General features: G+C 54.2%; 53 protein-coding genes and 1 other annotated feature (1 of these 54 running past the window's edge). Of the genes, 32 read left to right on the forward strand and 21 right to left on the reverse strand.

The window, feature by feature from the left end; genetic code table 11:
* The first annotated feature begins 211 nt into the window (after window positions 1-211).
* The 3 genes from cmk to ihfB all read left to right on the forward strand — a co-directional run bounded on the left by cmk (window position 212) and on the right by ihfB (window position 3,049).
* Window positions 212-898 carry a (d)CMP kinase gene (gene cmk / locus LF929_RS09360; protein ID WP_038904537.1) on the forward strand — a complete coding sequence of 229 codons (687 nt, stop codon included), beginning with the start codon at window positions 212-214 and terminating at the stop codon, window positions 896-898.
* A 103-nt stretch (window positions 899-1,001) separates the two neighbouring features.
* Window positions 1,002-2,675: a 30S ribosomal protein S1 gene (gene rpsA, locus LF929_RS09365; protein WP_023639834.1), complete on the forward strand. Its 1,674-nt coding sequence runs from the start codon at window positions 1,002-1,004 to the stop codon at window positions 2,673-2,675.
* An 89-nt stretch (window positions 2,676-2,764) separates the two neighbouring features.
* Complete coding sequence (gene ihfB / locus LF929_RS09370) at window positions 2,765-3,049, forward strand: integration host factor subunit beta (protein ID WP_012884945.1); 285 nt, start codon at window positions 2,765-2,767, stop codon at window positions 3,047-3,049.
* Window positions 3,050-3,225: 176 nt separating this feature from the next.
* Here ihfB and LF929_RS09375 read toward each other — a convergent pair whose 3' ends face one another.
* The 10 genes from LF929_RS09375 to hisL all read right to left on the reverse strand — a co-directional run bounded on the left by LF929_RS09375 (window position 3,226) and on the right by hisL (window position 11,360).
* Window positions 3,226-3,876 carry a hypothetical protein gene (locus LF929_RS09375; protein ID WP_210175140.1) on the reverse strand — a complete coding sequence of 217 codons (651 nt, stop codon included), beginning with the start codon at window positions 3,874-3,876 and terminating at the stop codon, window positions 3,226-3,228.
* A 213-nt stretch (window positions 3,877-4,089) separates the two neighbouring features.
* Window positions 4,090-4,704, reverse strand: coding sequence for a bifunctional phosphoribosyl-AMP cyclohydrolase/phosphoribosyl-ATP diphosphatase HisIE (hisIE, locus tag LF929_RS09380; RefSeq protein ID WP_210175139.1), 615 nt, complete (start codon window positions 4,702-4,704; stop codon window positions 4,090-4,092).
* Complete coding sequence (gene hisF, locus LF929_RS09385; RefSeq protein WP_038908138.1) at window positions 4,698-5,474, reverse strand: imidazole glycerol phosphate synthase subunit HisF; 777 nt, start codon at window positions 5,472-5,474, stop codon at window positions 4,698-4,700. The genes hisIE and hisF overlap by 7 nt, the downstream gene beginning before the upstream one ends.
* Window positions 5,456-6,193, reverse strand: coding sequence for a 1-(5-phosphoribosyl)-5-[(5-phosphoribosylamino)methylideneamino]imidazole-4-carboxamide isomerase (gene hisA, locus LF929_RS09390; RefSeq protein ID WP_210175138.1), 738 nt, complete (start codon window positions 6,191-6,193; stop codon window positions 5,456-5,458). Before hisA ends, hisF begins: the two co-directional genes overlap by 19 nt.
* Window positions 6,194-6,199: 6 nt before the next feature.
* On the reverse strand, window positions 6,200-6,790 hold the full coding sequence (hisH, locus tag LF929_RS09395; RefSeq protein ID WP_038916288.1) for an imidazole glycerol phosphate synthase subunit HisH: 591 nt from the start codon (window positions 6,788-6,790) through the stop codon (window positions 6,200-6,202).
* Entirely contained in the window at window positions 6,790-7,857 is a 1,068-nt protein-coding gene (gene hisB / locus LF929_RS09400) for a bifunctional histidinol-phosphatase/imidazoleglycerol-phosphate dehydratase HisB (RefSeq protein ID WP_038926416.1), read from the reverse strand. Before hisB ends, hisH begins: the two co-directional genes overlap by 1 nt.
* Window positions 7,858-7,871: 14 nt before the next feature.
* Entirely contained in the window at window positions 7,872-8,942 is a 1,071-nt protein-coding gene (hisC, locus tag LF929_RS09405; RefSeq protein ID WP_210175137.1) for a histidinol-phosphate transaminase, read from the reverse strand.
* Window positions 8,939-10,249, reverse strand: a complete 1,311-nt coding sequence (gene hisD / locus LF929_RS09410) for a histidinol dehydrogenase (RefSeq protein ID WP_226093557.1) — start codon at window positions 10,247-10,249, stop codon at window positions 8,939-8,941. Before hisD ends, hisC begins: the two co-directional genes overlap by 4 nt.
* A 4-nt stretch (window positions 10,250-10,253) precedes the next feature.
* Window positions 10,254-11,153, reverse strand: coding sequence for an ATP phosphoribosyltransferase (gene hisG, locus LF929_RS09415; protein WP_012884936.1), 900 nt, complete (start codon window positions 11,151-11,153; stop codon window positions 10,254-10,256).
* A gap of 63 nt (window positions 11,154-11,216) precedes the next feature.
* Window positions 11,217-11,337, reverse strand: a sequence feature (His leader region).
* Window positions 11,313-11,360: a his operon leader peptide gene (gene hisL / locus LF929_RS09420; RefSeq protein WP_107768459.1), complete on the reverse strand. Its 48-nt coding sequence runs from the start codon at window positions 11,358-11,360 to the stop codon at window positions 11,313-11,315. (Overlaps the previous feature by 25 nt.)
* A gap of 195 nt (window positions 11,361-11,555) precedes the next feature.
* On the opposite strand from hisL, the gene LF929_RS09425 reads away from it, so the two are divergent.
* The gene (locus LF929_RS09425; RefSeq protein WP_226093583.1) at window positions 11,556-12,377 is read left to right on the forward strand and encodes an SDR family oxidoreductase; all 822 of its coding nucleotides are present in this window, start codon (window positions 11,556-11,558) and stop codon (window positions 12,375-12,377) included.
* Window positions 12,378-12,516: 139 nt separating this feature from the next.
* Here the strand turns inward: LF929_RS09425 and LF929_RS09430 are convergent, their stop codons facing one another.
* From LF929_RS09430 to LF929_RS09440, 3 genes are all read right to left on the reverse strand, one after another.
* The gene (locus tag LF929_RS09430; protein WP_226093556.1) at window positions 12,517-14,478 is read right to left on the reverse strand and encodes a methyl-accepting chemotaxis protein; all 1,962 of its coding nucleotides are present in this window, start codon (window positions 14,476-14,478) and stop codon (window positions 12,517-12,519) included.
* Between the two features lie 400 nt (window positions 14,479-14,878).
* Complete coding sequence (locus LF929_RS09435; RefSeq protein ID WP_038908130.1) at window positions 14,879-15,604, reverse strand: response regulator; 726 nt, start codon at window positions 15,602-15,604, stop codon at window positions 14,879-14,881.
* An 18-nt stretch (window positions 15,605-15,622) separates the two neighbouring features.
* Window positions 15,623-17,224: a sensor histidine kinase gene (locus tag LF929_RS09440; RefSeq protein ID WP_016943826.1), complete on the reverse strand. Its 1,602-nt coding sequence runs from the start codon at window positions 17,222-17,224 to the stop codon at window positions 15,623-15,625.
* Window positions 17,225-17,651: 427 nt separating this feature from the next.
* Here LF929_RS09440 and LF929_RS09445 point away from each other — a divergent pair, with 427 nt between their 5' ends.
* The 12 genes from LF929_RS09445 to LF929_RS09500 all read left to right on the forward strand — a co-directional run bounded on the left by LF929_RS09445 (window position 17,652) and on the right by LF929_RS09500 (window position 29,097).
* Complete coding sequence (locus LF929_RS09445; protein WP_038904523.1) at window positions 17,652-19,019, forward strand: 2-hydroxycarboxylate transporter family protein; 1,368 nt, start codon at window positions 17,652-17,654, stop codon at window positions 19,017-19,019.
* 66 nt (window positions 19,020-19,085) lie between these two features.
* Window positions 19,086-19,970, forward strand: coding sequence for a fumarylacetoacetate hydrolase family protein (locus tag LF929_RS09450; RefSeq protein WP_210177740.1), 885 nt, complete (start codon window positions 19,086-19,088; stop codon window positions 19,968-19,970).
* A gap of 75 nt (window positions 19,971-20,045) precedes the next feature.
* A complete protein-coding gene (citC, locus tag LF929_RS09455) occupies window positions 20,046-21,095 on the forward strand; it encodes a [citrate (pro-3S)-lyase] ligase (protein WP_226092913.1) in 1,050 nt (349 codons plus the stop codon).
* Window positions 21,096-21,128: 33 nt separating this feature from the next.
* Window positions 21,129-21,419, forward strand: a complete 291-nt coding sequence (gene citD, locus LF929_RS09460) for a citrate lyase acyl carrier protein (protein ID WP_038908454.1) — start codon at window positions 21,129-21,131, stop codon at window positions 21,417-21,419.
* The gene (gene citE / locus LF929_RS09465; protein ID WP_153509092.1) at window positions 21,419-22,309 is read left to right on the forward strand and encodes a citrate (pro-3S)-lyase subunit beta; all 891 of its coding nucleotides are present in this window, start codon (window positions 21,419-21,421) and stop codon (window positions 22,307-22,309) included. The genes citD and citE overlap by 1 nt, the downstream gene beginning before the upstream one ends.
* Window positions 22,310-22,398: 89 nt before the next feature.
* The gene (gene citF / locus LF929_RS09470) at window positions 22,399-23,928 is read left to right on the forward strand and encodes a citrate lyase subunit alpha (RefSeq protein ID WP_368678967.1); all 1,530 of its coding nucleotides are present in this window, start codon (window positions 22,399-22,401) and stop codon (window positions 23,926-23,928) included.
* Window positions 23,925-24,467, forward strand: a complete 543-nt coding sequence (gene citX, locus LF929_RS09475; RefSeq protein WP_368678968.1) for a citrate lyase holo-[acyl-carrier protein] synthase — start codon at window positions 23,925-23,927, stop codon at window positions 24,465-24,467. Before citF ends, citX begins: the two co-directional genes overlap by 4 nt.
* Window positions 24,445-25,353: a triphosphoribosyl-dephospho-CoA synthase CitG gene (citG, locus tag LF929_RS09480; RefSeq protein WP_038908128.1), complete on the forward strand. Its 909-nt coding sequence runs from the start codon at window positions 24,445-24,447 to the stop codon at window positions 25,351-25,353. Before citX ends, citG begins: the two co-directional genes overlap by 23 nt.
* A gap of 449 nt (window positions 25,354-25,802) precedes the next feature.
* Window positions 25,803-26,555 carry a flagellar brake protein gene (locus LF929_RS09485; RefSeq protein WP_038908127.1) on the forward strand — a complete coding sequence of 251 codons (753 nt, stop codon included), beginning with the start codon at window positions 25,803-25,805 and terminating at the stop codon, window positions 26,553-26,555.
* A gap of 276 nt (window positions 26,556-26,831) precedes the next feature.
* Window positions 26,832-27,290 (forward strand): IS200/IS605-like element IS1541D family transposase, encoded by a 459-nt coding sequence (gene tnpA / locus LF929_RS09490; protein ID WP_033570971.1) that lies wholly within the window; start codon window positions 26,832-26,834, stop codon window positions 27,288-27,290.
* Between the two features lie 207 nt (window positions 27,291-27,497).
* Complete coding sequence (locus tag LF929_RS09495; protein ID WP_016941182.1) at window positions 27,498-27,746, forward strand: hypothetical protein; 249 nt, start codon at window positions 27,498-27,500, stop codon at window positions 27,744-27,746.
* Entirely contained in the window at window positions 27,736-29,097 is a 1,362-nt protein-coding gene (locus tag LF929_RS09500) for an APC family permease (protein WP_012884921.1), read from the forward strand. The genes LF929_RS09495 and LF929_RS09500 overlap by 11 nt, the downstream gene beginning before the upstream one ends.
* A 165-nt stretch (window positions 29,098-29,262) precedes the next feature.
* Here LF929_RS09500 and sbcB read toward each other — a convergent pair whose 3' ends face one another.
* Window positions 29,263-30,693 carry an exodeoxyribonuclease I gene (sbcB, locus tag LF929_RS09505; protein WP_226092587.1) on the reverse strand — a complete coding sequence of 477 codons (1,431 nt, stop codon included), beginning with the start codon at window positions 30,691-30,693 and terminating at the stop codon, window positions 29,263-29,265.
* Window positions 30,694-31,096: 403 nt separating this feature from the next.
* Between sbcB and LF929_RS09510 the strand changes: the two genes are divergently transcribed.
* Complete coding sequence (locus tag LF929_RS09510; RefSeq protein WP_226092586.1) at window positions 31,097-31,435, forward strand: DUF496 family protein; 339 nt, start codon at window positions 31,097-31,099, stop codon at window positions 31,433-31,435.
* 79 nt (window positions 31,436-31,514) lie between these two features.
* Here the strand turns inward: LF929_RS09510 and LF929_RS09515 are convergent, their stop codons facing one another.
* Window positions 31,515-31,892 carry a hypothetical protein gene (locus LF929_RS09515; RefSeq protein WP_226092585.1) on the reverse strand — a complete coding sequence of 126 codons (378 nt, stop codon included), beginning with the start codon at window positions 31,890-31,892 and terminating at the stop codon, window positions 31,515-31,517.
* 420 nt (window positions 31,893-32,312) lie between these two features.
* Between LF929_RS09515 and LF929_RS09520 the strand changes: the two genes are divergently transcribed.
* The 5 genes from LF929_RS09520 to kdsB are packed head-to-tail and all read left to right on the forward strand — an operon-like array spanning window position 32,313 to window position 38,279.
* Window positions 32,313-34,508 (forward strand): ComEC family protein, encoded by a 2,196-nt coding sequence (locus tag LF929_RS09520; RefSeq protein ID WP_264084967.1) that lies wholly within the window; start codon window positions 32,313-32,315, stop codon window positions 34,506-34,508.
* A 38-nt stretch (window positions 34,509-34,546) separates the two neighbouring features.
* A complete protein-coding gene (gene msbA / locus LF929_RS09525; RefSeq protein WP_038908121.1) occupies window positions 34,547-36,295 on the forward strand; it encodes a lipid A ABC transporter ATP-binding protein/permease MsbA in 1,749 nt (582 codons plus the stop codon).
* Complete coding sequence (lpxK, locus tag LF929_RS09530; RefSeq protein WP_210175712.1) at window positions 36,292-37,308, forward strand: tetraacyldisaccharide 4'-kinase; 1,017 nt, start codon at window positions 36,292-36,294, stop codon at window positions 37,306-37,308. The genes msbA and lpxK overlap by 4 nt, the downstream gene beginning before the upstream one ends.
* Before the next feature lie 39 nt (window positions 37,309-37,347).
* Window positions 37,348-37,530 carry a Trm112 family protein gene (locus LF929_RS09535; RefSeq protein ID WP_012884914.1) on the forward strand — a complete coding sequence of 61 codons (183 nt, stop codon included), beginning with the start codon at window positions 37,348-37,350 and terminating at the stop codon, window positions 37,528-37,530.
* Window positions 37,527-38,279 (forward strand): 3-deoxy-manno-octulosonate cytidylyltransferase, encoded by a 753-nt coding sequence (gene kdsB / locus LF929_RS09540; RefSeq protein ID WP_016941188.1) that lies wholly within the window; start codon window positions 37,527-37,529, stop codon window positions 38,277-38,279. The genes LF929_RS09535 and kdsB overlap by 4 nt, the downstream gene beginning before the upstream one ends.
* 57 nt (window positions 38,280-38,336) lie before the next feature.
* Here kdsB and LF929_RS09545 read toward each other — a convergent pair whose 3' ends face one another.
* Window positions 38,337-38,480 (reverse strand): hypothetical protein, encoded by a 144-nt coding sequence (locus LF929_RS09545; RefSeq protein WP_226092583.1) that lies wholly within the window; start codon window positions 38,478-38,480, stop codon window positions 38,337-38,339.
* 227 nt (window positions 38,481-38,707) lie between these two features.
* Here LF929_RS09545 and pelN point away from each other — a divergent pair, with 227 nt between their 5' ends.
* Both pelN and LF929_RS09555 read left to right on the forward strand, forming a co-directional pair.
* On the forward strand, window positions 38,708-40,027 hold the full coding sequence (pelN, locus tag LF929_RS09550; protein ID WP_226092582.1) for a pectate lyase PelN: 1,320 nt from the start codon (window positions 38,708-38,710) through the stop codon (window positions 40,025-40,027).
* Window positions 40,028-40,331: 304 nt separating this feature from the next.
* Complete coding sequence (locus LF929_RS09555; RefSeq protein WP_016941190.1) at window positions 40,332-41,228, forward strand: YcbJ family phosphotransferase; 897 nt, start codon at window positions 40,332-40,334, stop codon at window positions 41,226-41,228.
* A gap of 72 nt (window positions 41,229-41,300) precedes the next feature.
* On the opposite strand, the gene elyC is transcribed toward LF929_RS09555, so the two are convergent.
* The gene (gene elyC / locus LF929_RS09560; protein WP_038908116.1) at window positions 41,301-42,080 is read right to left on the reverse strand and encodes an envelope biogenesis factor ElyC; all 780 of its coding nucleotides are present in this window, start codon (window positions 42,078-42,080) and stop codon (window positions 41,301-41,303) included.
* A 152-nt stretch (window positions 42,081-42,232) separates the two neighbouring features.
* Here elyC and cmoM point away from each other — a divergent pair, with 152 nt between their 5' ends.
* The 6 genes from cmoM to cueO all read left to right on the forward strand — a co-directional run bounded on the left by cmoM (window position 42,233) and on the right by cueO (window position 52,853).
* Window positions 42,233-43,054 carry a tRNA uridine 5-oxyacetic acid(34) methyltransferase CmoM gene (cmoM, locus tag LF929_RS09565; RefSeq protein WP_038904501.1) on the forward strand — a complete coding sequence of 274 codons (822 nt, stop codon included), beginning with the start codon at window positions 42,233-42,235 and terminating at the stop codon, window positions 43,052-43,054.
* Complete coding sequence (gene mukF, locus LF929_RS09570) at window positions 43,051-44,373, forward strand: chromosome partition protein MukF (protein ID WP_038908114.1); 1,323 nt, start codon at window positions 43,051-43,053, stop codon at window positions 44,371-44,373. The genes cmoM and mukF overlap by 4 nt, the downstream gene beginning before the upstream one ends.
* Window positions 44,354-45,082, forward strand: a complete 729-nt coding sequence (mukE, locus tag LF929_RS09575; protein ID WP_012884907.1) for a chromosome partition protein MukE — start codon at window positions 44,354-44,356, stop codon at window positions 45,080-45,082. The genes mukF and mukE overlap by 20 nt, the downstream gene beginning before the upstream one ends.
* A complete protein-coding gene (gene mukB, locus LF929_RS09580; protein WP_226092581.1) occupies window positions 45,079-49,518 on the forward strand; it encodes a chromosome partition protein MukB in 4,440 nt (1,479 codons plus the stop codon). Before mukE ends, mukB begins: the two co-directional genes overlap by 4 nt.
* Before the next feature lie 190 nt (window positions 49,519-49,708).
* Complete coding sequence (locus LF929_RS09585) at window positions 49,709-51,019, forward strand: FAD-binding oxidoreductase (RefSeq protein ID WP_226092580.1); 1,311 nt, start codon at window positions 49,709-49,711, stop codon at window positions 51,017-51,019.
* A 124-nt stretch (window positions 51,020-51,143) separates the two neighbouring features.
* A complete protein-coding gene (gene cueO, locus LF929_RS09590) occupies window positions 51,144-52,853 on the forward strand; it encodes a multicopper oxidase CueO (RefSeq protein ID WP_226092579.1) in 1,710 nt (569 codons plus the stop codon).
* A gap of 35 nt (window positions 52,854-52,888) precedes the next feature.
* On the opposite strand, the gene LF929_RS09595 is transcribed toward cueO, so the two are convergent.
* Window positions 52,889-53,293 (reverse strand): helix-turn-helix domain-containing protein, encoded by a 405-nt coding sequence (locus tag LF929_RS09595; RefSeq protein WP_226067186.1) that lies wholly within the window; start codon window positions 53,291-53,293, stop codon window positions 52,889-52,891.
* Window positions 53,294-53,392: 99 nt separating this feature from the next.
* Between LF929_RS09595 and LF929_RS09600 the strand changes: the two genes are divergently transcribed.
* Window positions 53,393-54,505, forward strand: coding sequence for an NADH:flavin oxidoreductase (locus tag LF929_RS09600; protein ID WP_038904491.1), 1,113 nt, complete (start codon window positions 53,393-53,395; stop codon window positions 54,503-54,505).
* Window positions 54,506-54,580: 75 nt separating this feature from the next.
* Here LF929_RS09600 and LF929_RS09605 read toward each other — a convergent pair whose 3' ends face one another.
* From LF929_RS09605 to LF929_RS09615, 3 genes are all read right to left on the reverse strand, one after another.
* A complete protein-coding gene (locus LF929_RS09605) occupies window positions 54,581-55,069 on the reverse strand; it encodes an NUDIX hydrolase (RefSeq protein WP_023639805.1) in 489 nt (162 codons plus the stop codon).
* 215 nt (window positions 55,070-55,284) lie between these two features.
* Entirely contained in the window at window positions 55,285-55,923 is a 639-nt protein-coding gene (locus tag LF929_RS09610) for a ribonuclease T2 (RefSeq protein WP_038904490.1), read from the reverse strand.
* A gap of 457 nt (window positions 55,924-56,380) precedes the next feature.
* Window positions 56,381-56,986 (reverse strand): NUDIX domain-containing protein, encoded by a 606-nt coding sequence (locus LF929_RS09615; RefSeq protein ID WP_226092590.1) that lies wholly within the window; start codon window positions 56,984-56,986, stop codon window positions 56,381-56,383.
* Between the two features lie 180 nt (window positions 56,987-57,166).
* Here LF929_RS09615 and LF929_RS09620 point away from each other — a divergent pair, with 180 nt between their 5' ends.
* Window positions 57,167-57,671, forward strand: partial view of a DeoR/GlpR family DNA-binding transcription regulator gene (locus tag LF929_RS09620; RefSeq protein WP_210176793.1) — the 5' portion only. It continues 251 nt past the right edge of the window; only the first 505 of its 756 coding nucleotides appear in the window; its start codon is at window positions 57,167-57,169; its stop codon lies off the right edge, out of view.

Below are 57,671 nucleotides of genomic sequence, written 5' to 3' on the forward strand. Positions count from 1 at the left end.
CACGGAGTGGCTGGACTGATCTGTCAGTAGAACTCTGTGCGTTATTATTTAGCGTTATACTCTGGGGATCACAATATTTTCCCGATTTTCTGCAGTAATAAGCCTTTAATCTCACGCTTGCTGCCACAGCAAGGTATAATGGCGACATGTATTATCTGTATGAATGTTGTCTGCAATGACAGGCGATTTCCCGGTTTTAAAGGAGTGAGAAATGGCGGTGACTGCACCGGTAATTACGGTCGACGGGCCCGGTGGCGCAGGCAAGGGGACCTTGTGTAAAGCGCTGGCTAATGCACTGCAATGGAATCTGCTGGATTCCGGTGCGATTTATCGCGTGCTGGCGTTGGCGGCGTTACACCATCAGGTTGATATCACGTCTGAAGAGGCGTTAGTGCCGATAGCATCGCACCTGGATGTGCAGTTTGTGCCGGAAGATGGGCAACTCAAAGTGATTCTTGAAGGCGAAGATGTCAGCAATGAAATCCGCACTCAGGAGGTTGGCAATACCGCGTCTCAGGCAGCAGTGTTCCCACGGGTGCGTGAAGCGTTATTGCGCCGCCAGCGTGCGTTTCGCGATGCGCCAGGGCTGATTGCCGATGGCCGCGACATGGGAACGGTGGTTTTTCCTGATGCCCCGGTGAAGATATTTCTGGATGCCAGTGCAGAGGAACGCGCGAAACGTCGCATGCTCCAGTTGCAGGCGAAAGGCTTTAATGTTAACTTTGAACGTCTTTTGTCCGAGATTAAAGAGCGTGATGATCGCGATCGTAACCGTTCGGTTGCACCACTGGTGCCAGCACCGGATGCACTGGTTCTCGATTCCACGCACATGACGTTGGACGAAGTGGTCAAGCAGGCTCTGGCGTATGTTCGTCAGGTATTGCCGCAATTGGCCTGATATATTTCTTACCCCGCCGCAAGGATGCCTCGGGGATGTGAAACAACCCCATCGGGCAGGATGTCAGGTGGACGTTAAATTTGAAAACCCAAAGATTATCAACATGACTGAATCTTTTGCTCAACTCTTTGAAGAATCCCTGAAAGAAATCGAAACCCGCCCGGGTTCCATCGTTCGTGGCGTTGTGGTTGCTATTGACAAGGACGTAGTCCTGGTTGATGCCGGCCTGAAATCTGAATCTGCCATTCCGGTAGAACAGTTTAAAAACGCCCAGGGTGAAATTGAAATCCAGGTTGGTGATGAAGTTGACGTAGCTCTGGATGCGGTAGAAGACGGCTTCGGTGAAACCCTGCTGTCCCGTGAAAAAGCTAAACGTCACGAAGCATGGCTGATGCTGGAAAAAGCTTACGAAGAATCTGCCACTGTTACCGGTGTTATCAACGGTAAAGTAAAAGGTGGTTTCACCGTCGAGCTGAACGGTATTCGTGCGTTCCTGCCAGGTTCTCTGGTTGATGTTCGTCCGGTACGTGACACCCTGCATCTGGAAGGCAAAGAGCTTGAGTTCAAAGTGATCAAGCTGGACCAGAAACGCAATAACGTCGTCGTTTCCCGTCGTGCTGTTATCGAATCTGAAAACAGTGCTGAGCGTGATCAACTGCTGGAAAACCTGCAGGAAGGCATGGAAGTCAAAGGTATCGTTAAGAACCTCACTGACTACGGCGCATTCGTTGATCTGGGCGGCGTTGACGGCCTGCTGCACATCACCGATATGGCGTGGAAACGCGTTAAGCACCCGAGCGAAATCGTCAATGTTGGCGACGAAATCACTGTTAAAGTGCTGAAGTTCGACCGCGAACGTACCCGTGTTTCTCTGGGCCTGAAACAGCTGGGCGAAGATCCGTGGGTAGCTATCGCTAAGCGTTATCCGGAAGGCACCAAGCTGACCGGTCGTGTAACTAACCTGACTGATTACGGCTGCTTCGTAGAAATCGAAGAAGGCGTTGAAGGTCTGGTACACGTATCCGAAATGGATTGGACCAACAAGAACATCCATCCGTCCAAAGTGGTTAACGTGGGCGACGTAGTGGAAGTTATGGTTCTGGATATCGACGAAGAACGCCGTCGTATCTCTCTGGGCCTGAAACAGTGCAAAGCCAACCCGTGGCAGCAGTTCGCTGAAACCCACAACAAGGGTGACCGCGTAGAAGGCAAGATCAAGTCCATCACTGATTTCGGTATCTTCATCGGTCTGGATGGCGGCATCGATGGTCTGGTGCACCTGTCTGACATTTCCTGGAACGTGGCTGGCGAAGAAGCCGTTCGCGAATACAAGAAAGGTGACGAAATCGCCGCTGTTGTTCTGCAGGTTGATGCAGAGCGTGAGCGTATCTCTCTGGGCGTGAAACAACTGGCTGAAGACCCGTTCAACAACTACCTGTCTGTTAACAAGAAAGGTGCGATTGTTACAGGTAAAGTCACTGCAGTTGATGCCAAAGGTGCTACAGTTGAATTAGCTGACGGCGTTGAAGGTTACCTGCGTGCTTCTGAAGCCTCTCGTGACCGTATCGAAGACGCTACCCTGGTTCTGAACGTGGGTGATGAGATCGAAGCCAAATACACTGGCGTTGATCGTAAAAACCGCGTTGTTAGCCTGTCCATCCGTGCTAAGGATGAAGCTGACGAGAAAGATGCCATCGCTTCTGTTAACAACAAACAGGAAGAAGGTAATTTCTCTAACGCCATGGCTGAAGCGTTCAAAGCTGCAAAAGGCGAGTAATGACGGTGGGTTGGGCAGCGTACTTGCTGCCTGACCTCAAACGGTAGTAAGTTAACGTGGCATTTACTGACCACATGCTTGGAGGAATCATGACCAAGTCTGAACTTATCGAAAGACTTGCTGGACAGCAATCTCATATCCCGGCCAAGGTGGTTGAGGATGCCGTGAAGGAGATGCTGGAACAGATGGCCACAACACTGGCCAGCGGTGATCGCATCGAAATCCGTGGGTTTGGCAGTTTTTCACTCCACTACCGTGCACCGCGTGTGGGGCGTAATCCGAAAACGGGTGAGAAAGTGGAACTGGAAGGCAAATATGTTCCCCACTTCAAACCGGGTAAGGAATTGCGCGATCGCGCTAACATTTATGGCTGATTAGTCAGTCATAACGCCTGTTTGATAGATAGCCCCCAATTAATTGGGGGCTATTTTTTTATCTAATAAAACAGCCTGTTGCTGTTATTTGCACATGTGGCCTGAAGAGGAATACCAAGGCTCTTTTTGACTACTATGGGGCGGTGCTTTCCTTCAGGGAATAAGTTTGATATGCCTTATTTCGGTAGTAATACATAAGCGATAATCGGGGTTACGCTCTTTTGCTTCAGGTAATTGTTGAACACGTTACCCAGCCCCATACCACGGTATTCCTTGTCGCATTCACCGCTGGCAACCGCAGCTTTACCTTTTTCACCTAAAATAAAGCTGCCGCCGCCTTCTTGTTTGACAGGGCAATGATGGCGTGTGGCAAAGTCTTCATAGAGCCATCCTTCTTTCGGTGTACTGAATTGAATCAGAACACCGGCTTTATCTTTGGATAACGATTTCTGGGTATAAGAGTACTCCAGCGTCAGCTTGCAATCCGTATATTGCTGTGTGCAAGGTAATGCGGTTAATCCGTTGGCTTCAAAGGTGCGATATTCCGACAGTGGCATGGCGTGATACCAGTATTTGGCATTACGGATTGTACTCTGTGGCGTCTCGACTACCGCCTTATTGACCAGTGTCAGTGTGTGAAGCTGTGTATCTTCTTTTACGCTTAACTCACCGTTACGGTAAAGCGTCATGATTTGTGTATTGTCCAATCCGTTGCGTTTAAGGACGTTTTCCACCTCAGATGACGTGGCCTGTGACGGCTGAGAGAAAAGCACTACTGTTGTCGCCAGAATACTTAACGGTCTAACACGGCTATTGGTAAATTTCATCGTTTTCCCTTATGAGTCAGTGAGATAAACAGAACCCCCACAGCACAGGGCTTGTCGTCATCGCCTTGTGGTGTGAAGTGCACATTAAGGGTAGGGTAAATAAAGTGAGCTTGAGGGTACTTGGCTGAAATGCGGGTAGATGCTGTCAGACGCGGCAATGCCAGAGTAACGAGGAGAAGCCCGTTTTAATAACGCTAAAACGGGCTGGGAAGATTATTTAGTATGACGCTCTTTCAAGCGCTGGATAATGGTTCCTAAATCCAGTTCCTGATCCTGTAACAGCACCAGCAGGTGATAGACCAGATCAGAGGCTTCGTTGGTCAGTTCTTCGCGGTCGTGTACTGTCGCGGCGAGTGCGGTTTCCAGACCTTCCTCGCCAACCTTCTGGGCGATGCGCTTAGTGCCGCTGGCATACAGTCTGGCGGTATAGGAGCTGGTTGGGTCAGCGTGCTTACGCTCTGCCAACAACTGCTCCAACTGGTACAAGAATTGCCACTGAGTTTCAGCCGGGTGGAAGCAACTGGTATTGCCAAGATGGCACGTCGGGCCGACCGGATTGACCAGCACTAACAGCGTGTCGTTGTCGCAGTCCGGCGTGATCGAAACCACGCTGAGAAAGTGGCCGGAGGATTCCCCTTTGGTCCACAAACGCTGCTTGGTGCGGGAGTAGAAGGTGACGTGACCGGTCTCTTGCGTAACCTGCAACGCATCCTGAGTCATGTAACCCAGCATCAGTACTTCGCCTGAAACGGCATGCTGTACGATGGCAGGCATCATGCCATCGGTTTTTTGCCAGTCGAGCTGGCTTTGTTGTTGTTCGGTTAACACACCCGGATCTCCACGCCTTGTTGCTTGAGGAACTGCTTGAGTTCACCAATATTGATAATTTGTTTATGGAATACCGATGCTGCCAATGCACCGTCCACCCCGGCATCCTGAAATGCATCAAGGAAATGCTGCATAGTGCCAGCACCGCCGGAGGCGATTAACGGCACCTGGCAGACATCGCGCACCTGCCGCAGTTGCGTCAGGTCATAGCCATTGCGCACGCCATCCTGATTCATCATATTCAGTACAATTTCACCGGCACCGCGCTTCTGCACTTCCTGTACCCAGTCAAGGGTTTCCCATTGCGTGACGCGGGTACGCTTTTCATCGCCGGTATATTGGTTGACATGATAACGGCCGGTTTCGGCATCATGCCAGGTATCGATGCCGACAACGATGCATTGTACGCCATAACGATCAGCCAGACGTGAAATTAGCGTTGGGTCAGCCAGTGCTGGTGAGTTGATAGAGATTTTATCCGCACCAAAAGACAGAATTTGCCCGGCATCTTCGACACTTTTGATGCCACCCGCGACGCAAAACGGAATATCGATCACTTCCGCTACGCGAGAAACCCAGCTTTTATCCACCACCCGGCCATCGGATGACGCGGTGATATCATAAAATACCAGTTCATCTGCGCCTTCTTGTGCGTAGCGTTGAGCCAGGGGCACGATATCACCAATAATCTCATGATTGCGAAACTGTACGCCTTTTACGACCTGGCCGTCACGCACGTCCAGACAGGGGATTATCCGTTTTGCCAGCATGAAATCGCCTCCGTCACGTTGAATTTACCTTCCAGCAAGGCGCGGCCGACGATAACACCACGCACGCCACTGTCACGCAGCGCAGCAATATCTGACAGTGAACCGATACCGCCAGACGCCTGAAAAGCGACCTGTGGATAGCGAGCGCTGATTTCGCGATACAACTCGACGTTAGAGCCCTGTAATGTGCCATCGCGGGAGATATCGGTACAGAGCACGTGTTTCAGACTGAAGGGCAGGTAACGTTCCACCGTTTGCTCCAGCGTGATGCCGGAGTTCTCCTGCCAGCCGCTGATGGCGATGTTTTTCACACCCGCGGCGTCAATACGCACGTCCAGCGCCAGTACCAGTGCGTCAGCACCGTAGCGGGCGAACCATTGCTGCACTAGCTCAGGCTGTTTTACCGCTGTTGAGCCGATAACCACACGAGTGGCTCCCGCCGCCAGCAGTGCTTCAACATCGTGTTCGGTACGAATGCCGCCACCGACTTGTACCGGTACAGAAACCCCGGCCAGCAGTGTTTTCAGCAGTGGGATCTGGCGTGCTGCCGGGTCTTTGGCCCCGGTCAAATCTACCAGATGTAATACCTGCGCCCCTTGCTGTTGATAGTCTTGCAGGCGTGGTAGCGGGTCGCTGCCGTATTGACGCTGCTGACCATAATCACCCTGATGCAAACGGACCACCTGTCCATCAATCAGGTCTAATGCGGGAATAATCATGTCCGTTTACATCTCCAGAAAATTCTTCAGTAGCTGGGCACCCGCCGCACCAGAGCGTTCCGGGTGGAACTGGACGCCGTAGAAGTTATCCTTCTGTACTGCTGCGGTGAAGGCATCGCCATAATGCGATTGGGCAATAGTATTGGCGCAAACCGGCATCGCGTAACTGTGTACAAAATAAAAGTACGAGCCATCTGGAATATCGCGGAACAGGCGGTGGCCAGCTTGCGATGTCACCTGATTCCAGCCCATATGCGGCAAAGGCAGACCACGATCGGCCATCTGCACCACAGGGGTATCGATAATGCCTAGCGTATCGATGCCGCCGGTTTCGTCACTGCGGCTGCCCAGTAACTGCATGCCAAGGCAGATGCCCAATACGGGTTGGGTACAGGCTTTAATCAGGGCAATCAATTGGCGTTCAGCCAGTTGGTCCATTGCCGCTTGCGCGGTACCCACCCCTGGCAGAAACAACTTATCGGCGCGTAATACCACTTCCGGCTCACGGCTGACCTGCGGCTCATACCCCAGGCGCTTAACCGCATACATCACGGATGACAGGTTGGCGCAGCCGGTATCCAGGATCACCACGTTCATCACAGCACTCCTTTGGAGCTGGGCAGGGTATCACCCTCCACCCGAATAGCCTGACGTAGCGCACGGCCAAAGACTTTGAACAGGCTTTCGACGCGGTGGTGATCGTTACGACCTTTGGTTTTCAGATGCAGGGTGCAGCCCATCGCGTAAGAGAGCGAGCGGAAGAAGTGCTCGACCATTTCGGTACTCAGGTCGCCGACGCGTTGGTAGTTAAACTCTGCTTTGTACTCCAGATGCGGACGGCCAGAGATATCAAGCGCACAGCGTGCCAGGCATTCATCCATCGGCAACACAAACCCGAAACGACCAATACCGCGCTTGTCACCCAGCGCTTTGTTCAGTGCTTCGCCTAATGCCAACCCGGTATCTTCCACGGTATGGTGATCGTCGATATACAGGTCGCCTTTTACATCAATATTCAGGCGAAAACCGCCGTGGGTGGCAATTTGATCCAGCATGTGGTCGAAGAAGCCGACACCGGTATGGATCTTGCTGCCGCCTTCGCGATCCAGCCACACGTTGACATCAATAGCGGTTTCACGGGTGACCCGGTTCACGTGGGCGTGGCGGTCTCGTTTGGTCAACTGGGCGGTGATCGCCTGCCAGTTGAGGCCATCGCGTTGATAACGCAGGCCAGTGATGCCCATGTTGTGCGCCAGTTGAACATCGGTTTCACGGTCGCCAATCACAAAGCTGTTGGCGCTATCCATCACGTTGTCTTTCAAAAACGCATCAACCAGCGCGGTTTTCGGTTTCCGGCAGTCACAGTTGTCGCCAGGGAAATGTGGGCAAATCAACACCCGCTCGAAGCGAATACCTTGTGAGGTGAAAATTTGCATCATCAGGTTGTGCGGAGGATCGAAATCTTCCTGCGGGAAGCTGCTGGTACCCAGGCCATCCTGATTGGTGATCATCACCAATTTGAAACCGGCTTTTTGCAAGGTGAGCAGTGACGGAATAACATCCGGTTCTAAAGCCAGCTTATCCAGCCGATCAACCTGATAATCCTCGGGCGGCTCGGCAATCAGCGTGCCGTCACGGTCGATGAAAAGATACTTTAATCCCACGGTGCTTCCTCAAATTATGCTGTTTTGCCCGACAATGCCTGCAACGCGCTGATTACGCGCTCGCATTCGTAGCGGGTGCCGATAGAAATACGCAGACAACCCGCCAGACCCGGCTGTTTGTTCTGGTCACGTAAAATAATGCCCTGATCCCATAAGGATTTGAAGACGGCGGGTGAATCGGCGAAACGCACCAGCAGATAGTTGCTTTCACTGGCGTATACCGTTTCCACGTTTGGCAGCGTTTTCAACGAGTCGCTTAGCCAGCGGCGATTTTCACTGAGTTCGGCCACGTTGCGTCGCATGGTTGCGATGCCGTCTTCACTCAGCGCCTGTGCGGCGATATCCGCAACTGGTAACGCCAGCGGGTAGGGGGCGATCACTTTCAACAGTAGTTGGATAACCTCGGCACTGGCGAGAGTAAAACCGCAGCGCAGACCAGCCAACGCGAAAGCCTTGGACAGGGTACGCAACACCACCTGATGAGGATAGTGGGCCAGCCAGCCAGCTGTTGTCGCTTGCGGGCAAAATTCGATATAGGCTTCGTCGATAGCGACGATAGCGCGGCCACGCGCCAGTTCCAGCAACTGACGTAAATCGTCCGGGTTGACAAGATTGCCGGTCGGATTGTTCGGCGAGCAGACGTAAATCACCTTGACGTTATCCAACGCACCTTCAATAGCGGCTAAATCCAGTTGCCAGTCGTTGGTTGCTGGCACGATACGACGTTCCACCCCCAGCGTTTCTGCGCTGACAGCGTACATGCCGTAGGTCGGCGGACAGAACAATACCGCGTCTTTACCCGGTTCGCAGAATGCACGGATTAACAGCTCAATACCTTCATCAGCCCCACGGCTAACCAGCACTTGCTCCGGTGCAACACCGGCGTACGCCGCATAACGTTCGATGACTTGTGCCGGCTGGCATTCCGGATAACGGTTGAGCGTCTGCAAGGTAAGCTGATAGTTCGGCGCTTGTGGATACTCATTGGCATTGAGCCACACGTCGCCTTTTCCCCCCAAGCGGCGAGCGGACTGATATGGGGTCAGGCGGCGGACGTTATCGCGGGCCAGATTCTCAATACTCATGCTTGCTCCTTGAGGGCGTTGACGCGCAGGGTAACGGCGTTCTTGTGGGCGGTCAGTTGTTCGGCCTGCGCCATGATCTCAATGGTTGAGGCCAGTCCCAGTAGACCTTGTGGCGACAGCTGTTGTACCGTCATTCGCTTTTGAAAGTCCGCCAGCCCAAGACTGGAGTAGGTGGCGGTGTAACCGTAGGTCGGCAGTACATGATTGGTACCGGAGGCATAATCACCGGCAGATTCTGGTGACCAGTCACCTAAAAACACTGACCCGGCGCTGGTGATGCGATCGACCAGCGTTTCGGCGTTACGCGTTTGGATAATCAGGTGCTCCGGGCCGTACTGATTGCTGATGTCGATGCACTGGTCCAAATCGCGCGCGATAATCACCCGGCTGCTGGCCAGCGCCTGACGGGCAATATCAGCACGGGAGAGCGTTGCTAACTGGCGTTCTACTGCATCGATCACCGCTTGTGCTATAGCGGCATCAGGCGTCAACAGAATCACTTGTGAATCGGGGCCATGCTCGGCTTGCGACAGCAAGTCGGAGGCAACGAAATCCGGTGTGGCACCGCTATCGGCAATCACCAACACTTCAGACGGACCTGCCGGCATATCAATGGCCGCGCCATCGAGCAGCTGGCTAACCTGGCGTTTGGCTTCGGTGACATAAGCGTTGCCTGGGCCAAAAATTTTATCGACCTTCGGTACGCTATCGGTGCCGAACGCCATTGCGGCGATCGCTTGTGCACCACCGAGCTGGAACACTTCCTGCACGCCGCACAGTTTTGCCGCATACAAAATCTCATCGGCAATCGGTGGCGGAGAGCACAGAATCACACGCTGGCACCCGGCGATGCGTGCTGGGGTTGCCAGCATCAACACCGTGGAGAGCAGCGGGGCAGACCCACCTGGAATATACAACCCGACGCTGGCAATCGGGCGGGTTACTTGTTGGCAACGTACGCCGGGTTGGGTTTCTACGCTGATTGGCGGAAGCTTTTGTGCGTTGTGAAAGGTTTCAATGTTGCGCACGGCGGTTGCCATCGCCTGTTTGATATCATCGCCCAATCGTGCAACGGCAGCATCAATCGCCTCGGCGGATACGCGCAGGCTGTCGACCTGAACTTTGTCGAAACGGGCGCTGTAGTCGCGCAACGCCGTGTCGCCATCTTTACGCACGGCAGCCAGAATCTCGCCCACAATCGTGCTGATACGGTCAGAGGCTGAGATTGCCGGGCGAGTCAGTAACCGGCGCTGTTCCTCTTGCGTACAGGCTTGCCAGTCAATCAAGGTATCGAAGCGGTTGCTCATGGCATTACTCCATCATCTTCTCAATCGGCAATACCAGAATAGAGCTGGCGCCCAGCACTTTCAGTTTTTCCATGGTTTCCCAGAACAGCGTTTCGCTGCTGACCATGTGCATGGCGACACGGTTCTGGTCACCTGCCAGTGGCAGAATGGTGGGGCGCTCGGCACCCGGCAGCAGTGCGATCACTTCATCCAGACGTTCGCTGGGCGCGTGCAGCATGATGTATTTGGATTCACGCGCCTGAATAACGCCTTGCATGCGAGTTAACAGTTTGTCGATCAACTGTTGTTTCTCCGCTGGCATCTCCCCGTCGCGCTGAATCAGACAGGCCTTGGAGCGATAAATCACTTCTACTTCACGCAGACCGTTGGCTTCGAGCGTTGCACCCGTGGACACCAGGTCACAGATAGCGTCAGCCAGACCTGCGCGCGGCGCGACTTCTACCGAACCATTCAGCAGACAGGATTTGAAGTTAACGCCTTGTTTATCCAGGTATTGCTTGAGCAAGTGCGGATAAGAGGTGGCGATACGCTTGTTTTGCAGACATTGTGGACCGGTGTATTCCTCATCAAGCGGCATCGCCAGCGACAGGCGGCAACCACCGAAATCCAGACGGCGCAGGGTGAAATAGCGCGGGTCTTCCCCTTGAGCACGGCGATTGAGCAACTCTTCTTCCAGCACGTTTTCGCCGATAATCCCCAGGTCAACCACGCCATCCATCACCAGACCGGGAATGTCGTCGTCGCGTACACGCAAAATATCGATAGGCATGTTTTCGGCAAAGGCGATCAGGCGTTGCTGATGCAGGTTGATTTTGATACCGCAGCGAGCCAGTAATTCTCGGGAATCATCGCTCAGGCGGCCTGATTTCTGCATCGCAATACGCAAACGTGTTTTATCCAGCATGTGAACCTCAATTTATCCTGTCTGTGATGCCTGTTAAGCAGGCTTTTTTAAAAAATTCCGGCCAAAAAAAAGCCCCCGGAATCGATCTTCCGGGGGCTTTTTACGCGTTCACCGCCACTGGAAGATCTGAATGTCTTCCAGCACCTATCGCCTGAAAGACTAGTCAGGGTGATGGTGATGATGGTGGTTGAAATTAACGCGTAACATAAATTCGTCTCTATTTTTGTAAACGTAGAGTGGTGTTGTCTGTTGGTTAACCTAAACCATGTTGATGTGATAGCGCAACATTTTTTTACCTGCAGCGTATAAATCACATTGCCGCCAGATGGGCAATAAGGGTACATAATGAAAAACGCAGAGTATTCATCCGAAGAACAACGCCGGGAAGTCAGGAGAACGACGATGAAAAAGATAGCGATAATCGGGCTTGGCTGGCTGGGTATGCCGTTGGCGCTGGCGCTACAGAGCCGGGGATATCGGGTGGTCGGGAGCAAAAGCACCGATGATGGTGTAACAGCGGCGCGTCTGTCCGGTGTGGAGTGTTATAGCCTGTGCCTGACGCCCGATCTGGTGTGTGAGCCGGACGAGCTGGACGCGCTGTTGAACGTGGATGCACTGATCATTACCTTGCCGCCGGGCCGGGTTGAACGTGCGGGCGGTGCGTATTTGCAGGCGGTGCAGCAGGTAGTCGATAGCGCTCTGGCTCATGGCGTACCACGCATTATGTATACCAGCTCTATTTCTGTTTACGGCGCAGTTAGCGGTAGGGTGAGAGAAAGCAGTCCATTACAGCCAGAAACCGGAACCGGTAAGGTGCTACAGGAACTGGAGCAATGGCTGCATGCGTTGCCTCACACTGAAGTGGACATTTTACGATTGGCTGGATTGGTGGGGAATAATCGCCATCCTGGACGGTTCCTTGCCGGTCGGCATGATCTGCCGGATGGCAGTCACGGAGTCAATCTGGTCCATCTGGAGGATGTCATTGGGGCAATTATGTTGTTGTTACAGCGCCCGCATGGTGGACATCTCTATAACTTGTGTGCACCGGGACACCCTGCGAAGCAGGACTTCTACCCGGAACAGGCACGTCGCATGGGGCTGGAACCGCCGGAGTTTTTATCAGGCGATCCGCTGAAAGCGAGACTGGTCGACGGACAACGAATTTGCAGTGAACTGGGGTTTGAATATCAATATCCAGACCCGATGACGATGGTGTTTTGATGTAAGCCGGACTGTTTTTTCCTGACAATAAATGGTTAGCGGTTCTCAAACGGTATCAACTCCTATCGTAAAGAAAGCGGCCCGCCAGCGGCGGGCCGTTTGTGTTCATCAGCGTAAATGGCGTCAGAACGTGAGGCGCTTAGAAAGAAGTCCAGTCATCCTGATGATTTTTAGCGGCAGGTTTTGCTGAAGCTTTAGCAGTAGCAGGCAGCGCCTGTAACGGACGGCGTGGATTATTCAGCGCAGGTGCAGGGCGTGATGACGGTGCTGCGGCGTTGGATAACCGGAAGGTGGCCATCAGTTTTTCCAGCATCATGGCTTGCTCTTCCAGCGCATTGGCCGCGGAAGATGACTGCGAAACCAGTGCGGCGTTTTGCTGCGTCGTGCTATCCAGCTCAGTAATGGCGCGGGAGATTTGTTCAATCCCCCGGCTTTGCTCTTCCGACGCGGAAGAGATTTCACCCATAATATCGTTAACACGAGATACCGATTTAACGATGCTATCCATGGTTTGTCCTGCTTCGGCGACCAGCGTACTGCCCGCATTTGTGCGCTCTACGGACTCGGCAATCAGGGCGGCGATATCTTTCGCTGCCTGGGAGCTGCGCTGAGAAAGGCTACGCACCTCGCCAGCCACGACGGCAAAGCCACGGCCTTGTTCACCAGCACGGGCGGCTTCCACCGCTGCGTTTAATGCCAGAATATTGGTCTGGAACGCAATGCTGTTGATGACGGCGGTAATATCGGCAATTTTCCGTGAACTGGCAGCGATATCATCCATCGTTTTCACTACGTTTTGCACCACTTCGCCGCCTTTATGCGCATTTTGGGAGGCATCTGACGCAATCTGGCTGGCATGGCGGGCGTTTTCCGTATTGTTCTTCACCGTTGATGTCAATTCTTCCATGCTGGCGGCGGTTTGCACCACCGCAGCAGATTGCTGCTCAGTTCGGGAGGCAAGATCACTGTTGCCAGCGGCGATATCCGCGGCTGAATGGGTCACATGTGCCACACTGTCACGCACATCGGAAATCATGTGGCGCAGACGATCATTCATGGCTGCCATCGCAGCGGTTAACTTGCCCAGTTCGTCGTGACGGTCCACCTCGATGGTGGCTGTCAGGTCACCGCTGGCGATACGTTCTGCCAGTGTCAGGTTATGCAGAACCGGGCGGGTAATTTGGCGAATGATATAAACGGCGATCAAAATTCCGATGATGACGGCTATTACGCCAATCAGTAATGTCGCGCTGGCCGAACCATACGCCAACGCATCATTCTGGTTTTTCACGACAGTAATCAGAGATTTGATCACTGCGCTGCTTTTATCTCCGCCGGTTTTCACCGCATTTTCCGCTTTTTTCAAATCCCCCCAGACGCGGGCATAGTCTTGATTCAGCGTGGCGTATTGCGAGGTGTATTTCCAGAGTGATTCAGCCAGTTTCTGTGTGTCGCCGGTTAATGTTGGCTGCAAGTCTTGATACGTTTTTTGTACTTCTGCATAGCGGCTGGCAAAGGCTTTAGCCGCATCATCGGTACCAGCAAGCTGCAATTCGTAAGAGAGGTTTTTCAGTGATTCGGTGGCGTATGCCAGTTCCTCAACACGCTGGTATAACGTGTTATCCAGTTGCTGGTTTTGCAGGCCGTCACGGAAACTTTTAACCGCGTTTTGTGTATTCATCGCACCAATTTGTTTTCTCAGTGCGACAACCTGTTGTGTGGAGGTCGACATATCGGCGACTGACTTTTGGAAATCTACCATGATCCTATCCAGATCATTGATATAAGCCAGTTCGTCGGTGCGCCACGACAGCGTGTGGGCGCTTTGGGTCAGTTCGGCCGCATGTTTAACGAAACCTGTTAACACAGTCTGTGTGCTGTCATCCGGTGTATAGAAATATTTGAGGCGGTTAATTTTTGCCTGAAAAACCTCAATATTGATGTTGTAAATCAGGTTGGTTTTTTCGTAGATGTCCCGGATGTCACGAAAACGCATGGCGCTGAGCGTTGAAGCAATCGCTACCAGCAATAACACTACGCCGAATCCCAGGTAGAGTTTGTGAGAGATTTTTGTGTTTTTTATTGCGCTACTGAACCCCATTGCCATGCTCCTTAAAAGAAATTACCTGAGTGTTGTTATTGATTGGGTGCGGTGAAGGTTGGTGGTTTATCAGAGTCTGCGATTTGCAGTACCAAGTAGTGTGTTATCGACGGTTGTAATATGAATGTTTAGTTGTACTTGTACTGTGTGATCGTTTTTGTGACATCAGGCTATTCATCTGGTGAATTGCCCAAATAAAGCCAGACAGTTGACTAAATTAAACGGATTTAATACCGGGGTATTGGCGGGGAGGATACAGCACGCCAGTGTGTAATAACATTTGAGGGGAGCGCCTGTCGGCTCTAGGCATGAGCTTCATTTTCAAGGCATATTGGCCAACGGTGACAATGGTAATGCCATACCCGCGAAAGGCGGGTATGGCATAAGCAAACCACAAGCCTCAATCGAGGTGCTTTTTACGATAGAGACGCCGCGGGTGCCCAATCTTGCCATAACGCATTTCTACATCCAGAAACTGGTTTTCCAGCCCATATTCCAGATAGCGTCGGGCTGTCGTTTTGCTGAGACCGGTTTTTTCCACGACCTCATCGACGGAGAATAAAGTCTCCGGCTGATCCTGAAAGATCTGTTTGACCAGGTTGAGGGTATTCTCTTCAATGCCTTTGCTGCCAGGCCCATTAGGTACGGTCGATGCCTGTAACTGATAGAGGACGTCCACATTCTGCTGATCGACGACTTTGTAAGTGTGCTGGGTTTTGACAAACTGGATGAATCGCTCAAGCGACGAGCGTAGTCGTGGGTAGGACACCGGTTTGATAATGTAATCAAAAGCGCCGCAGCGGATAGCCTGTGCGCAGGTGTTCATGTCGCTGGCGGCGGTAATAAAAATCACTGAGCAGTTGATACTGCGCATCAGTTCACTTTCAATAAGCTGGACGCCTTCGCCGTCTGGCAGATAATTATCCAGCAACATCAGTCGGGGTTTGTATTGCTGCAGCATACGCCGGGCTTCGTTCAGGGTTGACGCCGTACCTACCACTCGCAGCGCGAAATTCTTTTCGATAAATTCCGCGTGGATATTTGCCAGCTTTCTCTCGTCTTCAACGATCAACACGTCGAAATTTTCAATCGTTCGTTCAGGTGGCATGGTGCTCGCGATTGGCATGGTACTTGTTTTCCCCGGTTATTGGTTATTGATTATTTTTGGAATGAAGATAGAAAAAATAGCGCCGTGAGGCGAATTGTCAGAAACTTCGATCACACCCTGTGCCTGACTAACATAGCTGGCAACCAAATGCAGACCCAGACCGTGATCGCCTTCTTTTTTACTGGTGACACCCATCTCAAATACCCGATCTGCAATTGTGGGGTCAATCCCTGTCCCTTGATCAGCCACTTCAATGACTAATTCCTGTTCACCGTCGTAGATATACACTTCGACAGGATAGTAACTCGAGGTACAGGCCAGTGTCGCTTCCACCGCATTATCAATTAAATTCCCAATAATTGACATCAGCTCTGTTTCATTGAGTGATGCAGGGATACTGTTAAGCTGGCAACGAGGGTCAAAACGCAACTCAATGCCTTTCTCGCGTGCGCTGGCGAATTTACCCAGTAACAGCCCGCAAAGTGCCGGCGAACAGAAACGACTGGAGATAAAATCTAGCACTACCTGTGCCCCTTCGGACTGGGCTTCAATGTAACGCACGGCTTCATCATAACGGCGCAAATGCAACAATCCGGCCAGCGTAGCCGTCCAATTCAATTGTTCATGGCGCAGAATACGCAGGCTGTTGGCATAACGTTTGACCTGACTGAGTTGCATGCTTAGGGTGTGAATGTCGTTTTTGTCACGAAAACTGATTACCCAGCCTTGCAGTTCATCTTCCAGCATAATGCGCACGCGGCTGGCGATAACCGTGGTCTGATTGAAACGGCAAATCTCATCATGAGTGTCGGTTATCCAAATATCTTCATTAGAGAAAAATGGCACGGGGGTAATAATGTCGTCGATCGGTTTGCCGCGTAATTGATACGAAGGCATCGTCAGGTCCAGCAAATCTTTGGCGGCATGGTTGATCACCGCAATATTGCGTTGCTTGTCGATGGCGATCACACCTTCATAAATAGACTCCAGCAATGCCTTTTGTTGCCTGACCAACAGCCGGATCTCCAGCGGCTCCAGCCCGAACATTTGCTTCTTCAGGTTGCGGGAGAACCACCAGGAAAAGAAAAACAACGCAACCAGCATCGCGACGATAGGCAGCCCGATATGCGCTACTTTACTGAATGTCAGGTTATCGATGCGTTTTTTCAAATACCCGACTGACACGATGCCGATAACCTGATCTCCATCCATGATCGGCGCTTTGCTACGCAGTGAAATACCAATCGCACCGCGCCGTAGCGTGATAGAGCTTTGTCCTTCCAGCACTTCTTTATTGTCGCCGCCTATCATTTCTGTGCCGAGCAGTGACGGCTCTTCAGAATGATATAAGTGGGTTGCGTTGCGATCGCCGATAACGATAAAGCTGGCATCGCTGCGTGCTTTGATTTGATCGACCAGATTGTCGATGGTGGCGGTATCTTTATATTTCACCGCCTCGATGAGCGAAGGAATAATCGCGATTTCTCGTGCCTGAATCTGTGCCCGGCTACCCAACTCGTCGTAGAGCTGCCGATCGACGGCCCGATAGTAGTAAAGCCCTGCGGTGATCAACAACAGAGAAAAAAAGATCATCAGGTAGATGAACAGCTTGAGATGGAACGAGAGCCTGACCGTCATAATGTGCTAATCACCGAGAAAACGCGCAAACGAAGATGGCTAATTTATCATGAAAGGCGTAAAAGAAAGGGACTAAAAAATAGTCTTGTGAAGCGTTTCGCGCAGATTGTGAAAATGGTATTTTTGTTTCAGTTGTTTTAAATAAGACGTAAATTGCTTGTCACTGAGCGTGGACATTTTAATTACTTTTTCACAACATATTATTTCTTTCTCGAAATAAGGACCATTTGAACCATACAAACCATAAAAACCACGTCAAAACCCCTCGCAATCTAAAAATTTAATCTATTGATTTTTAATCAAAAAATAATAAAAACCATAAAAACCATAAGTACCATTAAAACTCATTTTTTAATTTGATGATTATCACATAATAACGTGTGTTGACCTCTTAATATGCACGGGAAAATAACAAGGGGAGAAGGTTATGAGTACCACTGATGATTCTTATATCGTTGTAAAAGATGAGGCCTCTGGGAAGGTTTCATTAAAAGAAAAATGGTGGCACATTCTGGATAACTACAAAATTGGTGTTATTCCGGTGCCGCTGTTTATCCTGGCTGGGCTATTAATTGCGTTGGATTGCCTGGACGGCAAGTTGCCCAGTGACATCGTGGTGATGGTTGCCACGCTGGCGTTTTTCGGTTTCGCCTGTGGTGAGTTCGGTAAGCGCTTACCTTTTATCGGTAAGATGGGAGCAGCGGCGATTTGCGCCACGTTTATTCCGTCTGCACTGGTTTACTACGGTTTGTTGCCGCATGTGGTTGTGGATGCGACCACCAAGTTCTACAAATCCACCAACATTCTGTACCTCTATATCTGCTGCATCATTGTCGGCAGCATCATGAGCATGAACCGCCAGACGCTGATTCAGGGCTTCCTGCGCATTTTCTTCCCCATGCTGTGTGGTGAAATTGTGGGTATGTTGGTTGGTATGGGCGTGGGCATTATGCTGGGCCTGGATCCGTTCCAGATCTTCTTCTTCCTGGTACTGCCGATTATGGCTGGCGGTGTGGGTGAAGGGGCGATTCCTCTGTCTATCGGTTATGCCACCTTGCTGCACATGGAGCAGGGCGTCGCGTTGGGTCGTATTCTGCCAATCGTTATGCTGGGTAGCCTGACTGCTATCGTCCTGGCCGGTGTGCTGAACCAACTGGGCAAGCGTTACCCGCACCTGACCGGTGAAGGTGACCTGATGCCGAATAAAGCAAATACCACTGAAACGGCACCGGCTTCGCTGACCAGCTCTTTGAGCGGCAAGATGGATCCGACCAATCTGGCTGCAGGCGCACTGCTGGCTATCCTGCTGTATATGATCGGGATGCTGGGCTACAAACTGATTGGTTTACCGGCACCTGTGGGCATGTTGTTTGCCGCGGTGATCGTGAAGTTGATTAATGGCGCGTCTCCGCGTTTGCTCGAAGGTTCTCAGGTTGTTTACAAATTCTTCCAGACTTCTGTGACCTATCCAATTCTGTTTGCTGTTGGCGTGGCGATCACCCCTTGGGAAGAGCTGGTACACGCTTTCACAATAACTAACCTGCTGGTGATTGTGTCCACTGTTGTGGCACTGGTGACCACTGGCTTCTTCGTTGGCAAGAAAATCGGTATGCACCCGATTGACGTTGCCATCATCTCCTGCTGCCAGAGCGGGCAGGGCGGTACCGGCGACGTGGCGATTCTCACCGCTGGTAACCGTATGGTGCTGATGCCGTTCGCTCAGATTGCTACCCGTATCGGTGGTGCAATCAACGTCTCCGTGGCCTTGCTGGTACTCGGCAAGTTCCTGGTGTGACGGTTGTATGACAAAAAAACAAATAACGCCGCGATAGCTCGCGGCCTTATTTAAACGGGAAAGATTATGAAACTTGCAAGTTATCGCCATCAGGGCAAAAACAGTTACGGGATCCACACACCGGCAGGGCTTATCGATTTGGGCAGCCGTCTCGGTGACCGCTACGCCGACCTGAAAGCCCTGCTGGCCGGTCAGGCGCTGCACGAGGCCGCCGCCTTCCAGACCGACACGCCGGATGTCGCCGTCGCCGACGTCACCTTCCTGCCGGTCATCGTCGCGCCGTCCAAAATCCTCTGCGTCGGCATGAACTACGCCGACAAGCGCAAGGAGTTCAACGAGCTGAACCCCGCACCGACCCTGTTCGTGCGCTTCGCCGACTCCCAGACCGGCCACGGCACCCCGGTGCTCAAGCCCCACTACTCCAGCGAGTTCGACTATGAAGGCGAGCTGGCGGTCATCATCGGCAAAAACGGCCAGAACATCCACCGTGACGACGCGCTGTCCTTTGTCGCCGGGTACAGCTGCTACATGGACGGCTCCGCCCGTGACTGGCAGCACAGCTGGTTCACCGCCGGCAAGAACTGGCAGAAGACCGGTGCCTTCGGCCCCTGTCTCACCACCCGGGACGAAATTCCCGACCCGCACGCCCTGGCCATCCGCACCTTCCTCAACGGCCGCATGGTGCAGGACGACAACACTGCCAGCATGATCCACAAGGTGGCGGACCTGATTGAATACATCAGCACCTTCACCGCGCTCAGCGCCGGTGACGTCATCATCACCGGCTCGCCCGGCGGTGTCGGCAAGAAGCGCACCCCGCCGCTGTTCCTCAAGCCGGGCGACAGCATCGAGGTGGAAATCGAGAAGGTCGGCCACCTGCGCAACACCATCGGCGAGGCCGTCCGGCCGGTGACCGCCCCGCGTGCCGCGTCCGTGGCGGCCGGGCACTGAATCGTTCCCGCTGCCGGGTGACCGGCGGCGTCAGCCCCGCGGTGACGGGGCCCAGCAACAAGCAGGATAACCGTTATGTACGCCGATGACGACGAGAGTGTTACGTTTGCCACGCTGGATGCGCGCGTCCCGTCCCCCATGCTGGTGGCGATAACCGCGCTGCTGGCGCGCTGCCAGCTGGACCGGGACCAGGACGTCGAGTTTTTTGTGGCCGGCACGCATCACGGGCGGCTGGTGGCCTGTGCCGGGCTGTGCGCCAGCACCATCAAGTGCGTGGCGGTGGACCCCGACTTTCGCGAGCTCAGCCTGGGGGCGAAGGTGGTCAACGAGGTGGTGCAGCTGGCGGCCGAGCGCGGCCTGTTCCACCTGTTTCTCTACACCCGTCCCTGCAACGTCACGGCGTTTCGCGGCTGCGGCTTCTACCCGATTGCCTGCTATGACGACCAGGCGGTGCTGATGGAGAACACGCCGCTCGGCATCAGCCAGTACTGCCAGTCGCTGGCGGCCGAGGTACGGCCGGGGCGGGACATCGGGGCCATCGTGATGAACGCCAACCCGTTCACGCTGGGGCACCGCTACCTGGCCGAGCAGGCCGCGCAGGCCTGCGACTGGCTGCACATCTTCGTGGTGCGCGAGGACGTCTCCTTCTTCCCGTTCGCCGAGCGGCTGGAGATGGTGCGCCAGGGGGTGGCGGACATCCCCAACCTGACGGTGCACGCCGGGTCGGAATACCTGATTTCCAAGGCCACCTTTCCGGGCTATTTCCTGAAGGAAGCGGCGCTGATAAGCCAGGCGCACGCGGCGCTGGACCTCATCATCTTCCGCCAGTACATCGCCCCGGCGCTCGGCATCACCCGGCGCTTTGTCGGCACCGAGCCGTTCTGCCCGGTGACGCACCAGTACAACCAGGACATGCACCACTGGCTGGAGCAGGACGGGCGGGTGCCCGCCCCGGCCCTGACGGTGGTGGAAATCGAACGCACGCGCGAGCACGACGGGCAGGCGATATCCGCCTCGGCGGTACGGCGGCTGCTGCGCCAGCGCCAGTTCGACGCCATCCGCCAGATTGTGCCGGCGACGACGTTTGCGCATCTGCAGCGCTATGGCGAGCTCGCCTGCGCGTGACGTGTTTTTAATGTATCAGGCAGGAAAACCAACATGAAAATTATCAAGGAAGCCCTGGCGGGCACCTTTGAATCCAGCGACCTGCTGGTCCGGGTGTCCCCGGCGCAGGGCCCGCTGACGGTGGTGATAAACAGTGAAGTCATCAAACAGTTTGGCGCACAGATCACCCGGGTGGTGAACGACACGCTGAGTGCGCTGGGCGTCGAGTCCGGTACCGTCGTGGTGGAAGACAAGGGGGCGCTGGACTGCGTCATCCGGGCCCGGGTGCAGAGCGCCGTGCTGCGTGCCGCCGATGTGGATCAGATTGACTGGGAGACACTGTGATGAGCACCACGCAACCGAAAAAACTGCGCCGCAGCATGCTGTTCCTGCCGGGCGCCAATGCCGCCATGCTGTCCAACGCCTTCATCTACCAGCCGGACTCCATCATGTTCGACCTGGAGGACGCGGTGTCGCTGCGCGAGAAAGATACCGCGCGCCTGCTGGTCTACCATGCGCTGCAGCACCCGATGTACCGGGATATCGAGACCGTGGTGCGCATCAACCAGCTCAACACCCCGTTCGGGCTCAGGGACCTGGAAGCAGCGGTGCGTGGCGGGGTGGATGTCATCCGCCTGCCGAAGACCGATTCCACCGACGATGTCGACGAGCTGGAGCACCATCTGGCGCGCATCGAGAAGGCCTGCGGCCGTGAAGTGGGCTCCACCCGCATCATGGCGGCCATCGAGTCGGCGGTCGGGGTGATCAACGCCGTGTCCATCGCCCGCTCGTCCGAGCGCATGATTGGTATCGCGCTGGCGGCGTTCGACTACGTGATGGACATGCAGACCGAGCGCGGGGACGGCACCGAGCTGTTCTACGCCCGCTGTGCGGTGCTGCATGCCGCCCGTGCCGCCGGTATCGACGCGTTTGACGTGGTGTACTCCAACGTCAACGACGAGGAGGGATTCCTGAAGGAAGTGGAGCTGATCCGCAAGCTGGGCTTCAACGGCAAGTCGCTGATCAACCCGCGGCAGATTGAACTGCTGCACAACGCCTACGCGCCGACCCAGGACGAGGTGGACTACGCCCACCTGGTGATCAGGGCGGCGGAAGAGGGCGAGCGCGCCGGACTGGGGGTCATCTCGCTGAACGGAAAAATGATCGACGGCCCGATTATCAACCACGCCCGCCAGGTGGTGGAGCGTGCGCGGGCCTCCGGCGTGCGCCAGTAGGCCCGGCCCGGTTAACCGACAGATTCTGCACGGGCCGGCCGGTGGCGGGAGCGCGCCCCGGCGGGCCGTCGCAATGACAGGATGAGAGCATGAGTAACTTTATTGAAGCACTGCAGAAGCAATACCCGGAAAAAAGTCCGCTGCAACCGTTCGTCAGTGCCAACCACCGTACCCCCTGGCTGGATGACGTCACCGAAAAACACCAGCGCAAGCTGTGTGCCGACCTGGACGAGGCCATCCGCAAGAGCGGGCTGCGGGACGGCATGACCATCTCCTTCCACCACGCGTTCCGTGAAGGGGACAAGGTGATCAACCACGTGGTGGACACGCTGGCCCGGCTGGGCTTCAGGGACCTGACGCTGGCGTCGAGCTCGCTGATGACCTGCAACGCGCCGCTGATCGAGCATATCCGCAACGGGGTGATCAGCCGTATCTACACCTCCGGCATGCGCGGCAAGCTGGCGGACGCGATTTCGCACGGGCTGATGACCGAGCCGGTACAAATCCACTCGCACGGCGGGCGGGTGCACCTGCTGCAGAGCGGGGAGCTGACGATAGACGTGGCGTTCCTCGGGGTGCCGAGCAGCGACGAATTCGGCAACGCCAACGGCACGTCGGGGAAATCGCGCTGCGGGTCGCTGGGCTACGCGATGGTGGACGCGCACTACGCGAAGACGGTGGTGCTGCTGACGGAAAGCCTGGTGCCGTTCCCGAACATGCCGGCCAGCATCGTGCAGGACCAGGTGGACTTCGTGGTGCCGGTGGAGGAAGTGGGCGACCCGGCGAAAATCAGCGTGGGGGCGGCGCGCGTGACCAGCAACCCGCGAGAGCTGCTGATAGCCCGCCGGGCGGCGGACGTGATAGCCCATTCCGGCTACTTCAAACCGGGCTTTTCCATCCAGACCGGCTCCGGCGCGGCCTCGACCGCCTGTACCCGTTTTCTGGAAGACCGGATGCACAGGCAGGGGGTGACGGCGCGCTTTGCACTCGGGGGCATTACCGGCAGCATCGTCGACCTGCACGAGAAGGGGCTGATAGAGACGCTGCTGGACACCCAGTGCTTTGACGCCAACGCGGCGGCATCGCTGGCGAAAAACCCGAAACACGTGGAAATCTCGACCAACGTGTACGCCAACCCGAGCGCCAAGGCGGCGTGCTGCGACCAGCTGGACGTGGTGATTTTGAGTGCGCTGGAAATCGACACCCAGTTTAACGTGAACGTGATAACCGGGTCGGACGGGGTGATGCGCGGGGCGTCGGGCGGGCACTGCGACGTGGCGACGGCGGCGAACCTGACCATCGTGGTAGCGCCGCTGATCCGCAGCCGTATCCCGACGGTGGTGCGACAGGTGACCACCTGCGTGACACCGGGCAGCGCGATAGACGTGCTGGTGACGGACCACGGTATCGCGGTGAACCCGTCGCGCCCGGACGTGGCGGCGCGGCTGACCGAGGCCGGGCTGAGCGTGATGGCTATCGAAGAGCTGTACCAGCGGGCGATAGCGCTGGTGGGCGAGCCGAAGGCGATTGCGTTTCACGACCGCATCGTGGGGGTGATCCGCTACCGTGACGGCAGCGTGATCGACGTGGTGCGTCAGGTGAAAGAGGACAACGCGTGAGCGAGGCAGTGACAGATACTGCGGTCAGCGTCTCACTGGACAGCCTGCTGGCGGCGAAGGATCGCCGCCATGCACGCCAGCAGCAACTGCTGGCGTTGCACCAGTCGACGGTGGTGTCGCTGACGCTGGTGACGCCCGGTGCGGTGAAGGACTCGGCGCTGTACCGGCGGGCGATGGGGGAGGCGGTGGCGGCGTTCAACGACCTGTGCCAGGCCCGGGGATGGGCAGTACGTGAGCAGCAGCTGCACTGGCTGGAGACAGGGTCGGAGGCATTCTGGGTGATAACCAAGGATGCGCTGAGCGTGAAGGCGGCAGCGATTGCGCTGGAAGAGCAGCACCCGCTGGGGCGGCTGTGGGATTTTGACGTGTTCTGTCCGAAGGCCGGGTCAGTGAGTCGAACGTTGCTGGCGCACGATCACCGTCGGTGTATACTCTGTGAGGAATCGGCGCATGCCTGCGCGCGTTCGCGTCGGCATGCGTTACCTGCCGTGATTGAAAAAATCGAGAGTATCCTCCATGCCTGGTTTGACGCACACTGAATCGGTTGTTGCTTCTCCATTACTGACGACGCTATTTCCTGATGCCACCGGCGTGCTGGTGGCTTTACCTGATATTCATCAACGTGTCGTGGCCGCGCTGACGGTTGAAGTGATGCTGACGCCAAAACCCGGTCTGGTGGATAGGGATAATAATGGCGCGCATCGCGATATGGATGTGCCGTTATTTCAGGCCAGTATCGCCGCGCTGACCCCGTGGTTTGCCCGTTTTACCGAAGCTGGTATGACACACAGCCTGTTGCCGATAACCCAGCTATTGTCGCAGGTGCGGCCGATTGGTATTGCAGCGGAACAAGCGATGCTGGCTGCAACAGGTGGTGTCAATACCCACAAAGGCGGTATCTTTGCCTTCGGGCTGCTGTGTAGTGCTGCAGGCTGGCTTGCGGGGCGCCGACAGCCGTTGACACAAGATAGCCTATGCCAGTGCGTAGCCCAGATGAGTGCCGATTTGGTTCGCAATGAGCTGGAGAATAGTCAGCATACGGCGACAGCAGGCGAGCTTTTGTTTCGACGCTATGGCTTGACCGGGGCGAGGGGCGAGGCGGCCAGCGGGTTTGCTACTGCACGCCAGCATGCGTTACCTGCCTATCTCAATGCTCGCGCACAGGGTAAGGACGATGAATCCGCTTTATTGCAGACACTGGTAGTTTTAATGGCCAACAACCCGGATACCAATGTCGTTTCCCGGGGGGGAATAGACGGGTTGGCGTTCGTACAAGCCTATGCACGTAATTTACTGTCCGATGGTGTGACCCATCAGGGGCTACAGGAAATGAATCGTGCGCTGGTTGAACGTAATATCAGCCCTGGCGGTAGCGCCGACCTACTCGCACTGACCTGGTTACTTTCACACTATCCTGCCGCTTAAACCTCGTCTATTATTGACTAACAGCCCTTCCTGTTTTTCATGAATGTTTGCCTCTCATGAAATGTGCCTCGCGCTGGCGGGGCATTGTGCGTGCCGGAGATTCCTTGTAGGCCATATATTTCTACTATATTACGCTTCAGGTTATTGGCGGGTTTGGCAGAAATTGAACAACGGAATTGAACAACCGGATAAGTAAATAACAGGTTTTGAATAATGGCTTGCTGAATAGCTGATTATTGAATGACTGTGTGCGTTGGCCCCTTAGCAGGTTTATGGAAAAACGTGAGAAACCGGATTGGCGTATTGGCAACGCGATAGCAGGTGGGTATATAAGCTAATGAATTGATAAAGCACTAAAGTTGACGAGAAGCATGTCGATACTAGTGCCATATCGTATCCAGGGGGCTGGGACACTGAATAACGGATTAACCATTCAATCGACGGTGGGGATGGATGTAGTGGATGACAATATGAAAGAACAGTACGCCAGGCGTGGCAAGATGGCTATTTGCGCCACATTGCGCGGACTGCAAAAGCAGGACGCCACTGTAATGGTGTATCACACACATGGCCAATTCATCAGTAAGATCCTTGAGGTCGATTCGGACGAGGAAGAGTTCCTGTTTGACCTTGGCGCGCTGGAGCGTGAAAACAGCCGGGCGCTGTTTGCTGGCGAGCTTGGTTTTGTGGCGGAAACGGCGGGTGCCAAAGTTGAATTTCGTACTGCGATTATCCGCACGGTTGAACATGACAACTTGCCTGCTTTCTGCGCGGCGATACCTGACGTGCTGTACTATATCCAGCGCCGTAATTTTTTCCGCATTAATTCGCCAGCCTGGCCACCGATGGTTTGCCGTGGGGAATTACCAGACAGTACCTATTTTGAATTTAACCTGAAGGATCTGTCATTGGGTGGTCTGTGTATGTACACCGATGATCAAGGCCTGGCAGTGCTGTTTGAACCGGGAATGATATTGAAAAACGTCGATGTCGATCTTGCCAGTTACGGGCAGTTTTGTCTGGACATGGAGTTTGTCAACCATGCCACCACGAAAGTGGTCGACAGTAAAGGCGAAGTCAAACAAATAGAGCGCCTGAGCTTCAAATTCCCAACGTTAAGTGCGGTGCAGGAACGTGGATTACAGCAGGTTATTACTGAGCTGGAGTTGGATCAGAACGAAAAACGCAAACGCCTGCGTTGATTAAGAACATCAAGGCTGATGAGTGTGCACAAGTCGCACGCGATTGACATAACAGGTCTTGTCTCAAATTGCTAGCTGGGGCAAAATACGCGCCCTGAAAAACCGACGCACCGTTATCGCGTCGGTTATTTTTGTCTATAGAAAACCCCCAGCTAGGCTGGGGGTTCCGTAAAGCTTCCAGCTTTGGGGCGGATATAAAAACCCCTTTTGATTTGTTAAAACACCTTGCGGTCTGGCAACTGCAATGGTCAAACAAGAAATCAAAAGGGGGTCCCAATGGGGGACGAAAAGAGCTTAGCGCACACTCGCTGGAACTGTAAATATCACATAGTTTTCGCACCCAAATACCGAAGACAGGTCTTCTACGGTGAGAAACGGCGTGTAGTAGGGAGTATCTTAAGAAAGCTGTGTGAATGGAAAAATGTGCAGATTCTGGAAGCAGAGTGCTGTGCTGATCACATACATATGCTTGTGGAGATCCCGCCGAAGATGAGTGTATCGAGCTTCATGGGGTATCTGAAAGGCAAAAGTAGCCTGATGCTCTATGAACAATTTGGTGATCTGAAATTCAAATATAGGAACAGGGAGTTTTGGTGCCGAGGGTATTATGTAGATACGGTGGGTAAAAATACATCGAAGATCCGGGACTACATAAAGCACCAACTGGAGCAGGATAAACTGGGCGAGCAGTTATCAATCCCATATCCAGGTAGCCCGTTTACGGGCCGTAAGTAACGGATTTGGATGCAAATGTCAGATTGCGATGCGCCTGTTAGGGCGCGGCTGGTAACAGAGCCTTATAGGCGCATATGAAAAACCTCCGGCTATGCCGGAGGATATTTATTTTGTATTTCATCAAGAGGCCGGCGCTGTTGATGGTTCCGGATAGATATCAGTAACACGCATGCCATGCAGGCTGCGCAGAGTGAATAGAGAGAGACAATGGGGCAATCAGTTGTTTTTGAGCCGGTGCCCGCCGGCTGGTGCTGTAAACGCAGCGGCAAAGATGCTATCTGGGCAGACTTTGTAACGGGCGGCGTGTCTGCTGCTCATGCTCACCTCGGTTACAGCGACCTCGTTCGCGCGACCACGTCCAGTTACCTGAAACATCGTTGTGCTACGTTGCCATTGGCGATGAATTCATGGGTGATGGCGGCTATCGGTAAAGGAGGTTTGCGTAATGACAACTGATTCCACGGTTTCCACATCACGCGTACAACTGCGTAAGACCCTGACGCTGGTGCCAGTGGTAATGATGGGACTGGCTTACATGCAACCGATGACGCTGTTTGATACTTTCGGCATCGTTTCTGGGTTGACGGATGGGCATGTCGCGACGGCCTATGCCTTTGCATTGATAGCTATCCTGTTTACCGCTCTCAGCTACGGCAAACTGGTGCGTCGTTTCCCGTCTGCCGGTTCGGCCTATACCTATGCCCAGAAAGCCATTAGCCCGACAGTGGGCTTCATGGTGGGCTGGTCATCGTTGCTGGACTATTTGTTCATGCCGATGATCAACATCCTGCTGGCAAAAATCTATTTTGAAACGTTGATCCCCAGTATCCCATCATGGATCTTTGTCGTGTTACTGGTAGGGTTCATGACGCTATCCAACCTGCGTGGCATCAAAACCGTCGCCAACTTCAACAGCCTGATAGTGGTACTGCAGGTTGCCGTGATGGTGGTTATCACCGGGATGGTGATTTACGGTGTGTCTCAGGGGGAAGGGGCCGGTACGCTGGCCAGCAGCCGTCCGTTCTGGTCTGATAACGCCCACGTAGTACCGATGATTACGGGTGCGACGATTCTGTGTTTTTCATTCCTCGGCTTCGATGGGATCAGCTCGTTGTCTGAAGAAACCAAAGATGCCGGTCGCGTGATTCCGAAAGCGATTTTCCTGACAGCCCTGTTGGGTGGGGTGATCTTCGTTGTGGTGTCTTACTTCCTGCAACTCTACTTTCCGGATATCTCGCGTTTTCAGCACCCGGATGCTTCGCAGCCCGAAATCATGCTGTATGTGGCAGGCAAAGCCTTCCAGTTCGGTATTCTGATTTTCTCCTGCGTGACGGTACTGGCGTCTGGCATGGCAGCGCATGCTGGGGTTTCACGCCTGATGTACGTGATGGGCCGCGATGGCGTGTTCCCTGAGCGTTTCTTCGGTTATGTGCATCCCCGGTGGCGTACACCGTCATTGAACGTACTGCTGGTTGGCGTGATTGCACTGTCGGCGATTTCGTTTGATCTGGTTACCGCGACGGCGTTGATCAACTTCGGCGCGCTGGTAGCGTTCACCTTTGTGAACCTGTCAGTGATTTCCCAATTCTATATCCGTGAGCGCCGTAATAAGACGCTGAAGGATACGGTGAACTATCTGGTTCTGCCGGTCATGGGCGCGCTGACAGTAGGCGCGTTGTGGTTGAATCTGGAGCGTACATCCATGACGTTGGGACTGGTGTGGGCAGCGATTGGCCTGCTTTATCTGGCATTTGTGACGCGTCGTTTCAGCCAGCCGGTACCGCAGTACAACGAAGACTTGGCGTAATCTCAGGCGATGAGAACGGGCTCCTGCGGGAGCCCATTTTTTTGTCAGCTTTAAACCACCTCCTCGGGAGGTGGTGATTGTTTGTCTATAGAAAACCTCCAGCCAGGCTAGGGGTTCCGTTTACATACTCGATAACGGGTTTTGTGTTGCGGATTTATACCGACATCAGGCCAGCAGTTGTTGTGCATAGGCAAACAGTGCTTTTAGCTGCGTCGTTTTCTTTTCGTCGCCATCGTGCTGTTGGTAGAGCTGATCCAGCGTATCGAAATAGTTTTGTAACCGCTCGGTGGTAAATACTTCTCGGCGATGTGCCAGCCAGCGTTGTTGCTCCTGTTCGTCCAGCGTACCGGGAAAGTTGCGTGCCCGATAGCGAAACAGTAACTCCTCCACCCGACGATCGGCAAATTGGAGATTCAGTGCAGGGAGATGTTGAGCGTCGGTTTTACGGATAATTGCCATGGCGGCGCGATCGGCGTCACTAAAAAAACCATCGTAAAGTTGCAGGTCGACATCCTTAACGGCCTCAAACGGCGGTGCATCAGCAAATAGCGCCACGACTTTCTCTCTTACGCTACTGTTCTGACGCAACAACTGTAAATTGTTCAGGCAATGCTGGCGGTCGATACCCAGCCGTTCCGCATCTTCGGGTCGCAGTGTACTGGCTGGTGCCAGTACTGGGCATTTGTTGATATGCACCAGTTTAATAGGGACGGGCGATTCATCTTCGGCCAGTAAGTCTCGGCGGGTATAAAGCCGGGTACGCAATTCATCCGCATCCAGCGCCAGTAGTGGCTGAATATCTCCCGCCAGATCGCAAACAATGACCGCGTTGCGATTATCCGGGTGCCAGGCCAGCGGTACGATCCAACTGGTATTACCCCGTGCGGCACCAAACATACCAGAAACATGTACCAGTGGTTTCATTTGCGGGATATCGATTAACGCGCTGACTTTATTCTTGTTCCGTAACGCATAGAGATAGTCAAACAGTTTGGGTTGTGCCTGTTTAAGCAGCCGCGCCATCGCAATAGTGGCATAGACATCGGACATCGCATCATGCGCCTGCGTATGTTCAACACCATTGGCACGAGTCAGATGCTCCAGCCTGAAACTGGGAAAACCGTCGTCGTTCTCCGGCCAGATAATGCCATCGGGGCGTAAGGCATAGCATGCGCGCAACATGTCCAGCAAATCCCAGCGGGAATTGCCTTGTTGCCAACTGTAGGCATAAGGGTCGAAGAAGTTGCGGTAGAACAGGTTACGGCTGACTTCGTCATCAAAGCGGATATTGTTGTATCCCATGATGCAGGTGCCTGGCACGCTGAACGCCTCATGGATGTGGCTGGCAAACTCGGCTTCGCGTACTCCTCGTTTTTGTGCCACCTGCGGTGTGATGCCGGTAATCATTACCGCTTCCGGGTCGGGCAGATAGTCATCGGCTGGCTGGCAATAGATCACGATTGGTTCGCCAATCACGTTAAAATTCAAATCAGTACGGACACCAGCGAACTGCGCCGGGCGATCTTTGGCTGGGTGTTTGCCAAAAGTCTCATAATCATGAACGAAAAAAGTGGGTTCGATGTGTTGGTTTTGCACGGTTTCTCTCTGTTCAGCCTGGCGTCGGCGTGCGTTATAAAATACTCATACCGCCGCGCAGCGTGTTTGTCATCGCCGGTTTTAGCTAGCCTTAGAATCATGCGCAATGGTTCGCCAGCGCAACGGCAACGTATTACTCTTTCAGTAAAAAGGGTGACGGACAACACAAAGTCGCCATGGTAAACCATCCTGTCGTCTGACTAAAGCTGACCGCAGTGATGTTATGCTGTGTTGAATCGAGTCAGGTGCAATCCGCTCGCGGGAGTGATAGGGTGCACAGAAAGGCAACGATTGCATCAGCGATGTGGGTAAACCACCTTGTCGACGATAGCGGCTAACCTGTATGGTTAACGCAGAGCGGTTTCCGCGTGACGAATCTTAATCGTTAAGTAAGGGTAGAGAAATGGATAAGGCTAACAATAAGCCATGTTTTCAGGATGTACTGGAATTCGTGCGTATGTTCCGTCGTAAAAACAAGCTGCAGCGTGAAATTGCAGATAACGAAAAGAAAATCCGCGATAACCAGAAGCGTGTACTGCTGCTGGATAACCTGAGTGAGTACATCAAACCGGGTATGTCGATTGAAGACATCCAGAACATTATTGCTAACATGCGTAGCGACTATGAAGACCGTGTTGATGAATACATCATCAAGAACGCGGAACTGTCGAAAGAGCGTCGTGAGCTGTCCCGCAAAATTAAAGAAATGGGTGAAATCAAACCGCCGGTAGAGGCGAAGTAATTTCACTGATTCAGGGCCGGTTTCCGGCCCTGATGCGTTGGGGCGGGGCACTGCATCGGATGCAAGCCGTTTGCCTGGCTTACGACAGACTCATCACGATTTCCGGTGCCAGCGCGTTTTTCCCCTTCATGCAATTACGCCAGGCGCTGCCGGGGTCTCCGTTATCTAAAGATGTGGCATTGATAGCAGGAAGCTCTCGTACCTGCGTATCGACAAGTCTGCCGCCGTTCATCTCAATCGTCTGATTTTTAATGTAGTATCGCGTTAGTAGCTGATATCTCCCACCAAGGCGCTTCACCTGTGCCAGTATATCGGTAGTACATTCGTTGGCGGCGTTTGCCACCTGTTGAATCGGGTTATCACCAGGCGAACTCTGGGGAGTAATCGTGCAGGCTGATAACGTCAACGAACCGAGCAGTAAAGCCCCTACTGAAGAAATGCCATGCCTGTCAGCCATATGTGAGTTCTCCCTTTTTAATCGTTATCCCTGACACGCGTTGTGTATGCCGATTGATGTGCACAATTTTTTACATAATCTCCCGCTAGTTACGCAACCTGCATATCTAAACGGTGGTGCGATCGCGATAGACGATTGATCGGGATGCTGTTGATTGTCAACAGCGGTGCCTGGTGCGTGTTGATACGTTCATCGTGCCTCGCGGTCTCAATGTAATTGTGTGCAACTATTGCGGTTGTTTGCGTAACGCATTCCTGATGTGCCATTTCGGTCTACTACCGGGGATGGTGCGGTGGCAGACTGCAGCCGGAAAGGAGGATTGCCGGAACATCGGCGACAACAGGTAAGGGAATCGCCATCAGAATATCATTGAACCAACTGGCAACAGCATTGAGTGTGGGGCCACTGCTGTTGCTGATCATGCCAGAGATGCCGGATACCCGAGTGCTGTGGTGGGGGCTTCCCGCATTGTGGTTATTGCGATCACGTTTTTGTCTCCTCGGGTTGGTGGTGATTGGTGTGCTCTGGAGCTTCTACAGTGGGCGTTTGGTGCTGGATCAGGTGGAACGGTATACCCGACAGCCGCTGACAGCGAAGGTCAGCGTGAGCAGTGTCCGATTTGCACAAGCGGATGCCGATCAGGTCGTGGTGCGCTTGCTACAGATTAACGGGCGTTGGGTATTTCCGCCGCTCTATGCAAGGCTGGATGCACAACCGCAGATGAGTAACTGGTGCGGTGGGCAGTTGTGGAGTCTTCGGTTACGGCTGCGTCCTGTTCATAGCCGACTGAATGAAGGCGGATTTGATCGCCAGCGTTGGGCACTGGCGAAAGCCCAACCGTTTACCGGGCGGATCATGGCCGCGGAGGCTGAGGCATCAGCATGCGGGTTGCGCCAGCGATTGGTTGATATCCTGGAACGGCAAACCCTGCCGTTACCGTGGCGCTCAATCATACTGGCGCTGGCGGTTGGGGAAATGGCCACGGTGGACGACGCAGTGCTCGACGTACTTCGACAGACAGGGATTATGCACCTGATGGCAATATCGGGGTTGCATATTGCACTGGCAGCCCTGCTTGGCTGGAGTCTGGTTCGTGCGGTGCAATATCTGCTGCCAGCCCATCTGGTGGGGCATCGTATCCCGTTGTGGTGTGGTCTGTGTTTTGCCTGGGTGTATGTCTGGCTTGCTGGAGGAAACCCGCCTGCAGTAAGGGCGGCACTGGCCTTGTCGTGCTGGACACTGATCAGATTGCGAGGTCTGTCTGTGTCATCATGGCAGGTGTGGTTGTGGTGTGTGGCCGTAATTCTGGTCAGTGATCCACTGAGCGTTCTCTCAGACAGTTTCTGGCTCTCGGCACTGGCGGTTGCAGCCTTGATTTTTTGGTATCAATGGGCACCTTTGCCGCCGCACATGCAACACGCATGGCGATGGGTATGGCTGCGCGGATTACATATGCAGGCTGGTGTCACACTGCTGCTGATGCCACTGCAGGTGTTGATCTTTCATGGTGTTAGCCTGAGTTCGCTACCTGCCAACTTGTGGGCGGTACCGCTGGTTTCATTTGTGACGACGCCGTTGATTCTGCTGGCGTTACCGCTAATGGGATTTCCGGTGATGGCACAAGGTCTCTGGTGGCTGGCTGATCGATCGCTGGCACTGGTCTTCCTGCCGTTGCAGGCTATGCCACCGGGCTGGTTACCACTTGGAGAACATCTCGTGCCGTACAGCGTAGCAGGATGGCTGGCGGTTATCGTCTGGCGCTTCGGCTGGTGGAGAACATACCCGTTCAGTCTGCTGGCGTTGGTTCTCTTCATGGTGCTGCGTCCTAAACCACCGGCACCGTTGTGGCGTATCGATATGCTGGATGTCGGGCATGGGCTAGCGGTAGTGATTGAACGGCAGGGTAAAGCCTGGCTATACGATACTGGGCCCGGCTGGGAAGGTGGTAATAGTGCCGAGCGTGAAATCCTGCCTTATCTTAAATGGCGAGGGCTACAGCTGGAAGGCATTATCCTTAGTCACAGCCATTTGGATCATCGCGGTGGGCTGAAGACATTGCAGCGCGCATTGCCATCGGTGCCGATATACAGTTCGTTGCTTGAGCCGAGCCACCATCCTTGTGTTCAGGGGGAACAATGGCGTTGGCAAGGACTGACGTTTAGCGTTATCTGGCCGCCGCTACGGGTTCGTGAAGCTGGCAATCACGATTCCTGTGTGGTTCGGGTCGATGATGGGCATTATCGGGTATTGCTGACAGGCGATGTAGAGCGCGAAGATGAGACCGTATTATTGCGCACACACCCGGGCGAGTTAGCGGCGGATATTCTGCAAGTGCCGCATCATGGCAGCACCACATCGTCATCACCACCGTTTTTACGGGCTGTGGGGGCGAAAACCGTATTGTCGTCCAATTCCCGATACAATCCGTGGCGCTTGCCTGCGGTCAGTGTGGTAAGGCGTTACCGCCAAATGGGGTATCGCTGGCGTGATACAGCCAGCAGCGGGCAATTGAGTGTGCATTTTTTCGACGAAAGCATCGAAATGTTGCGCTACCGGGGTGAAATATCACCTCGCTGGTATCATCAGTGGTTTGGCGCTGGCCGGGATAATGAGTAATAATAGACGGCTATTTATCAAAGGCTCAGGTTTATTGCATGATTAATGATAAAGATCTCTCCACATGGCAGACGTTTCGTCGCCTATGGCCGATGATCTCCCCTTATAAAGCCGGGCTGGCCGTTGCGGCAGTGGCGCTGGTGGTCAACGCCGCAGGCGATACTCTGATGCTGTCCCTGCTTAAGCCGTTGCTGGATGACGGATTCGGCAAGGCTGATCGCAGTGTGCTGGTGTGGATGCCGTTGGCTATCATCGGGTTGATGATTATGCGCGGCATTTCCAGTTATGTGTCCAGTTATTGTGTGGCCTGGGTATCGGGCAAAGTGGTGATGAACATGCGTCGTCGGCTGTTCAGCCACATCATGGGGATGCCAGTGTCCTTTTTTGATCAGCAATCTACCGGCACATTGCTATCGCGCATCACCTATGATTCCGAGCAGGTGGCCTCCTCATCGTCAAACGCGCTAGTAACCGTAGTACGTGAAGGGGCGTCTATCATTGGCCTGTTTGTGCTGATGTTCTGGTACAGCTGGCAGTTATCGCTGATTTTGGTGCTGATTGCACCGTTCGTTTCCTACAGCATGCGGGTGGTGTCAAAGCGTTTTCGTAGTATCAGCAAAAATATGCAAAACACCATGGGGCAGGTCACGACCAGCGCTGAGCAGATGCTGAAAGGGCACAAAGAAGTGCTGATTTTTGGCGGGCAGTCCGTCGAAGCGGAGCGTTTCGATGCTGTCAGCAATCGCATGCGTCAGCAGGGCATGAAAATGGTATCAGCGTCTTCCATTTCTGACCCGGTGGTGCAGTTGATTGCTTCGCTGGCGCTGGCATTCGTGTTATATGCCGCCAGTTTCCCGTCGGTGATGGAAACGTTAACGGCCGGTACCATCACGGTAGTGTTCTCCTCCATGTTTACGCTGATGCGGCCATTGAAGTCGCTCACTAACGTCAATTCGCAGTTTCAGCGTGGTATGGCCGCCTGCCAGACCCTGTTTACCATTCTGGATATGGAGCAGGAGAAAGACACCGGTACTCGTGTACTGGAGCACGCTAGAGGCAATATCGAATTCCGTGATGTCAACTTCGCGTATCCTGGTAAAGAAACGCTGGCGTTAAAAAATATTAGCCTGCATATCCCACCCGGAAAAACCGTGGCGCTGGTAGGGCGCTCAGGTTCTGGCAAGTCGACCATCGCCAATCTCATTACCCGTTTTTACGATATCCAGTCTGGCGAAATTCTGTTGGATGGATGCGACTTACGCGATTATACGCTGCCATCATTACGCAGCCAGGTGGCGTTGGTATCGCAGAATGTTCACCTGTTTAACGATACCATTGCCAACAATATTGCCTATGCCTGCGGCGATCGTTACAGCCGTGAGGATATCGAGCGAGCGGCCCAAATGGCCCACGCGATGGATTTCATCGGCAAACTGGAGCAGGGGTTGGATACCGTTATCGGTGAGAACGGGGTGTTGTTGTCTGGCGGTCAGCGTCAGCGCATCGCTATTGCCCGGGCGCTGTTGCGGGATTGCCCGATTCTGGTTCTGGATGAGGCGACATCGGCGCTGGATACTGAGTCGGAGCGTGCTATCCAGGCGGCACTGGACGAGTTGCAAAAAAACCGTACTGCACTGGTCATTGCCCACCGTTTATCCACGATTGAAAATGCGGATGAAATCCTGGTGGTAGAGGATGGGCAGATCATCGAGCGTGGTCAGCATGATGAGTTGCTGGCGCGTAATGGGGCCTATGCCCAGCTCCACAAGTTGCAGTTTGGCGCATGATTGAACGCATCTGGTCAGGGCGCTCGCCGCTGTATCTGGTGTTGCTGCCGCTGTCGTTGCTTTATGGGCTGGTGAGCCATCTTATACGGCTGAGCTACCAGTATGGCTGGCGTAAGGTATGGCGTGCACCAGTGCCAGTGGTCGTCGTTGGAAATTTGACGGCGGGTGGCAATGGTAAGACACCTGTTGTTGTCTGGCTGGTGGAGCAATTGCAGCAACGGGGTTATCGCGTTGGTGTGGTATCGCGTGGTTATGGCGGTAAAGCGGAGCAGTATCCGCTGCAGGTTACGAATAAGGTGACGACCACACAGGCCGGTGATGAACCGCTACTGATTTACCAGCGTACCGGTGCACCCGTTGCGGTGGCCCCTAAACGCTGTGATGCAGTGAAGGCATTGCTGGCTCAGCACCCACTGGATGTAATTGTAACGGATGACGGTTTGCAACATTACGCACTGGCTCGGGATATGGAGCTGGTGGTGGTAGACGGTATTCGTCGCTTCGGCAATGGTTGGTGGTTGCCTGCCGGACCGATGCGGGAGCGCGCCTCGCGCTTGCGGACTGTTGACGCAGTCATTGTGAATGGGGGTGAAGCGAAACCGGGTGAGATTGCCATGCAACTCACGGCGGGTGACGCCGTGAATTTGCTGACCGGAGAACGCCGGGCGGTAGCGACATTGCCGCCACTGGTTGCTATGGCGGGAATCGGCCATCCACCGCGCTTTTTTGCTACGCTGAAAGCGCTGGGAAGTACGCTTTTGCGTGAAGTGGCGTTCGCCGACCACCAACACTGGCAAGCTGAAGAGTTACAGCGGCTGACTGACTCTGACCAGCAACCCCTGATGATGACGGAGAAGGATGCGGTGAAATGTCGCGCCTTTGCTCGTGCTAACTGGTGGTATCTGCCAGTTGATGCCGCATTGTCGGTGCCGGAGTCGACGTTACTATTACAGCGTCTGACGCAATTGATTGATACGAAAAGTAGTATGTCGCGTCAGACGAAAATCGGGTGACCGGCTATTTTTGATAATCGCTTCTTGATGGGAGGAAGCATGGATCATCGTTTACTTGAAATCGTGGCTTGCCCGGTGTGTAACGGGCGGTTGGTTTTTGACAAAGAAAAACAGGAACTGATTTGTAAAGTCGACGGGCTGGCTTACCCAGTGCGGGATGGCATTCCTGTATTGCTGGAAAACGAAGCTCGCTCACTGGCGCCGGATGAGATTGCACAATGACGTTTACTGCAATTATTCCCGCTCGCTATGCCTCTACCCGGCTGCCAGGCAAGCCGCTGGCGGATATTCATGGCAAACCGATGGTGGTACACGTCATGGAGCGTGCCCGTGAGTCGGGTGCCAGCCGTGTTGTGGTGGCGACCGATCATGCCGATGTTGCGCGCGCCATTGAACTGGCGGGTGGCGAAGTCTGTTTGACCAGCCCGGATCACAACTCCGGTACCGAGCGGCTGGCTGAAGTGATCGACCGTTATGGGTTTGCCGATGATGAAATCATCGTCAACGTACAGGGTGATGAACCGTTGATCCCACCGGTGATCATTCGTCAGGTAGCAGATAATCTGGCGGGGAGCCGTGCCGGTATGGCAACGCTGGCTGTGCCGATCACGACCTGTGAGGAAGCGTTTAATCCGAACGCAGTGAAAGTGGTCACCGATGCGGAAGGGTATGCGCTTTACTTCTCTCGCGCCACAATCCCGTGGGAACGCGACCGCTTTGCTGAATCCCGGGAGACCATTGGTGATCATTTCCTGAGACATATCGGGATTTATGCGTATCGTGCCGGATTTATCCGTCGATATGTTGGCTGGGAACCCAGCCAACTGGAAAAAATCGAAATGCTGGAACAACTGCGTGTGCTCTGGTACGGCGAGAAGATCCATGTCGCGGTAGCCAAAGAAGTGCCGAGCGTCGGGGTTGATACCCCTGAAGACTTGGCTCGGGTCAGAGCGGTAATGATGGCTAACTGACGTCGGTTTCGGTATACCGTCTCGCAAGCGCATGTGCTAACAACACATGCGCTTTTTTTATCCCACCTTTTTTATCACACACAGGGCCGTCATCGGTGCCAGTCGTTCAGCATCATCCGCATAACGCCTGCCAGTGGCCTCGCTGGTCAGTTCTGTCTGAAGATTTGCCAGCTTTGCCTGAAGAGAGGGTAATCCTGTCATGAATAAATCCGGTGTCTGAGAAGGCCGGTTTTTATTATTGGCAGGAATAATGAAACAGCGGAATGAAAAAAAGGAATGAAAAAGGAATGAAAAAAGAATGAAAAAGAGATCGGAATAATAAAAACCGATGACGCAGATGCACAATGATTAACCATGGCTTATTATTGGATGGCATTCATCCCATTATGATGAATGTATTGATTTTTTTACTTAAGGATGGAGTAACAATGAATATGAATAAAAAATTTTTACCCATAATCATGGGATGCGTACTGACTGGGACTGCCGCACACGCTCTGGCGGCAGAATACTATCTGGCACCGAACGGCAGTGATTCGGGTAACGGCAGTAAAAGCGCCCCCTGGAAATCGTTCACCCGCGCACAACAAACCCTCTCCCCGGGTGATCGCCTGTGGGTTCGTGGTGGGAGCTATACCTTTACCGCCGGGCTTAACAACTGCGCCAGTCAGACGGATATCGTGAATGCGATTACGCTCAACAAGAGTGGTACCTCCGGCAAACGCATTGAATATGTTGCCTATACTGGCGAAACACCGGTATTTGATTTCAGCCAAATGAAAGATGACTGCCGCGTTAAAGGATTTAACGTCGTCGCAGACTGGGTAACCCTGAAAGGGCTGGAAATAAAAGGCGTGCCGCAAAACAATAATAAAAACCACGAATCATGGGGTGTATGGATAAAAGGCAGTAACAATCGGTTTGAGCAACTCGATATCCATCACATCATGGGGACGGGGTTATTCTTGCAAAATGGTGCGTATAACACCGTACTTAATTCTGACTCGCACCATAACTATGATCCGTTGACGTCCAATGGTGCCGGGCAGAGTGGCGATGGCTTTGGCGCGCATATTGCTGCTAACATGCCAGGCAATATTTTCAGCGGTTGCCGTGCCTGGTCTAATTCGGATGATGGTTTTGATCTTATCAACGCCTATTCCGCGGTCACTATCGAGAACTCCTGGGCTTGGTCTCACGGTTATCTGCCCGGTACCACAACATCCCTGGCGGCCGGTAACGGCAACGGCTTCAAGGCGGGTGGCTATGGTGCTAAATATATTAGCAATGCGCCGAAACACATTGTGAGAAATTCGGTCGCCTTCCTGAATAAAGCCGCCGGTTTCTATGCTAACCACCATCCGGTTGCGAACGATTTCTTCAACAATACGTCGTACAGAAATGCGGTTAACTTCAGCATGCGCGGCATTGACGAAAACGGTAATGCGATAGCATTGGGTACCCTGCGCAACAATATTTCCTATGCGGCGAAGTCGCAATCACTGGCCTATACCGATGGCGCGAATATGCGCTACAACTCCTGGAATTACAGCAACGTGATTTCTGATGCGGAATTCCAGAGTGTATCGACCACCGGTTGGGATGCACCACGTCAGGCTGATGGCAGCTTACCGGTGCTCAAACACCTGCGTCTGGCGACAGATAGCTGGATGATCGATAAGGGCGGTGACGTGAAGATTGCGTATCAAGGTGCCGCGCCGGATCTGGGGGCGTTTGAGCTGAAATAAGGTGAGCTGAAAAATAAGGTGAGTTGAAAATACGTAGAGGTGTGGCCGTTATCTGGAAGGATAGATGACGATACCACCGGATAATCTCACGGATGCCCGCTTCGGCGGGCCTTTTTTTGCCGGTAAACCAGCGACAGTGGGGATGGTCGTTTTGTTGGATGACTGAATACTGTCTATCGTCAATCAGTTGCACCGGTGTATATCCCGCTTTCTTTGATCTGCATTGGGGAAATTGTTATGTGCTACTCGCATGATAAAGGCATGTGACAACGACACAAGTCTGCAACCGCGAGATAGGTCGCTTATGGAACTCTTGAAAGCTGAATTGAGTACGGTGCTGGGGGAATCACTCAGTCGCCTTGAACGCATCAGTGAACAACCTTACGCGCACTTGTATGCTCTGTACGATCACGCGGGCAATGCCATGCCACTGCTGGCGAAAAGTTATATTTGCCAGGGCGTTGCCGGGCAGGAAGCGTATAAGCTGACCATGCTGTCCCGCGAAGGTGAGGTCAGGCTACCCACCGTTTACGGGATGGTGATGACACATCAGGCACCTTATAAGGAGTTGCTGCTCATCGAACGCTTGCGTGGCGTATCGGTAGAAGCACCGTCCCGCTCGCCCCAGCGCTGGACGTTACTGATGGATCAAATTGTCGAGAACATGCTGGCGTGGCACCGCATCGACAGTCATGGTTGTGTCGGCACGGTGGACAGTACACAGGATAATAGTTGGGCAAACTGGTATCGCCAGCGACTGGAGGTGCTGTGGGCCACGCTGATGAATGTCAACGCTACGCAACTGACCCAGCAGGATCGCACTGTGCTGTACCGCTCGCGGCAAAGTCTGCCCAGATTGTTTGAGGACTTCGATGACAACTGTGTACTGGTGCATGGCAATCTGACCTTGCGCAGCATGCTCAAAGACCCCCGCAGCGATCAACTGCTGGCGATGATCAATCCCGGCATGATGCTGTGGGCCCCGAGAGAGTATGACCTGTTCCGTTTGTGCGAAGAGCCGGGTATGCCGGAGCAGTTGTTTTATCACTATCTGAAACAGGCACCGTTGGCTGAGTCCTTTGTTTGCCGCCGCTGGCTGTACATCCTGTGGGCGGCGGTTTCCCGTTATATCCACACTGGTCAGTTGGATCGCCCGTTGTTTGATACCGCAACCCGAGAATTACTGCCCTGGCTTGAATAATCAGCAACGCGGGTGATGTCTGAATCTCCCGCGTTGCTGTTGTCAGTCTATCCGCTCTCAGTCGGTCGGCTATCAGGATTCCGGCTGGGGGGTGACCCCTTTCATTTGTTGCCAGATAAGCCCCAGCCCTTCATACCAGGCGCGTTCACTGTGAGACAGATAGAGCGCGGAGGGGAATACCCGCTCCCAAGGGTTCAACGGCGAGGTGATGGCCAATTGATTGGCGGGCGCAGGAATGGGATGCAGGCCACGAGCCTGAAAAAAGCGAATAGCGCGTGGCAGGTGGTTGGCAGAGGTGACCAGCAGGAATGGCTGTTTGCCGATCAGGGCCTCGGTTCCCGCCGCTTCTTCTTCCGTATCGCGCGCCTTATCCACCAGCAGGATATCTTGTGCGGGCACACCCAGGCTTTCTGCAACCCGTGCGGCAGTGCTGGCGCTGGTTACGGGATTACCCTGTGCTGCGGCTCCGGTAAAAATGAGTCTGGCACCAGGATTAGCTCGCCAGAGCCGAATACCTTCGGTGACCCGGGCAAGGCTGTTGTTGATAAGGTTCGCGCTGGGGGGCCAGTCTGGATTAAAGGTATACCCTCCACCCAGCACCACGATGTAATTCACTTTAGGAAAATCCGGCGTCCAGGTCGGGTAGCGGGATTCCAATGGCAACAGCAGCCTGTCAGCCACGGGCTGCAGGCTCAGCAATAACAGGGCCAGCCAGCCGCCGGTCAGCATGATTCGGGCGGTTTTTTGCCAGCGCGAAAACCACAACAGGGCGAGCGCGATACCCAGCACCAGCATTAACAACGGCAGTGGCAGTAACAGACTACCGATGTATTTTTTGACGGCAAACAGCATAAAATAGCGTCCCTTTTGAATGAAAAAACATCATACGGGCGAAATTAGCGTGTTCAAACCATTTATTCCAGGCCAGCCTGTGACAGAATGTCAGGTTCAGAGAAAAACCAGTTGTTTAGGTAGTACAGTCACCCATCATGCAGAACCGTGGAATGCAGGATCGTAATTTTAACGATATCGCAGACAAATTTGCCCGCAACATTTATGGCACCACCAAAGGGCGGTTACGTCAGGCGGTATTGTGGCAGGATCTGGAAACCCTGCTGACACGCCTGCCGTCACAACCGCTGCGTATTCTGGATGCCGGCGGCGGTGAAGGGCCAATGTCACGCCGTCTGGCAGCGTTGGGCCATCAGGTGTTGTTGTGCGATCTCTCCGATGAGATGATTACGCGCGCCCATGACGCTGCGTGTGAAGAGGGTGTGGCGGATAACATGCGTTTCGTGCGCTGCGCTGCGCAGGATATCGGCGCGCATTTATCGCAACCGGTCGACTTGGTGCTGTTTCACGCCGTGCTGGAGTGGGTTGCAGAGCCGCAACATGCGTTGCGTGCGCTGACCGATTGTCTGGCACCGGGCGGTGCGCTATCGCTGATGTTTTACAACCATCAGGCGTTGGTGATGCGCAATATGGTGCTGGGTAATTTTGGTTATGTCGAAGCCGGTATGCCCAAGCGTAAACGGCGTTCACTGTCACCAGACCACCCGTTGGACCCACCGCAGGTCTATCAGTGGCTCGCTGAACTGGGGCTGCAACTGAGCGGCAAAACCGGCATCCGGGTGTTTCATGACTACCTGCAAAATAAGCAACAACAGATTGACGATTTTGACCAACTGCTGGCGCTGGAGCAGCGCTATTGTCGGCAGGAGCCCTTTGTCAGCCTGGGGCGCTACATTCATGTTATGGCACACAAGCATGTTATGGCACACGAGCACGTCATGGCGCATAAGCCCCCTATGAAGGATGCATTATGAGTGATTTTTCCCAGACCGTACCCGAACTGGTTGCCTGGGCGAGAAAAAATGACTTCGCCATTACGCTGCCCACCGAGCGTCTGGCGTTTCTGCTGGCTATCGCCACCTTAAACGGTGAGCGTATGGACGGCGAAATGAGCGAAGGGGAACTGGTGGACGCATTCCGTCACGTCAGTAAAGGCTTTGAACAAACCCATGAAACTATTCCGGTACGCGCCAACAATGCCATCAACGATCTGGTGCGTCAGCGTTTGATCAACCGATTCACCAGCGAACTGGCGGACGGCAACGCGATTTACCGGCTGACGCCGTTGGGTATCGGTATCACCGACTATTACATTCGTCAGCGTGAGTTCTCCGCACTGCGTCTGTCGATGCAGTTATCGATCGTGGCGCAGGAGCTGGGGCGTGCGGCCGAGGCCGCAGAAGAAGGTGGCGACGAGTTTCACTGGCACCGCAATGTGTTCGCACCGCTCAAGTATTCGGTGGCGGAAATCTTCGACAGTATCGACCTGTCACAGCGCGTGATGGATGAACAGCAGCAGGGGGTGAAAGAGAATATCGCCGGGCTGCTCAATCAGGACTGGCGTGCAGCGATTTCCAGTTGTGAAAAACTGTTGACCGAAACCTCGGATACCTTGCGCGAATTGCAGGACACGCTGGAAGCGGCGGGCGACAAGTTACAAACCAGCCTGCTGCGTATACAGGACGCGACGCTCGGCCACGATGAACTGGCGTTTGTCGACAATCTGGTTTTTGACCTGCAAGGTAAGCTCGACCGCATTGTTAGCTGGGGCCAGCAAAGCATTGACCTGTGGATCGGTTACGACCGCCATGTTCACAAGTTCATCCGTACCGCTATCGATATGGATAAGAATCGCGTCTTTGCCCAGCGGTTGCGTCAGTCGGTACAAAGTTATTTCGAGGCACCGTGGGCGCTGACCTACGCCAACGCGGATCGCCTGCTGGACATGCGCGATGAAGAGCTGGCGTTGCGTTCCGAAGAAGTCACCGGCGAGTTGCCGCCGGATCTGGAGTATGAAGCCTTCAGTGAAATTCGTGAGCAGATCGCCGCTATGATCGAGCAGGCGCTGCAGAAATACAAACAGCAACAAATACCGCTTAATCTGGGTGACGTTGTGCGGGAATACCTGACGCAGTACCCGCGCTCGCAGCATTTTGATGTTGCCCGAATCGTGGTCGACCAGGCGGTTCGCCTGGGCGTGGCCGAAGCTGATTTCACCGGATTGCCTGCGCTGTGGCAGGCAATCAATGATTACGGAGCCAAGGTACAGGCCCATGTCATCGACAAATATTGATCAACACGTTTCCGCCCGGCTGATGACCGCGCTCTCCAACACCTTATTTCCGGCGCTCGACAGCCAACTGCGCGCCGGTCGCCACATTGGTGTGGAAGAGCTGGAAAATCACGTTTTCCTGATGGATTTTCAGGATGAGCTGGAGCAGTTCTACGGCCGTTATAACGTGGAGCTGATTCGCGCTCCCGAGGGCTTTTTCTACCTGCGACCGCGCTCCACTACGCTTATCCCTCGTTCGGTATTGTCCGAGTTGGATATGATGGTGGGCAAAATTCTCTGTTATCTCTACCTCAGCCCCGAGCGGCTGGCGCATGAGGGCATTTTCAGCCAACAGGAACTGTATGAAGAACTGCTGAGCCTGGCGGATGAGAACAAATTGTTGAAGCTGGTAAACCAGCGTTCCACCGGCTCGGACCTTGACCGGCAGAAATTGCAGGAGAAGGTACGCACCTCGCTTAACCGGTTACGTCGTCTTGGCATGATCTATTTTATGGGTGTCGACAGCAGCAAATTCCGTATCACCGAAGCGGTGTTTCGTTTTGGTGCCGATGTGCGTAGCGGCGATGACCCACGTGAAGCGCAGTTGCGGATGATCCGTGATGGTGAAGCCATGCCGATAGACGGCAGCCTGTCGCTGGACGATAGCGATGAGGGGACTGGCGATAACGCCTCCGGTGATGATCAACGTGCTGAGGATGAACAGGAATGATTGAACGCGGTAAATTTCGCTCACTGACGCTGGTTAACTGGAACGGCTTCTTTGCCCGCACGTTTGATCTGGATGAATTGGTGACCACCTTGTCCGGCGGCAACGGTGCCGGGAAGTCCACCACCATGGCGGCGTTTGTCACCGCATTGATCCCCGATCTGACGCTGTTGCACTTTCGTAATACCACGGAAGCGGGTGCCACCAGCGGCTCCCGTGATAAGGGGCTGCACGGTAAGCTACGTGCCGGGGTGTGTTACTCGGTGCTCGATGTCGTCAACTCTCGCCATCAACGTGTGCTGGTCGGGGTTCGCTTGCAGCAGGTCGCCGGGCGCGATCGTAAGGTCGATATTAAACCCTTTACCATTCAGGGCCTGCCGATTGCCGTTTCTCCGACACAGATCCTCACCCAGACGGTGGGCGAACGGCAGGCGCGCGTACTGTCGTTGCAGGAAGTGAAAGACAGGCTCGACGAGTACGAAGGCGTTCAGTTCAAGCAGTTCAATTCCATCACCGATTACCATTCGTTGATGTTTGATCTGGGCGTGGTGCCCAGACGCCTGCGTTCGGCATCGGACCGCAGTAAGTTTTATCGCCTGATCGAAGCCTCGTTGTACGGCGGGATTTCCAGTGCCATTACCCGCTCGCTGCGCGATTACTTGCTGCCGGAAAACAGCGGCGTGCGTAAAGCCTTCCAGGATATGGAAGCGGCACTGCGCGAAAACCGCATGACGCTGGAAGCCATCCGCGTTACCCAGTCGGACCGTGATCTGTTTAAGCACCTGATCTCTGAAGCGACTTCGTACGTGGCAGCGGACTACATGCGCCACGCCAATGAACGACGCGTGCATCTGGATGGCGCGCTGGCGCTGCGTCGCGAGTTGTTCGCTAGCCGTAAACAGTTGATCACCGAACAAACCCGCCATGTGGAAATGGCGCGTGAGCTGCAAGAACAGAGCGGTGCTGAAAGCGATCTCGAAACTGATTATCAGGCCGCCAGCGATCACCTCAATCTGGTGCAGACCGCGATGCGCCAGCAGGAGAAAATCGAGCGTTACAACGCCGACCTGGAAGAGCTGAGCTACCGGCTGGAAGAACAAAACGAGGTGGTGGAAGAAGCGCGCGATCAACTCGAAGAGAATGAAGCCCGCGCTGACGCCGCCGAGCAGGAAGTAGACGAGCTGAAGAGCCAACTGGCCGATTACCAGCAGGCGCTGGATGTGCAGCAAACGCGTGCGATTCAGTACCAGCAGGCACAACAAGCGCTGGAGCGCGCCCGCAGCTTGTGTCAGGTACCTGAACTGACAGCGGATAACGCCGATGAGTGGCTCGACAGCTTCCAGGCCAAAGAGCAGGAAGCGACAGAATTGCTGCTGATGCTGGAGCAAAAGCTGAGCGTGGCAGATGCCGCCAACAGCCAGTTCGAGCAGGCTTATCAGTTGGTGTGCCGCATTGCCGGTGCTGTCAGTCGCAGCGAAGCCTGGGACGTTGCCCGTGACCTGTTGCGCGACAGTTCTTCTCAGCGCTATCTGGCTGAACAGGTGCAACCGCTGCGTATGCGGTTGTCGGAACTGGAACAGCGCCAGCGCGAACAACAAGACGCCGAGCGTTTGTTGCAGGAATTCATCAAGCGTAGCGGTCAGGATTATCAGCCGGAAGACCTCGACGACCTGCAACAGGAGCTGGAAGCGCGCATCGAGGATTTATCCGTCCGTGTGTCGGAGGCTGGCGAGCACCGTCTGGCGTTGCGCCAGGAGCTGGAACAGATCCAGCAGCGGATCGCGCAACTGACCACCCGTGCACCGGTATGGTTGGCGGCGCAGGAAGCCCTGACCCAGCTAGGAGAACAGAGTGGCGAGCATTTTGCTGATAGTCAGCAAGTCACCGAGTTCATGCAGCAATTGCTGGAACGCGAACGTGAAACTACGGTGGAACGCGACAGTGTGGCGGCCCGTAAGCAGCATATTGACGCACAGATTGAACGCCTGAGCCAGCCGGGCGGCTCTGAAGACCCCAGGCTTAACGCGCTGGCGGAGCGGTTTGGTGGTGTGCTGCTGTCTGAAATCTATGATGACGTGACGCTGGATGACGCACCGTACTTCTCTGCGTTATACGGCCCGTCGCGCCATGCGATTGTCGTGGCGGATCTGTCGCTGGTGCGCGAGCAACTGGCAGGTTTGGATGATTGCCCGGAAGATCTCTATCTGATCGAGGGGGATCCGCAGTCGTTTGACGATAGCGTGTTTGAAGTCGAAGAGCTGGAAAAAGCGGTGGTGGTGAAAATCGCCGATCGTCAGTGGCGTTACTCTCGTTTCCCCGAGGTGCCGCTGTTTGGTCGTGCGGCCCGTGAACAGCGTCTGGAAAGCCTGCGTGAAGAGCGTGAGCAACTGGCGGAACAGTACGCCACGCTGTCGTTTGACGTCCAGAAAATCCAGCGTCTGCATCAGGCGTTCAGTCGCTTTATCGGCAGCCACTTAGCGGTGGCGTTTGACGCGGACCCGGAAGCGGAAATCCGCCAGATCAGTAGCCGACGCAGCGAGCTGGATCGCGCTATCAGCAATTTCGATAACGAAAATCAGCAGCAGCGTCAGCAGTACGAGCAAGCGAAAGAACAGGTCGGTATGTTAAACCGCCTGATACCGCGCATCAGCCTGCTGTGTGATGATGCGCTGGCTGATCGGGTGGAAGAACTGCGTGAAGAGCTGGACGAAGCCGAAGACGCCGCGCGCTTTATGCAGCAGCATGGTGCTTCGTTGGTGAAACTGGAGCCACTGGCGGCGGTGTTGCAAAACGACCCGCAGCAGCATGAGCAAATGCGTGAAGATTATGCGCAGGCGCAGGCGGCGCAACGTACTGCCAAACAGCAGGCGTTCGCCTTGACCGAAGTGGTTCAGCGCCGTGCGCATTTCAGTTACACCGACTCGGCGGGCATGCTCAATGCCAATGCTGATCTTAATGATAAATTGCGTCAGCGGCTGGAGCAGGCAGAGCAGGAGCGTACCCGCGCCCGCGAGCAACTGCGCCAGCATCAGGCACAACTGACCCAGTACAGCCAGTTGCAGGCATCGCTGAAGAGTTCTTATGATGCTAAACGCGACATGCTCAAGGAGTTGACCCAAGAGCTGTCGGATATCGGTGTTCGTGCTGATGCCGATGCAGAAGCGCGTGCCCGGACACGTCGTGACGAACTGCATGCGGCGCTGAGCGCCAACCGTGCCCGCCGTAACCAGTTGGAAAAACAGATAACCTTCTGTGAAGCGGAAATGGATAGCTTGCAGAAGAAACTGCGTAAGCTGGAACGTGATTACCATGTCATGCGCGAGCAGGTGGTGACTGCCAAGGCGGGCTGGTGTGCCGTGATGCGGTTGGTGAAAGACAATGGCGTAGAGCGCCGTTTGCACCGCCGTGAACTGGCATACATGAGCGGCGACGAACTGCGCTCGATGTCGGATAAGGCGCTGGGGGCGCTGCGTCAGGCGGTGGCAGATAACGAACATCTGCGTGATGTGCTACGCATGTCGGAAGATCCGAAACGGCCAGAGCGCAAAGTTCAGTTCTACATTGCGGTGTATCAGCATCTGCGCGAGCGTATCCGTCAGGATATCATCCGCACTGATGACCCGGTGGAAGCCATCGAACAGATGGAGATAGAGCTGAACCGACTGACTGAAGAACTGACCGCCCGTGAGAAAACGCTGGCGATCAGTTCCCGCAGTGTGGCGAACATCATCCGCAAGACCATCCAGCGCGAACAAAACCGTATCCGCATGCTCAACCAGGGATTACAGTCGGTGGCATTCGGTCAGGTGAAGAGTGTGCGGTTGAATGTGAACGTGCGCGAAACCCATACCACGCTGCTTAATGTGTTGTCTGAGCAGCAGGAACTGCATCAGGATCTGTTCAACAGCACCCGCCTGACCTTCTCTGAAGCATTGGCGAAGCTGTACCAGCGCCTGAACCCAGAAATCGACATGGGCCAGCGCACACCACAGACTATCGGTGAAGAACTGCTGGATTACCGCAACTATCTGGAGATGGAAGTGGAGGTTAACCGTGGTGCAGATGGCTGGTTGCGTGCCGAGAGTGGGGCGTTGTCCACGGGTGAGGCGATCGGGACCGGGATGTCGATTCTGGTGATGGTGGTACAGAGTTGGGAAGAAGAGTCCCGCCGTCTGCGTGGCAAGGATATTTCGCCGTGCCGTTTGCTGTTCCTCGACGAAGCGGCGCGTCTGGATGCGAAATCCATCGCGACCTTGTTCGAGCTGTGTGAACGGTTGGAAATGCAGCTGATTATCGCCGCGCCGGAAAACATCAGCCCGGAAAAAGGCACTACCTACAAACTGGTGCGAAAAGTATTCCAGAACCACGAGCATGTGCACGTGGTGGGTCTGCGCGGGTTTGGTAGCGATGCAGCAGAAACGACGCAGCAGGCGTCATAATGCTTTGTTATTAAATGAAAAATGCCCGCGATAGCGGGCTTTTTTTTACCTGCCGTCCTGCTGTTATCAAACGCTAGGTTGACGAGCGGTGGAGCGATGATCTAGTGGGATACAGGGTGGCCTGTGCATCGTCCGAGATGGTGCGTAAAATGCAGCACATAAATATAAGCGTCAAAACAGGGAGAAAAACGTGAACATCAACGCATTACCGCTGGATGCCAATACCAATGGCTGGTCGGCGATGTTAGCGCCACGAGAAGCAAAACCGGTACTGCGCCAGTCTGTCAATGCTGACTGGTTGGTGATTGGTGCGGGTTACGCCGGGCTGGCGTTTGCCCGCCGGATAGCGGAAAACCACCCACATGAGCAGGTGGTGGTGCTGGATGCGCTTGATATTGATGGCAGCGCCTCCGCGCGCAATTCCGGGTTTGCCATTGACCTGCCGCATAACATCGGCAGTTCCACCGCAGAGCTGGAAAAAGCCGCCAGTTATCGGCGTCTGTTGCAGGCAGGGCTGGCGCAACTGGAGGCGCAAATCAGCCGCTATGGTATTGCATGCGACTGGAACCGCAGCGGTAAGTATCACTGTATTGTCCGCCCTGAGTTGGGGACGTTACTGGACCAGTATGCTCACGAATTGCAGTCGCTGTCAGAACCCTATCAGTTATTACAAGGCGAGAACCTGACCCGCCAATTAGGCACACCTTATTACTACGCGGCTATCTATACGCCGAATTGTGTCTTGCTCAACCCGGCGGCGCTGGTGCGGGGGTTGGCGGATAATCTGCCTGATAATGTCACGCTGTATGAGCGCTCGCCGGTACTGGAGATCCAACCCGGCACAACGGTGCAGGTGCGAACACCTTACGGGAGCGTAAAGGCCCGGCAGGTGATGGTGGCGACGAACGGTTGTGCCCGACAATTGCCGATGTTTTCCCACCAGGTGGCTGGATTATCGACATTTGCCACGTTGACCGAGCCGCTGACGACGGAGCAGCGCCAACGCATCGGAAATATTGCTGAATGGGGGATGACGCCAGCAAATGCCATCGCCGGGGCTACGCTACGCTATACCCGTGACCACCGTTTTCTGATTCGCCAGCACGTCACCTATGTACCGAGTTACACTGTCACAGCAAGATACACGGCAGATATCACGCGCCGACATCAGGCGATCTTTTTATCCCGTTTCCCGCAACTGGCGGATGTGGCCATCGCGCATAGCTGGTCTGGGATGATCGGTGTGACCCGCAACGGTGCGCCGACCTGGGGGCGATACGGCGATAATTTGTATGCTGCATTGGGGTGCAATGGTGCCGGTATTTCGAAGCAAACCATTGCTGGCAGCACGCTGGCGGATCTGGCAAGCGGTGTCGATAATCCTCTGATTACCGAGATGCAGTCGCTAGGTAAACCGAATTGGATTCCACCGCGTCCACTGCTGGATATCGGCATCCGTGGCAGCATCCTGAAAGAACGCTGGCTGGGGCGAAAAGAATAACCGCAGCTATCAATAGCGCATGCTGTAGTCAGATAAAAGCCTTGACCTTCCTGTTACTGGAAGGTGCAGTCTGCCACCTATTATCATCATTTTTTCGAATGATAACTGACTGGAGGAGAGCGGTATGCGTCGCCGTGAGTTTATCAAATTGAGCGCTATGTTGGGGGCATCCAGCCTGTTGCCCTGGTGGAGCCGTTCCGTCTGGGCTGATGAACGCCCAACCCTGCCAGTGCCACCACTGCTTGCACCGGATGCGGCAGGTAACATTGCACTGACACTGCAAACGGGCAGTATGCGTTGGCTGGCGGGAATGGAAACCGCTACCTGGGGCGTGAATGGCGGTTTTTTGGGGCCAGCGTTGCAACTGGAACAAGGCAAGACAGTAACGATGAATGTCACCAATACCTTGCCTGAAACCACCACCCTGCACTGGCACGGCATGGAAATTCCCGGGGATGCCGATGGGGGCCCACAGGCAGAGATCGCACCGGGAGGGACATGGACGGCGACATTCCGGGTTGAGCAACCGGCGGCGACAGCGTGGTTTCATCCACACACCCATGGCGTGACCGGGCGACAAGTGGCGATGGGGCTGGGCGGGCTTATCCTGATTCAGGATGCCGCCAGCCGGGCGTTGCCACTACCCGCTCAATGGGGTGTGGACGATATTCCGGTTATCCTGCAAGACAAGCGGTTGGACGCCAAAGGGCAGATTGACTATCAGCTGGATGTGATGTCAGCGGCGGTTGGCTGGTTTGGCGACTTGATGCTGACCAATGGCGCGCGCTATCCGCAGCATACTGCGCCACGCGGCTGGTTACGCTTGCGTATTCTTAACGGATGTAACGCACGTTCGCTAACACTGGCGAGCAGTGATGGCCGTCCGTTGTATGTGATTGCCAGTGATGGTGGGCTGTTGGCTGAGCCAGTGCGGGTGAGCAACCTGACGGTGTTGATGGGCGAGCGGTTTGAAGTTCTGGTCGACGCGCGTGATGGCAAGGTGTTCGATATGGTGGCGTTGCCAGTGACACAGATGGGGATGCGCCTGCCACCGTTTGACCAACCCTTACCGGTGTTGCGTATCCATCCCTCCGCTCAGCCGGGCGTGGGCAAGTTGCCAGAAACGCTGGTGTCATTACCGGCACTGCCGTCAACGGCGGGCCTGAAAACGCGTCAGCTACAGCTGTCGATGGACCCGCGGCTTGACATGCTGGGCATGCAGGCACTCATGGTGCGTTATGGTATGCAGGCGATGTCAGGGATGGATATGAACGCGCACGGCTCAATGCAGGGGATGTCGCATGATGTCGGCATGTCTATGCCATCAGGCATGGGGCAACATGGCATGAGTATGAATCACGGCAGTATGAATCATAACGCGATGAGTAACGGCAGCATGGATCATGGCAACATGACCCATGACGGAATGAACCACGGTGATATGAATCACGGGGCAATGGACCCACAAGCCGGGCTCGCACCGCTGGATCTGTTGTCGGCCAATCGCATCAATGGTGTCGCGTTTCAGATGGGGCAGCCGATGTTTGATGTGAAACGCGGTGAGCTTGAAGTCTGGAATATTTCCGGGCAGGGCGACATGATGCTGCATCCTTTCCATATTCACGGCACCCGTTTTCGCATTCTGTCCGAAAATGGCAAACCGCCCGCTGCGCACCGGCGTGGCTGGAAGGACATTGTGCATGTGGAAGGAGCACGCAGCGAGGTGCTGGTGCAGTTTAGTCACCCGGCGGCGAAAGAACGGGCATTCATGGCGCACTGCCATCTGCTGGAGCATGAGGACACCGGTATGATGATGTCGTTTACAGTGTCCTGATACTAAGGAAAAGCGAGGTTCGCTGCACAACCGCCTCAGGCTTGCGCGTCGGACATCGCTTTTTCCTGCTCACTGAGCCGCTGATCAAAGCGCTCGCGTGCTTGTGCCACCTGTGGCAGATATTCGACAGTCCAGCGGTACAGCGCCTGAAACGGTTCTTTCAACGTGTGACCCAATGGCGTGATATGGTATTCCACCGCAATCGGCGAAAACGCCAGCACCCGTCGTTCCACAATACCGTTGCGTTCCAGTTTGCGCAGACACTGTGTCAGGGCTTTTTGCGTAATGCCTTCCAGACTGCGTTTGAGATCGTTAAAGCGCAGCGGCTTCTCACATAATGCACCTAACACCAGCACCGACCATTTGTCGGCGATTTGTTCCAGCAAAAAGCGGCTGGGGCAGTTAGCGTGGGAGTAAGGGGCGGCGCAAGATTTCAGCATAGTGGTTTCCTTAAGGCTACCTGGTAGCATGAATGTGCCTGATTGACACCAAGTTTACATTGTATACCATCACGGGTTCATGCCCAAGGAGATGATTACATGGCCAATATTGATGTGCTGTTCCGTCCTTTTACGCTGAAAACACTGAAATTAAAGAATCGTATCGTGATGGCGCCGATGACCCGCTGTTTCGCCACTGATGGTATTCCGGGCGATGATATTGCCGCTTACTATCGCCACCGTGCGGAAGGTGAGGTTGGGTTGATTCTGTCGGAAGGCACGGTGGTGGATCGCTCCGGTTCGCGTAACCACCCCGGGATCCCGTTTTTTCATGGTGAGCGTGCGTTAGCGGGCTGGCAAAACGTGATTAACGAGGTTCACGCGGCTGGTGGCAAGATGGGGCCGCAAATATGGCACGTCGGTTCGGCACCGCTTAAGGGTGTGGAATGGGAACCGGATTACATTGAAAGCCCGTCAGGACTGTTCTCGCCAGAAGTAGAGCGTGGGCATGCCATGACGGAAGAAGACATTGCCGATACCATTTCCGCCTTCGCCCGTGCGGCTGCTGACGCGAAGCGCCTCGGGTTTGATACGCTGGAATTGCATGGTGCGCACGGATACCTGATCGATCAGTTCTTTTGGGGGGAAACCAACCAGCGTACTGATGCGTTTGGTGGCGCAACGGTTAAGCAGCGCGCGCGTTTTGCTGCCGAGGTGGTGAAAAGCGTCCGTGAAGCGGTAGGGCCAGATTTCCCGCTGATCTTGCGTGTTAGCCAATGGAAGCAGCAGGACTACAATGCGCGTTTGGCTCCGACGCCGCTGGCACTGGAGGATTGGCTGGCACCGCTGGTGTCTGCTGGCGTAGATATTCTGCATTGCTCACAGCGTCGTTTCTGGGAGCCGGAATTCCCGGATGTAGACGGTGAAAACGGCCTGAACTTTGCTGGCTGGGCGAAGAAAGTCACGGGAGCGGCAACCATTAGCGTAGGGTCTGTCGGGCTGTCTGATGATTTCTTCGGTGCGTTTGCCGGGCAAGGGTCTGGTCCGGCGGGTCTGGATACGTTGCTGGAACGTATGGAGCGCGATGAGTTTGATTTGATCGCGGTAGGCCGTGCACTGCTGACCGACTCTCATTGGGCGGCGAAAGTGCATCGTCATGAGTTGGATAGCCTTAAAGGGTTCGAACCGGCCTCGCTTGGCCAGTTGGCCTAAATGCCCTCAGACCCCGATCTGTCGGGGTCTGACAGTTGAGTTGGCGGGCATCGCCTCATCGTTATCACCGTGCCGTCATAACATGCGGATGGCGGCATTCACCACAAAACGACTCTCTTCACTGATGGGACAATCCTCCGGGATATCGGACGGCTGACGCACGATTTGCCAGGCATCGTGTTCCGTTTCGTTCAGGCAAACCTCTTCTTGCATCACGTCAACCAGAAAGTTCCACTGACGAACTTTTTCGTTACTCGGCACCAGATAATCGAAAAACCCCAGATAATGACGGATATAACGCAACCGCAGGCCGGTTTCTTCCTGCAATTCTCTCATCAGCGTGGCGAGCAGGTTGTGATCGCCAGGTTCGCGGCCACCGCCGGGAATTTCCCAGTATCCGGGTAACATGGGGTCATTAGCACTGCGACGCACCAGGAGTATACCGCCCCGGAATACTACCGCGGCTGCCATGGTTTGACGGGTAATCCCTTCTTGTTGTGCCTGAAACTCGAATTGGCACAACATCCTGGTGTAGGTGCTGTCCTGCGGGGAAAACAAAAACATGCTCTCATACCTGCACTGGGGTGAATGAATATGTCCGACCGGACATGCTAGAGATCTAGCGTGACAGTGATATTTCACAAACAGAATAAATACAATAGAAATCTTTACAAAAGTAATTATTGTTATTCATTATTTCTACAGTACTTGACATAGCCCGCACGCAGGGCGGGCTAAAGATGTCATGAAACTGGCGCTCATCAGCGCCAGTGTGGGGATTAACGCACGTTAGGCACGCGGATGTTGCCATCACGACACTGGGTTTTTACCGATTTACCGCAGGACTGGAAATTCAGATTTTTGTCCATGCACACCCGAATTTCAGACAATTCCGGGCCGCTACAGACAGCGGCGATCCCATCTTGTGGGATTGACGGGTTGCTCTGGCGGAATGTGGCCAGAATCTGCTCAGCGGTCATTTGCAGCGGCTTGGTCGGTGCATTGAAGCTGGCCGGGATCTTCACATTGGTTACGGCTTTATCCGCCGCCTGCAAATATCCATTAGCGCCCAATCCGCTACAGGTACCGTGTTTTTCCCACTCATGCGTCAGCAGCGTATCGGTTGGGAACAGGGTATTACCGTATTTACGCTCCTGCGCAGTCAGCGCTTTAATGGGCGGGCAGTCTTGCGGCCAGCCACCGTTGGCATATTGCGGCCACAGGCCGTGCAGCACAAAACCATATCCCTTGGTGCATTGCTCATTACTGGCGTGTGTCAGACAAAACGTGGGGGACCAGGATAACGTCAACAGATAGAAATCAAACACACCGGCCTGACCCTTTGCAGGCACAGCAGGGCTTACCGTCAGGCCGACGGTGAATACCAAACCAGCCAGCAACGAATATATTTTTTTCATAACTTTCTCCTGTCGGATTTTTTAGTTTTGCACGGGTACGCATTCGCCGTACCACATAGGGTGGACAAAAATAACAAGTAAAAACCTTGCGATGGATCTTATTTTTTAGATCATAAACACTGGGTGAAAAAATAACCGCAACATGTGCGTGATGCCAGTATAGCAGCTGTATTCTGTATGCGTAAAAAATCGCGAAATGTCAAATTCTGGTGTAATAAATATTAATGTCGTTTAAATATCAGCTAGTTAAATTATTTTAAGAAAGGAGAGAAATAGGCTGTTATTTTTATGGGAAATAATAGTGATCATGAATTAATCGGCTGGTTATTTTGTAAAAACATCGAATGGAAAATAACCGGTGCATACCCTAAATAATTATTAGATGAGGAAGGTGTCTCTTTTGACGATGATGTGTGGTGCGGCGAGCCTTTGCACTCGCCGAAAACCGGGGTAGTGATTAATCTGGCAACCCCTCAAACGGTAGCGCACGATGCAACGCGACATGCTGTACCAGCATGATGGTTTTGGCATCCATAATGGTACCCTCAGCAATCGCGGCCAATGCCTGCGGTAGCGTCATCTCCAGGGTTTCCAAATCTTCACCTTCATCTTCAATGCCACCTCCCGTGCCGATACGGGAGCTATCATCATATTCCCCAAGAAAGAAATAGAGTTTCTCCGTTACCGAACCGGGGCTCATGTAGGCTTCCATCACCTTACGAACATTGAATACCCGATAACCGGTTTCTTCTTCCGCTTCGGCGCGGATCCGCACTTCGGGGTCGGCATGATCGAGCAAACCGGCTGCGGCTTCAATTAGCATCCCGTCGTGCCCGTTGACGAAGACCGGAAAGCGGAATTGACGCGTCAGTAACAATGTTTGCTTGTGGCGATGATACAGCAGGATAACTGCGCCATTGCCGCGATCATAGGTTTCACGGCTTTGCCGCTGCCAGGTGCCGTCCCGACGTAAAAAATCAAAGGTGTTTTTCTTCAGCACATACCAATCGTCGGACAGTACTACGCTGTCGACAATACGAACGCGATCTCGTGTGGTGAGCATCATCACTCTCCTGAACAAGGAATGAGCACTCATCCTAGCGCGAGGTTTCGTGCATACTCAAGTTATTTCGTGCAATTACGTGCGGAATTGATTGCCTGAAATACTGATAAAAAGAATAAACGTGCAAATTCAGGCATAATCAAGTAAATAAAGGCAGGCACAACATACTGGGGGAACACCATGCTGACGACACAACGCAAACAGCGAATTCTGGAACAACTGGCGGCGGAAGGACAGGTGCTGGCAAAGCAACTGAGCGATGCCTTTGGTGTGTCGGAAGATACCATTCGGCGTGACTTACGTGAGCTGGCCAGTGAAGGGCGATTACAGCGAGTACATGGCGGAGCCTTGCCTGCGTCAGAAACGGTAGTCAGTTTTGATGCCCGCAGCCGGATAGCGATAGGTGCCAAACATCAACTGGCGCAGGCCGCTGCATCGCTGATTCTGCCGGGGCAGGTCGTCATGATTGATGGTGGCACGACCAGTGGCGAACTGGTGAAGTGTCTGCCACTTTCGCTGACGGCGACCGTGGTAACGCATAGTCCGAGTGTGGCGGTGGCGTTGGTAAACCACCCCGGTATTGATGTGGTGCTGATTGGTGGTCGTCTTTACAAGCATTCACTGGTCGCGGTAGGTGCGGCGGCGGTGGAGGCACTGGCGACGATCCGCGCCGATATCTTTTTTA

It is taken from the genome of Dickeya oryzae (assembly GCF_020406815.2).
Taxonomy (GTDB): Bacteria; Pseudomonadota; Gammaproteobacteria; order Enterobacterales; family Enterobacteriaceae; genus Dickeya; species Dickeya oryzae.

What these genes read in the sequence shown, in the direction of transcription:
- LF929_RS09445 (WP_038904523.1), top strand. Translation starts at nt 17,652, where the DNA reads ATGAGTACCACTGATGATTCTTATATCGTTGTAAAAGATGAGGCCTCT.
- LF929_RS09545 (WP_226092583.1), bottom strand. Translation starts at nt 38,480, where the DNA reads ATGACAGGATTACCCTCTCTTCAGGCAAAGCTGGCAAATCTTCAGACA.
- msbA (WP_038908121.1), top strand. Translation starts at nt 34,547, where the DNA reads ATGATTAATGATAAAGATCTCTCCACATGGCAGACGTTTCGTCGCCTA.
- hisF (WP_038908138.1), bottom strand. Translation starts at nt 5,474, where the DNA reads ATGCTGGCAAAACGGATAATCCCCTGTCTGGACGTGCGTGACGGCCAG.
- rpsA (WP_023639834.1), top strand. Translation starts at nt 1,002, where the DNA reads ATGACTGAATCTTTTGCTCAACTCTTTGAAGAATCCCTGAAAGAAATC.
- cueO (WP_226092579.1), top strand. Translation starts at nt 51,144, where the DNA reads ATGCGTCGCCGTGAGTTTATCAAATTGAGCGCTATGTTGGGGGCATCC.
- LF929_RS09600 (WP_038904491.1), top strand. Translation starts at nt 53,393, where the DNA reads ATGGCCAATATTGATGTGCTGTTCCGTCCTTTTACGCTGAAAACACTG.
- ihfB (WP_012884945.1), top strand. Translation starts at nt 2,765, where the DNA reads ATGACCAAGTCTGAACTTATCGAAAGACTTGCTGGACAGCAATCTCAT.
- LF929_RS09495 (WP_016941182.1), top strand. Translation starts at nt 27,498, where the DNA reads ATGGGGCAATCAGTTGTTTTTGAGCCGGTGCCCGCCGGCTGGTGCTGT.
- LF929_RS09425 (WP_226093583.1), top strand. Translation starts at nt 11,556, where the DNA reads ATGAAAAAGATAGCGATAATCGGGCTTGGCTGGCTGGGTATGCCGTTG.
- mukB (WP_226092581.1), top strand. Translation starts at nt 45,079, where the DNA reads ATGATTGAACGCGGTAAATTTCGCTCACTGACGCTGGTTAACTGGAAC.
- LF929_RS09520 (WP_264084967.1), top strand. Translation starts at nt 32,313, where the DNA reads ATGCCAGAGATGCCGGATACCCGAGTGCTGTGGTGGGGGCTTCCCGCA.
- pelN (WP_226092582.1), top strand. Translation starts at nt 38,708, where the DNA reads ATGAATATGAATAAAAAATTTTTACCCATAATCATGGGATGCGTACTG.
- citE (WP_153509092.1), top strand. Translation starts at nt 21,419, where the DNA reads ATGAGCACCACGCAACCGAAAAAACTGCGCCGCAGCATGCTGTTCCTG.
- lpxK (WP_210175712.1), top strand. Translation starts at nt 36,292, where the DNA reads ATGATTGAACGCATCTGGTCAGGGCGCTCGCCGCTGTATCTGGTGTTG.
- LF929_RS09450 (WP_210177740.1), top strand. Translation starts at nt 19,086, where the DNA reads ATGAAACTTGCAAGTTATCGCCATCAGGGCAAAAACAGTTACGGGATC.
- mukF (WP_038908114.1), top strand. Translation starts at nt 43,051, where the DNA reads ATGAGTGATTTTTCCCAGACCGTACCCGAACTGGTTGCCTGGGCGAGA.
- kdsB (WP_016941188.1), top strand. Translation starts at nt 37,527, where the DNA reads ATGACGTTTACTGCAATTATTCCCGCTCGCTATGCCTCTACCCGGCTG.
- LF929_RS09605 (WP_023639805.1), bottom strand. Translation starts at nt 55,069, where the DNA reads ATGTTTTTGTTTTCCCCGCAGGACAGCACCTACACCAGGATGTTGTGC.
- citG (WP_038908128.1), top strand. Translation starts at nt 24,445, where the DNA reads ATGCCTGGTTTGACGCACACTGAATCGGTTGTTGCTTCTCCATTACTG.
- LF929_RS09610 (WP_038904490.1), bottom strand. Translation starts at nt 55,923, where the DNA reads ATGAAAAAAATATATTCGTTGCTGGCTGGTTTGGTATTCACCGTCGGC.
- LF929_RS09500 (WP_012884921.1), top strand. Translation starts at nt 27,736, where the DNA reads ATGACAACTGATTCCACGGTTTCCACATCACGCGTACAACTGCGTAAG.
- LF929_RS09435 (WP_038908130.1), bottom strand. Translation starts at nt 15,604, where the DNA reads ATGCCAATCGCGAGCACCATGCCACCTGAACGAACGATTGAAAATTTC.
- LF929_RS09595 (WP_226067186.1), bottom strand. Translation starts at nt 53,293, where the DNA reads ATGCTGAAATCTTGCGCCGCCCCTTACTCCCACGCTAACTGCCCCAGC.
- LF929_RS09535 (WP_012884914.1), top strand. Translation starts at nt 37,348, where the DNA reads ATGGATCATCGTTTACTTGAAATCGTGGCTTGCCCGGTGTGTAACGGG.
- LF929_RS09485 (WP_038908127.1), top strand. Translation starts at nt 25,803, where the DNA reads ATGGATGTAGTGGATGACAATATGAAAGAACAGTACGCCAGGCGTGGC.
- elyC (WP_038908116.1), bottom strand. Translation starts at nt 42,080, where the DNA reads ATGCTGTTTGCCGTCAAAAAATACATCGGTAGTCTGTTACTGCCACTG.
- LF929_RS09430 (WP_226093556.1), bottom strand. Translation starts at nt 14,478, where the DNA reads ATGGGGTTCAGTAGCGCAATAAAAAACACAAAAATCTCTCACAAACTC.
- citF (WP_368678967.1), top strand. Translation starts at nt 22,399, where the DNA reads ATGAGTAACTTTATTGAAGCACTGCAGAAGCAATACCCGGAAAAAAGT.
- hisG (WP_012884936.1), bottom strand. Translation starts at nt 11,153, where the DNA reads ATGCTGGATAAAACACGTTTGCGTATTGCGATGCAGAAATCAGGCCGC.
- LF929_RS09440 (WP_016943826.1), bottom strand. Translation starts at nt 17,224, where the DNA reads ATGACGGTCAGGCTCTCGTTCCATCTCAAGCTGTTCATCTACCTGATG.
- LF929_RS09615 (WP_226092590.1), bottom strand. Translation starts at nt 56,986, where the DNA reads ATGCTCACCACACGAGATCGCGTTCGTATTGTCGACAGCGTAGTACTG.
- hisA (WP_210175138.1), bottom strand. Translation starts at nt 6,193, where the DNA reads ATGATTATTCCCGCATTAGACCTGATTGATGGACAGGTGGTCCGTTTG.
- LF929_RS09375 (WP_210175140.1), bottom strand. Translation starts at nt 3,876, where the DNA reads ATGAAATTTACCAATAGCCGTGTTAGACCGTTAAGTATTCTGGCGACA.
- hisD (WP_226093557.1), bottom strand. Translation starts at nt 10,249, where the DNA reads ATGAGCAACCGCTTCGATACCTTGATTGACTGGCAAGCCTGTACGCAA.
- mukE (WP_012884907.1), top strand. Translation starts at nt 44,354, where the DNA reads ATGTCATCGACAAATATTGATCAACACGTTTCCGCCCGGCTGATGACC.
- tnpA (WP_033570971.1), top strand. Translation starts at nt 26,832, where the DNA reads ATGGGGGACGAAAAGAGCTTAGCGCACACTCGCTGGAACTGTAAATAT.
- LF929_RS09555 (WP_016941190.1), top strand. Translation starts at nt 40,332, where the DNA reads ATGGAACTCTTGAAAGCTGAATTGAGTACGGTGCTGGGGGAATCACTC.
- cmoM (WP_038904501.1), top strand. Translation starts at nt 42,233, where the DNA reads ATGCAGGATCGTAATTTTAACGATATCGCAGACAAATTTGCCCGCAAC.
- LF929_RS09510 (WP_226092586.1), top strand. Translation starts at nt 31,097, where the DNA reads ATGGATAAGGCTAACAATAAGCCATGTTTTCAGGATGTACTGGAATTC.
- hisC (WP_210175137.1), bottom strand. Translation starts at nt 8,942, where the DNA reads ATGAGTATTGAGAATCTGGCCCGCGATAACGTCCGCCGCCTGACCCCA.
- citC (WP_226092913.1), top strand. Translation starts at nt 20,046, where the DNA reads ATGTACGCCGATGACGACGAGAGTGTTACGTTTGCCACGCTGGATGCG.
- cmk (WP_038904537.1), top strand. Translation starts at nt 212, where the DNA reads ATGGCGGTGACTGCACCGGTAATTACGGTCGACGGGCCCGGTGGCGCA.
- LF929_RS09515 (WP_226092585.1), bottom strand. Translation starts at nt 31,892, where the DNA reads ATGGCTGACAGGCATGGCATTTCTTCAGTAGGGGCTTTACTGCTCGGT.
- citD (WP_038908454.1), top strand. Translation starts at nt 21,129, where the DNA reads ATGAAAATTATCAAGGAAGCCCTGGCGGGCACCTTTGAATCCAGCGAC.
- hisH (WP_038916288.1), bottom strand. Translation starts at nt 6,790, where the DNA reads ATGAACGTGGTGATCCTGGATACCGGCTGCGCCAACCTGTCATCCGTG.